Below are 55208 nucleotides of genomic sequence, written 5' to 3'. Positions count from 1 at the left end.
GGCGCCGCTGCTGCACGAACTCGCCAACGGCGACGAGGTCGAGATCAGCCGCTCGGACGGCGCCTCGCCGCCGGCCGCCTGGGAATCCCTGGTGGTGACCGGCAAGGCCCGGGCGGCGATCCGGCGGGCGACCCGGACGGCGGTGCGCCGGCAATATGCCGGGCTCGGCCGCCAGATCCTCGACCGGGCGTTCGAGCGCGCGGCCAAGACCTTCTCGGAGGACAAGCTGCGCGGGGCCCTGCCGCGGCTGGCCCGTGCCACCACCGAGGACGTGTTCGCCGCCGTCGGGCGCGGCGAGATGTTCTCCGGCGACGTGGTCCGGGCGGTCTATCCCGACCACCGCGACGACCGCCGGCCCTCCTCGCTGGGGGTGCTGAACGGGGCCGGCCGCCTGGTGCGCTCGGCCGACCAGACCATGCGGCTGACCTTCCCGGCCGGCGAGGGCAAGCCCGAGGACCGCAGCGACGCGATCCCGATCCGGGGCCTGGCCGGCGACCTGCCGGTGACCTTCGCGCCGAACGGCGGCGCGGTCCCGGGCGACCGGATCGTCGGAATCCTGACCCCCGGGGTCGGTGTCACCGTCTACCCGATCCAGTCGGCGGCGCTCGCCGCCTTCGACAACGAGCCGGAGCGCTGGCTCGACGTCCGCTGGGACACCGAGGCCTCGGGCAGCGAGCGATTCCCGGCCCGCCTGGCGCTGAAGTCGATCAACGAGCCGGGGGTGTTCGCCCAGATCGCCCAGGTGATCGCCGACCACGACGGCAACATTGACAACATCTCGATGAAGCGCCGCACCCAGGACTTCACCGACATCACCATCGACCTGTCGGTCTGGGACCTGCAGCACCTCACGGCGATCATCGCGGAGCTGCGCGGCAAACGGCCGGTCAACAGCGTCGAGCGGGTGAACGGCTGACTCCGGCCGGCACCCCGGCGCGGGGCGGAGCTCAGGTTTTCCGGCGCAACCTCGGTAAAGGGTCGTCGTGGCCCGGCCGGATACGCCGGGATACGTTATCGCAATCACTTCGGCGCGCGATCGGCGGCCCAAGAGGCTCATATCCTGCGATTGACTTGACACAGCTGCGTTTCAACCGAATGGTCGATGCACCCGGGTGACGGTCGCCCGGAAGGGGACCGAGCTTACGCGTCCCGGATTTCAATCCGTCTCGGCATTCGATCGCGACGATGCGGCCCCGGGTTTTCAGCCCCGGACCTCGACCAGCCGTTTCAGCACACGATTTCCGACAACCCGTATTCTTCAGGATCCGACCCATCCATGGCAGCACCGCAACGCAGCGCCCTCTTCATCGACGGCGCGAACCTCTACGCGACCACTAAGGCCCTCGGCTTCGATATCGACTACAAGAAACTGCTCAAGGAATTTCAGGCCCGCGATAATCTTCTGCGCGCGTTCTACTACACCGCGATGATCGAGGATCAGGAGTATTCCTCGATCCGGCCGCTGATCGACTGGCTCGACTACAACGGCTACCGCGTCGTGACCAAGCCCGTGAAGGAGTTCACGGACTCGATGGGCCGGCGCAAGTACAAGGGCAACATGGATATCGAGCTGGCGATCGACGCCCTCGAACTCAGCCCGCATATCGACCACATGGTGCTGTTCTCCGGCGACGGCGACTTCCGCTCGCTGGTCGAGGCGATGCAGCGGCGCGGCGTCAAGGTGACGGTGATCTCCACCATCCAGACCCAGCCGGCGATGATCTCGGACGAGTTGCGCCGGCAGGCCGACGAGTTCGTCGATCTCGCGAGCCTGTCGAACCGCATCGGCCGGGAGCCGAGCGAGCGCCCGGTCCGGGCCCCCGGCGAGACCGCCAGCCGCTACCGCGGCGATTCCCGCCCGAGCCCGAGCCTGGAGAACCGCTACGGCATCCGCCAGCCGGACGCCGAGGAAGGCTGAGTGCCTGTTTGACCGGTCATTCTCATCCTCGACCTCATCCTGAGGTGCCGGAGCGCAGCGGAGGCCTCGAAGGAGTCCTCCAGCCTGCCGCGCGATCCCTGGAGGGCCCCTTCGAGGCTGCTGCGCAGCACCTCAGGATGAGGGGAGAGATGAGGATCTCCGTCGAACAGAGCCGTCATGCGAGTTCGACCGCGCAGTCAAACAGGCTCCGAGATCGGGGCTGATTTTCAGGCGCTGCCGCCGTCGAGCCAGTCGATCACCTGCCGGGCGCTGCGGTCGGGCGGGAACACCGGGTAGAACACCCGCATGACCACGCCGTCGTCGATCACCAGGGTGAGGCGGCGCAGCAGCACCTGCCCGCCCGCCTCGAACACCGGCAGGCGCGCGGCCATCGCGAAGGCCCGGTGCGGGTCGGCCAGCAGCGGGAACGGCAGCCGCAGCCGCTCGGCGGCTTCGCGCTGGTCGGCGCCGGTCTGGGTCGAGAGGCCGAAGACCTGCGCCACGCCGCGCTCCCTCAACGTGGCGTGGTGATCGCGGAAATCGCAGGCCTGCGGGGTGCAGCCCCGGGCGCCCGGGATCGCCTCCCAGTCCGGCGTCAGGGCCGGCTTCCCCGGCACGCCGGTGCGCGGATAGGCATAGGCCACCGTGCGGCCGGAGAGCTTCGCGAGCGAGACGGTCCGGCCGTCCGTGGCGGTGAGCGCCACGTCGGGCAGCTTCATCCCGCGCAGGTGATCGGCCGCGCCGTCATCCACGGGGGCGGGGAGCTCGGCGGGCAGGCTGTCGGGATGATCGGTCATGGGCGGCTCCTCTGCTGCCGCCAGAGTAGATCGCCGGCGGCCAAAGGCGAATTGCCGGTCTTCGGGCCTCGCGCCCACCGTCATCGCGCGCGGAGCGGCTCCGAACCGATCCCCCGATGCCCCGCTCTACCCCCGGTCCCGCAACAGCCGCGCCCGGTCGCGCTGCCAGTCGCGCTCCTTGGCGGCCTCGCGCTTGTCGTGTGCCTGCTTGCCCTTGCCCAGCCCCAGCTCGATCTTCGCCCGGCCCTTGTCGTTGAAGTAGATCTTCAGCGGCACCACCGTGTAGCCCTGGCGCTGGGTCGCGCCGATCAGCTTGTTGATCTGGCGGCGGTGCAGCAGCAGCCGGCGCGGGCGCTTGGGCTCGTGGTTGAAGCGGTTCGCCTCCAGGTATTCCGGGATGTAGCAGTTGAACAGCATGAGGTCGCCGCCGGAGGGGCCCGCATAGGCCTCGCCGATGGTCGCCTTGCCGCCGCGCAGGGACTTCACCTCGGTGCCGGTTAAGGCGATGCCGGCCTCGAGCGTGTCCTCGATCGTGTAGTGGAAGCGCGCCGCACGGTTGTCGGCGACGACGCGCCGACTGGGCTCCGGTTTCGGGGCCATGTTTCGTGACTCTCCTCAGCCTTCCAGAAGGCCGGCGTGGCGCAGGGCGTCGTCCACGATGCGGCGCGTCGCCTCCGAGACCGGCACCAGCGGCAGGCGCAGGTCCTCGGTCATGTGGCCGAGCTTGGCCAGCGCGTACTTGGTCGGGCCCGGGTTGGCCTCGGCGAACAGCCCGCTCTGGAGCGGGAACAGCCGGTCCTGGAGCGCCAGCGCCTTGGCGTAGTCCCCCGCCAGCGAGGCCTCCTGCAGGTCGGCGCAGAGGCGCGGGGCCACGTTGGCCACCACCGAGATGCAGCCGTGGCCGCCCTGGGCGTTGTAACCGAGCGCCGTCGCATCTTCGCCCGAAAGCTGGAGGAAGTTCGGCCCCATGGCCTGACGCTGCTGGCTGACGCGGTCGATCTTGGCGGTCGCGTCCTTCACGCCGGCGATGTTCTTCAGTTCGAACAGGCGGGTCATCGTCTCGACACTCATGTCGACGACGGAGCGCGGCGGGATATTGTAGATGATGATCGGAATGCCGACCGCGTCGTTGACGGCCTTGAAGTGGGCGTAGAGACCCTCTTGCGTCGGCTTGTTGTAGTAGGGCGTCACCACCAGGACGGCGTCGGCGCCGGCGCGCTCGGCATGGCGCGCCCGCGCCACCGCCTCGGCGGTGGAGTTGGAGCCCGCGCCCGCCACCACGGGGACGCGCCCGCCGGCCTCGTCGATGCAGGACTCGACCACCCGGTCGTGCTCGGCATGGGTGAGGGTCGGGCTCTCGCCGGTGGTGCCGGTCGGCACGAGGCCGTGGCTGCCCTGCTCGATCTGCCAGCGCACGAATTTCCGGAACGCGGCCTCGTCGAAGGCGCCGTCGCGGAACGGCGTCACAAGCGCGGTGAGCGAACCCCGCAGGCGGCTCCCGGTCTTCTCGGTCATCTCAGGCGTCCCAAAGAGGCTCAGCTGGGGTCTCGGCGGCGTGGCGTGTCCCGGCGTTCTCGGGGCCGCGCGTCCGGCACGCCGTTCGGCGGCGGACGGGCAGACATAGGCGGTCGCGCCACGGTGCGCAAACAGATCGTGGCGAGGGTTTACGGGTTCTTAATGCCCCCGCGCCGATCTTCATTTCTTTCCACTCCGGTCGCGAGAAGGGGGGAAACGTGATCCGAGCCCAGTCGATCCGCGGTCCACTGATCCGAGCGCTGGCCTCGACGCGCACGCCCCTGGCGGCGGTCGCGCTGGTCACGACCTTCGGGGTCGTCACGACCCTCATGGTCGACACGACCCTCGGGGTCGCGCGCGCCGGCCAAGGCGCTCACGCCGAAACCGATGCGCCCGCCTCGCAGCCGACGCCGCCCTCGAGCGACGCCGCCCTGTCGCCCGCCCAGACCCGGAGCACCGAGGCCGAGCTTGTCGCCGACCCGGTCGCGGCCGACGCCCTCAAGCTCGATCCGGCCCAGACCGCCAAGGGAAGCGAGAAGGGCTCGGACCGGGGCGAGGAGGCCGCCAGCAAGATCCCGGCCGCCGCCACCGCGTACGCATCCGCCGATCCCGACGCCCCCGTGGCGTTCCCGCTGCCCGACGCCGCGGTGACGCCGGCCGCGCCGGTCCCCGAGGTCCCCGACCCGGGCAAGCCGAAGAGCGCGGGCGACACCGATCCGACGCTGCTGCGCGGCGCCATCGACCTCTACCGCAAGGGCCGGGTCGCCGACGGCGACCGGATGCGCGACGGCTTCACCGATCCCGCCGCCCGGGCGCTGCTCGAATGGGTGGCGATCCGCGCCGGGGCCGGCATCGGCTTCGCCCGCACGGTCGCCTTCACCCGGGCCAACCCGACCTGGCCGGCCGGGCCGCTGCTGCGCCGCCGGGCCGAGGAGGCGCTGCTGTCCGAGCGCAAGCCCCCGTCCGTCGTCCGGGCCTATTTCGCCACCGCCAAGCCGGTGAGCGCGCCGGGCAAGTTCGCCCTGGCGCTGGCGCTGCGGGCCGACGGCTTCGACGGCGACGCCGCCGAGATCGTCCACGACCTGTGGCGGACCGAGAGCTTCGGGAAGAGCCTGGAGGCCAAGGTCCAGGACGCCTTCCCGGGGGTGCTCACCCGGATCGACCACCGCTACCGGATGGAGCGGGCGCTCCTGAAGGACGACTGGGAGAGCGCCGGCCGGGCCGCCGGCTACGCGGGCGGCGGCTATGCCAGCCTCGTGCGCGCCCGCCGGGCCGTCGAGGACAAGGCCGGCGGGCCGGCCGCGCTCGCCGCGGTGCCGCCCTCGTTGCGCGGGGACGCCTCCTACATCTTCTCGCGGGCGCAGTTCTTCCGCCGGGCCGACAAGCCCGAGGAGGCCGCCGCGATCCTGGCCACGGCGCCCAGCAACCCGGACGTGCTGGTCGACGGCGACGAGTGGTGGGTCGAGCGCCGGATCGTGGCGCGCAAGCTCCTCGACCTCGGCGATTCCAGGACCGCCTTCACGGTGGCGAGCGGCCACGCGGCCCGCACCCCCGAGAAGCGCCTGGAGGCCGAGTTCCACGCCGGGTGGATCGCCCTGCGGTTCGCCGCCGATCCGGCCAGCGCCGCGCAGCACTTCGCCCGGATGGCGACCATCGCGGAGAGCCCGGTCTCGCTGGCGCGGGCCGCCTATTGGCAGGGGAGGGCGGCCGAGGCGCTGGGCCAGCACGATGCGGCCAAGGGCTTCTACGAGCGCGCCGCCCTGCAGCCGATCGCCTATTACGGCCAGGTCGCCCGGGCCCGGCTCGGCCAGACCAGCCTGCCGCTGCGCGCGCCGGCCGACCTCGAGGGCGCCGAGCGGCAGGCCTTCGACGAGCGGCTGTCGATCCGGGCCCTGCGCCTGCTCGGCGAGGCCGGTCTCAAGGACCTGGCGCTGCCGCTCTACATCGACGCCGCCCGGGACCTCACCGATCCGCGGGAGATCCAGGCGCTCGGCGACCTCGCCACCGAGATGAAGGACGCCCGCGCCCTGGTGGCGGTCGGCAAGCTCGCGGTGCAGCGCGGCCTGCCGCTCGACGCCCACGCCTATCCGACCATCGGGATCCCCACCTACGAGACCTTCACGGCGGTGCCGCAGGTTGAGCGGGCCATGGTCTACGCCATCGCCCGGCAGGAGAGCCAGTTCGATCCCCGGGCCCAGTCCGGCGTCGGCGCCCGCGGCCTGATGCAGATGATGCCGGCCACCGCCCAGCGCACCGCCCGCAGGGTCGCCACGACCTTCGACGTCGACCGCCTGACCAGCGATCCCGCCTACTGCGCCAAGCTCGGCCAGGCCCACCTCGGCGAGCTGATGGAGGATTGGCGCGGCTCCTACGTGCTCGCCTTCGCGTCCTACAATGCCGGCGGCGGCAACGTGAAGAAGTGGATCGACGCCTACGGCGACCCGCGCAAGGGCGAGGTCGACGTGATCGACTGGGTCGAGCGCATCCCGTTCACCGAGACCCGCAACTACGTGCAGCGGGTGATGGAGAACCTGCAGGTCTACCGCTCCCGCCTGGACAACCGCAGCGCCCTGCTGATCGACGGGGATCTGCACCGCGGCGCGCGGTAGGGACCCGAACACGACGGCGCGGTTCGAGGCGGGCGGGGCGAAAAGTCCCTTCGAACCGGATACGCGCATTCCCTTCCCCGCAGAGAGGGGAGGGGGACGCGCGTGGGTCCGGCTGCCTCCTTACCGCCGCTCGTCCTCGATGATGCCGCGGATGACGGTCAGGGCGCGCGCGCGGCCCTCGCTGGTCCGGATCGCCGACCAGAGCCGCAGGCATTCCTGCGCCTCGGCCTGGCCGTCGGTCGCGCTCTCGTCGTCGAAGAACTGCTCGACCGGGATACCGAGGATTCCGGCGAGCGTCAGCAAGGTCTTGGTCCCCGGCTTGTCCGAGCCGCTCATGACGGACGATCCTCTCCCTCCAAGTCGGCTGCGATCACGGCGCAATCGGGCTCGACCCTGGGTCCTCGATTCCATGCGCGCGCTGATGCTGAGCAGCCATTCCTTTCGGAGGCGCACGTAAGCCGGTATAAATTCATCACCGGCATAGTATAAAATATTGTATAAAGATCAAGGCCGCTATCTTTATTTAATTCTCACAGTTAGCTTTCATACCAACCGAGCCCTCCCGGAAGGCGGCAATGATTTTTTCGACCGATGCATCTGGTCGGTTCGTCTATCTCAGCGGTGAGTGGTCCGAGATCACGGGGCAGGACCGGTCCGCCGCGCTGGGTCTCGGCTGGCTCGACCGCGTCCCCGAGACCGACCGGGCGACCATCCAGGACGTGTTCAGCCGGGCCGCGGCCGCCGTCAGCGAGTTCAGCCTGCGCTTCCGGCTGCGCTGCGCCGACGGGAGCGTGCGGTGGCTGGGCGCCGGGGGCCTGCCCTCGTTCGGCCCCCCGGATTCGACCTTCCTGGGCTATCTCGGCTCGATGATCGAGATGACCCCGAGCGCGACGGACGGGATGCAAGCCTACGGCCATGTCGGCCGCTACCTGCCGCCGCCGACGCATCATGCGACCGCGCCGCAGGATCACCTGGACCGGATCGCCGACCACCTGATCATCGCCCACTCGCTGATCGAGGGCGACGGTGCGAAGAGCGCCCTGCCGGGCCTGCGCGCCGCCCTGTTCGAGGTCGGGCGCGCCATCGCGCGCCGGAGCACGGAAACGCCGAACGCCTACAACTGACCGGCCCCATGGGTCAGGGTCCACGACGGGGCGCCGCCGCCGGGTGCCGGACCGGTCCGGCGCGGCAGGCGAGGCCGGCGACGGAGCGCGACACGCCGCCTCTCGCGAGCGGGACGGGGCAGGTCAGGGGAAAGTCGCCCCAGGCGGGGGTCGAAAGACGGGGCCTGCGCATCGGCCCGTCCCATAAACCTGTCCGGGGGCGCCCGGGCGTCCGGGGCGCGCATCTCGGGATGACGCTACCGGTCCCCGCGCCGGAGCAAGAACACCCCCTGGGCGCCGAACAGGTTCCAGACCCACCAGGGCATGGCGAAGCGCATCGGCCGGCCCCGGCCATCGAGGGCCGTGGCGCTCTCGATCTCCGCGCCGATCAGCCGGCACAGGCCGACGAAGTCGCGGATCGTGCAATGGTGGATGTTGGGCGTCTCCCACCACGCGTCGGGCATGATCTCGGTGATGGGCATCCGGCCGCGCAGGGCCAGCTCCGACCGGACCCGCCAATGCCCGAAATTCGGGAAAGAGATGATCACCTGCCGGCCGATGCGCAGCAGGTGCTCCAGCACGATCCGGGGATTGCGGGTCGCCTGGATGGTCTGGGACAGCACGACCACGTCGAAGGCGTCGTCCGGGTAGTTCTCCAGGTCGGTGTCGGCGTCGCCCTGGATCACCGATAGGCCCCGGGCCAGGCAGGCGTTGACCCCGTCCCGGGACAGCTCGATCCCGCGGCCGTCGATGCCGCGCCGGTCGCGCAGCAGCGCCAGCAGGGAGCCGTCGCCGCAGCCGATATCGAGGACGCGCGCGCCCGCCGGCATCAGCCCAAGCACGACGATGTGGTCGACCCGGGCGCCGCCGCCCTCGGCGGTGCGGGGCAGGGTGTCGGTGGATTGCCACGGCGCGCCGTGGGTCGCCTTGCCCGAGGAGCCCTTGAACAGCATCGAGCCGCTCATAGGCCGCGAGCCCGAGCGGCGGCGTCGATGAAGCCCCGGGCGGCCGAGAACATCGCCGGCTCGTCGAGCAGGAAGGCGTCGTGGCCCTTGTCGGTCTCGACCTCCACGAACGCGACCGGCGCGGCGGCGGCGTTCAGCGCGTGCACGATCACCCGGGATTCGGAGGTCGGGAACAGCCAGTCAGAGGTGAACGAGACCAGGCAGAACCGGGTCTTGATCCCCCGGAACGCGTTGGCCAGCGCGCCGCCATGGTCCTCGGCGAGGTCGAAATAGTCCATCGCCCGGGTGAGGTAGAGGTAGGCGTTGGCGTCGAACCGCTCGACGAAGCTCAGGCCCTGGTGGCGCAGGTAGCTCTCGATCTGGAAGTCGGCGTTGAACGAGAAGGTCGGGGCCGAGCCGCCCTGGAACCGCCGGCCGAACTTCCGGTGCAGCGCCGGCTCGGACAGGTAGGTGATGTGCGCGCCCATCCGGGCGACGCCGAGCCCCTTGGACGGCCGCGTGCCCTCCTCGAGGTAGCGCCCGTCCGCCCAGGCCGGGTCGGCCATGATCGCCTGCCGGCCGACCTCATGGAACGCGATGTTCTGCGCCGAGTGGCGCGGGCCGGTGGCGATCGGCATCGCGGCGAAGACCCGCTCCGGGTAGAGCGCCGCCCATTGCAGCACCTGCATCCCGCCCATCGAGCCGCCGATGCACAGGAACAGGTCGCGCACGCCGAGCCGCTCCAGCAGCATCATCTGGGCCCGGACCATGTCGCGGATCGTCACCAGCGGGAAGTTCAGCCCGTAGGGCCGCCCGGTGGCGGGATCGATCGAGGCCGGGCCGGTGGAGCCCATGCACGACCCGATCACGTTCGAGCAGACGACGAAGTAGCGGTCGGTGTCCACCGGCTTGCCGGGGCCGACCAGCGTCTCCCACCAGCCGGGCTTGCCGGTGAGCGGATGCGGATGGGCGAAATACTGGTCGCCGGTGAGCGCGTGGCAGATCAGCACCGCGTTCGTGCCCGCGGCGTTCAGGGTGCCGGCGGTCTGGTAGGCGATCTGGAAGGGCGCGAGTTCGACGCCGGCATCGGTCAGCAGCGGCGCGTCCGCGCCGAACCGCATGACCAGGCTCTTCGGGTCGAGCGCCTGCGAGGGCTCCGACAGGCGCCCGGCCGTCTCGTCGATCGGGTCCGGCCGCAGCGCGGTGTCCGGTTGGGTATCCATGCGGGACTTGACGACCGTGTGTCGGCGATCCCGGTCCGCGGCAGGGGGCACGGTGTCGCGAGACCCGCCCCACTCGCCCGACGCGGCCAGCGAGACAGGGAGGTAATGCGCGCGGCCGCGAGCGTCAACGCGCGCGGTTTGCGCAGGGGGCAAAAGAGAAGAGGGGCAGCGGCCCGGCTCAGGCGAGCGGCGCGGCCATCAGCGCCAGCCCGAGGGCGGGCAGGCCGAGCGCCAGGACGGCCCTCGCGTCGAGCCGGTCGGCGCGCACGCCGCCGCGCCAGCTCCGGCTCGCGACGTTCTCGACGCAGAGCCCGGACAGGACGAGCGCGCATCCGACGATCGCCTGGATCGAAACCATGGAAACCTCATCGCGCCGGCCGCGCCAGGGAACGCGGCCCAGGATCACGGCTGGGGAAGTGCGCGGGGCCGCCGCAGGTTCCTCCGAATCCGCGCCTTGGCGGTCATACCTTTGGCCCCCCCTCCGGCTGGCGCGCGCATGCCCATGCCTCACCGGATCGCGGCCGCGCAGGCGGCGAACACCATCGCGGCCCCGACCACCGCGATGCACCCGTTCGCCCACGGGGCGGCCTCCGCCCGGCGCAGCCGACAATCGGCGGCCACCGAGGTGAGGATCCCGATCAGGAACAGGCTGCAGGGGATCAGGTCACCGGGCATGTGGATCCGTCCAGGGGAACGCGGGACGCGACGCGCCCGACGCGGCCCCTTCTCTGGGATCAACAGGCCGAAACGTGGCGGGTGCCCCGCGGCATTTGCGCGTCGCCGCTTTGCCGCGCCGCGGGGCTTCCTCACCGAGACGCGGCACTTCCTCACCGGGGCGCAGGGCTTCCTCTCCGAGTCGCGGGGCTTCTTGGGCGACCCACAGGAACCGGCCCCGCCGGCTTCAGAGCGTGGCCGCGCCCGGAGGCGTCGCGAAATCTTCCAGGCCCATGTCGAGCAGGTCGTTCGGCGTCGCGGTCTTGTCGTAGGCGGCGCTGGCCGCGGCCTCGATCGCCGCCTGGTTCCGGGCGAACAGGTCGAGGGGCGTGAGGTCGGCCCCGCCGGCGAACGTCTGGCGCAGAACCGGGATCGGAACGTCGATCCCGATCACCCGCTCGCCGTTGGTCATGGCGAACCGGATCAGGGTCTCGTCGGCCGGCAGGATGTGGGCGCCGCCGTCCAGGTAGCGTGTGAGGGGCATGGGATCGGTCCTCCGTGGCAAGCTCAGGTCCCCGCCGAACATAGCGACTGCCGGCGCACCAACCAGTGCGTGTCCACGCCCCGAAGGCGCCGAACCTCCCGGCGTGACGCGGGGCGCCCGGCTTCACCGACGGAGGAAATGCTGTAGACCGACCCGGCACACGAACCGTCGCACGCGCATCCGAGTCGCCAGAGCCATGTCCGCCCCCCTTCTCGCCCGCCCGGAACCGCGCCCCGGCGTTCTGGCGATCGACACCTACGTGCCCGGCAAGAGCGGACGGCCCGGCGGCGGCAAGGTCCACAAGCTCTCGTCCAACGAGACGCCGCTGGGGCCGAGCCCGGCGGCGCTCGCGGCGCTCCACGAGGCCACCGCCAAGCTGGAGACCTACCCGGACGGCCGCGCCACGGTGCTGCGCACGGCCATCGCCAAGCGCTACGGGCTCGATCCGGAGCGGATCGTCTGCAGCGCGGGCTCGGACGAGTTGCTGTCGCTGCTGGCCTACGCGTATGGCGGCCCCGGCACCGAGGGGATCTACTCGGAGCACGGCTTCCTGGTCTACCGGATCGCGATCCTGGCCGCGGGCGGAGAGCCGGTGGTGGCGCCCGAGCGCGACTTCACCACCGACGTCGACGCCATCCTGGCCCGGGTCACCGAGCGGACCCGGATCGTCTACGTCACCAACCCGAGCAACCCGACCGGCACCTACCTGCCGTTCGACGAGATCCGCCGCCTGCACGCCGCCCTGCCGGCCAACGTGCTGCTGGTGATCGACGGCGCCTACGCGGAATACGTGCGGGCGAACGACTACTCGGCCGGGCTCGAACTCGCGCTCGAATCCGAGAACGTCGTGATGACCCGGACCTTCTCGAAGATCCACGGGCTCGCCGCCCTGCGGATCGGCTGGATGCTGGCGCCAGCCCACGTGGTCGACGCGGTCAACCGCATCCGCGGCCCGTTCAACGTCTCCGGGCCGGCCATCGCGGCGGGCGCGGCGGCGATCGCGGACGAGGCCCACATGGCGGCGGCCGCCGCCCACAACGCCGAATGGCTGCCAAAACTCACCGCGGGCGCCCGGGCGCTCGGCCTGACGGTGACGCCGAGCGTCGCGAACTTCGTGCTGATCCACTTCCCCGACGCGCCGGGCCGGTCGGCCGCCGACGCCGACGCGTTCCTGACCGAGCGCGGGCTGATCACCCGCCGGGTCAGCGCCTACGGCCTGCCCAACGCCCTGCGGGTGACGGTAGCGGGGGCCGAGGCGAACACGGCCTTCCTGGCCGCGCTCGGCGACTTCGTGCGGGGCGCGCATGCCTGAAGCCGGCCCCCCGCCCATCGGGCGCCTCACCATCGTCGGGCTCGGGCTGATCGGCTCCTCGATCGCCCGCGCCGCCCGGCGCTACGGCCTCGCCCGGACGATCGTGGCGCTGGACCGCGACGCGGCCGTGCGCGCCCGGCTCACCGAACTCGGCATCGCCGATCTCGTCACCGGCGACCCGCAGGCGGGCGCCACGGATGCCGACCTGGTGATCCTGTGCGTGCCGGTGGGCGCCATCGGGGCGGCGGCGGCCGAGCTGGCGCCGTACCTGAAGCCCGGCGCGATCGTGTCGGATGTCGGCTCGGTCAAGGGCGCCGTGGTGGCGGCGGTCCAGCCGCACCTGCCGGCGGGCGTCGCGCTGGTGCCCGGCCACCCGATCGCCGGCACCGAGTTCTCGGGGCCGGATGCCGGCTTCGCGACCCTGTTCCAGGGCCGCTGGTGCATCCTCACGCCCCCCGAGGGCACCGACCCGGCCGCCGTGGCGCGGGTCCGGGCCCTGTGGGAGGGCATGGGCGCCGACGTCGAGACCATGAGCGCCGAGCACCACGACCACGTGCTGGCGATCACCAGCCACCTGCCGCACCTGATCGCCTACAACATCGTCGGCACCGCCGCGGATCTCGAATCGGCGACCCAGTCCGAGGTGATCAAGTTCTCGGCCAGCGGATTCCGTGATTTCACCCGCATCGCCGCCTCCGACCCGACCATGTGGCGCGACATCTTCCTCAACAACCGCGAGGCGGTGCTGGAGATGCTCGGCCGGTTCAACGAGGACCTGTCGGCGCTGGCCAAGGCGGTGCGCTGGGGCGACGGCGACGCGCTCCACGCGATGTTCACCCGCACCCGGGCGATCCGGCGCAGCATCGTGGCCCAGGGCCAGGAGACCGCAGCCCCGGATTTCGGCCGCCCGCGGCCGCCGGAGGAATAGGGCGGCCGACGGGCTCGTCCCACCAGCGCCGTCCCGAGGTGCCGCCCGAGGTGCCGCATCGGCGGCCCTGCAGGAGCCCTCCGGCCGGCCGCGCGATCCCCGGACGGCTCCCTGCGGGGCCTTCGCTTCGGTCCGTTACCTCGGGGGCCACGAGTCGTGCGATCGATCGCCCTTCGACAGCCTGCGGGCCGAATGCCCGGGACGGGCCGGCGACGACGGACCCCGGATCCGCAAGCCCGTCCGGGGAGGGGGCAAGTCGCGCATCGCGGGGGGCGATGCGGGATCGATCGGCCCCCGGTCGACGACACGAAACGCTCAGGCCGCGAGGTCTTCCCGGGCGATGCGGCGGCAATGTTCCAGGTAGCCGCGCTGGTGGGCGCCCATCAGGTCGGTGACCGCGGACCAGAGCCAGCCGGGGGTATCGGCGCCCTGTCCGGGGGCGCGGACGGTCTCGCTCCAGGCCTGCCGGTCGGCGTCGCCCATCTGGCGGCCGTGGGCGCGGCCCAGGATGGCGGCGAGGTGGCCGGAGACCCGCACGGCCTCGCCGCGGGAGAATTGCTCGGCGTCGATCTTGAGATCCTGCGGCATCAGCTCGCGGACCGTGACCGGGGCGCCCTGGAACGTCGCCGCGACCATCCGGTCGCCGAGGTTGGGCGAGAGGGCGCGGGCGCCGGCCACGACCCGGGCGGCGGCGTCGGCCGGCATGTCGCCCCCCCGGGCGGGCGGGGCCAGGTACGGCACCGCCTCCTTGACGTCGAGGAGCGCGAGATGCGGGCGGTCGCCGCCCACGATCTCCACGAGGCCGGCGTAGCGCAGCCGGCCGAGCGAGCTGCAGCCCTTGATCCAGTAGGCGGCGTCGCGGAGCCGGATCTCCGCCCCGGCCTCGGCGCCGCCGAGCGCCAGGACCAGCCGGTGCACCTCCGCGTCGCGGCTCAGCGCCTCGAACGCCTCCTGCTCGGCGCCGTCGAGGTCGAAGAACCGGTCGCCGCGGGGCAGCCGCGCGTCCTTGCCCTTGAGCCGCTCCCGGGACAGGTGGCGCCAGCGCCGGCCGAGCGCGCGCCGGCGGGTGGTGGCGACGATGTCGGATTGGGCGATGCCCCGCTCGGCGCCCTCGGGGTCGAGGATGCCGTCCGCGTAGCCCACCGCCATCGCGTCCATCATCCGGGCGGTGACGATGCCCGGCAGGGTCGCGTTGAGGGCGGCGGTCACCAGCGACAGGGCGAGCCGGACCAAGTCGAAGGCCGGGTTCGAGACCAGGGTCTGGTCGAGGTCGCGGATCTGGATGTCGATCCGCCCGTCGGGGCCGGCGACCGCGCCGAGATTGCCGAGATGCGCGTCGCCGCAGATCCAGACCGGCGGCCCATCCGGCAGCGTGCCGGCCGGCATGGCGGCGATCAGATCGTAGAAATGCGCGGTGCTGCCCCGGACGTAGGCGTGCGGCGAGGAGGCGATCTTGCACAGGCGGCGCTTCTCCAGCACGCTCGCCGCACGCCCCGACCGGGCCGGCACCTGCATATCCATCCGCGTCGTCCGTTCCTCTGCCGCGCCCGATCCGCAAGGGGCGGGATTCGATGTCGGGCGCGAAGCTAGAGTTTCATCCTTAAGCGCGGGTGAGCGTTTTGACGCAGCCGCGGTGCCGGCACGGACAGCGAACGCCGGATGAAACGACCTCAGGCCGCCTGCTGCTCGACCCGGTTCCGCCCCGCGGCCTTGGCCCGGTACAGGGCGATGTCGGCGCGCTTGAGCATGTCGCCGGGGCCGGTGTCGTCCGGGTGCCGGACCGCGACCCCGATCGAGACCGTCACCGGGATCGCCCGGGTGGCGCGGTGCACCGAGAACGGCATCGCCTCGACCTTCTCGCGGATGCGCTCGGCGATGGCCCGGGCCTCAGCCAGGCCCGCCTCCGGCAGGACCACGACGATCTCCTCGCCGCCGTAGCGGGCGACGGTGTCCACCGGCCGCGTGTGCTGGCGGACGCGCTCGGCGAAGGTGCGCAGCACCTCGTCGCCGGCCTCGTGGCCGTAGCTGTCGTTGATCGCCTTGAACCGGTCGATGTCGAGGATCAGCGCGGCCAAACCCGGGCGCCGGGTGGTCTCGTCGGAGAACAGCGCGCCGAGGTGGTTGTCGAGGTAGCGCCGGTTGTGCAGGCCGGTGAGCGCGTCGGTGACGGCCAGCTGCAGGGAGGCCTGCATGGCGCCCCGCAGGGCGTCCGTGAAGCGCTTGCGCTTCACCTGGGTGCGGACCCGGGCCATCAGCTCGTTGCGGTCCACCGGCCGCATCAGGAAGTCGTGGACGCCGAAATCGAGGCCGCGCACCACCCGGGCGCGGTCGTGCTCCTCGGCCAGCATGATCAGCGGCATCGCCCGGGTGCTGTCGAGCGAGCGGAGCTGGCTGCACAGGCGCAGGCCGTCCGACCCGTCGAGGTCGAGGCTGACCAGGGCGAGGTCGAACACGCCCTCGGCGGCCAGGCGCATCGCCGCCTGCGGGTCGGGCTCGATCGTGACCGCGTGGTGCTGGCGCAGGGCGCCGGCCATGCGCTCGGCCGAGCCGGGCCGGTCCTCGACCAGCAGGATCCGGGCGTCGAGGCCGGTCTCCGCGGTGGCGAGCGCCAGGGGATCGCCGATGCCGAACTCGCGCGACGCCAGCGCACGCTGGCGCAATTCGTCGGTGACCGCCTTGAGGCGCACGAGGCTGCGGACCCGGCTGAACAGGGCGGTGTCGTCCACCGGCTTGGTCAGGAAGTCGTCGGCCCCGGCATCGAGCCCGCGCAGGCGGTCCGAGGGCTGGTCGAGGGCCGTGACCATCACCACCGGGATGTGGGCGGTGACCGGGTTGTTCTTGAGGTAGCGGCAGACCTCGAACCCGTCCATGCCGGGCATCATCACGTCGAGCAGGACGAGGTCGCACAGGCCCTTCTCGCAGATCGCGATCGCGTCGGGCCCGTTCATCGCGGCGATCGTGTCGAAATACTCCAGCCCGAGCTTCGTCTCGAGAAGCTTCACGTTCGGGAACAGGTCGTCGACGATCAGGACGCGGGCCGACATGCTTCCTCGCTGACGCGCGATGTCCCTGTCCCGCCGGAGCGGGCGGTCATGCGCCGCTGATGGTGCGCCCGTGCGGCGTCACCGGGGCTCAAGATACGCGCGAACCGTTGCCAAAAACTTCGCGACCGAGATCGGCTTCGACAGGTAGGCCTCGCAGCCGCCCTCGCGGATCCGCTCCTCGTCGCCCTTCATGGCGAAGGCCGTGATCGCGATGACCGGAATGCTCTTGAGGTCGTCGTCCTCCTTGAGCCATTTGGTCACCTCGAGGCCGGAGACTTCGGGGAGCTGGATGTCCATGAGGATCAGGTCGGGGTGGTGTGCGCGGGCCAGCTCGATCGCCTCGATGCCGTGGGCGGTCTTGAGGGTCGCGTAGCCGTTCGCCTCCAAGAGGTCGTTGAACAGCTTCATATTCAGTTCGTTGTCCTCGACGATCAGCACCGTCTTTTTCATGATCCGATGTCCCGGTGCGCGCCGATCATGATTAGCGGGCCGTGAAGCCCCTTGGTGACCTTTGTAGCGATCACATGTTGATGAATGGCAAACCTCTTCAAGGGGCCGAATCTGCGGAACGGCTCGCCCTCGACGTTCTGCTGTGGATCGTCGCGGAGGACGACCGGCTCCTGCCGTTCCTGGCGGCGAGCGGCCTGAGCGCCGACACCCTGCGGGAAAGCGCCCAGGAACCGGCCTTCCTGGCCGGTGTGCTCGATCACGTGATGGGCGACGAGAACGTGCTGGTGGCCTGCGCGGGCGCCCTCGAGATCAAGCCGGAGCGGATCGCCGCGGCCTGGCGGATCCTGTCGCCGCAGCCGGAGGATGACTGGGCGTGAGGCGGCGGTTTGCCGCGCCGGGGTCGAGCCGCGGACGGGCTTTTGGCGCGGATGCGGCCAGGGTGTCAGGCGCGGGAGGCGCGGCTTCCCTCCCCCCTCTGCGGGGGAGGGTGGCCCCCGAAGGGGGTCGGGAGAGGGGAGCGACGGCGCAGGAAAGAGCGCTGACCCGCACATCGGCTCTGCCTCATTCGGACGCCGGGTTCCTCTCTCCCGACCCGGCCTGACGGCCGGCCCACCCTCCCCCGCAGAGGGGGGAGGGAGATGCGCGCACGGCCTTCTGCCTCATCCTCGATCCGGAATGACCCTCGGGCCCGTCCTCACGGCGTGCAGCCCTTGTCGCCCTCCTTGGCGGCGGCGCGGCCGGAGTGGGCGTCGATGTCGAGGGCTGTCATGTCGCCCACGATGGCGAACTCGCCGTAATCGAGCTTGAGCGCGCCGCTGACCCCGTTCTCGTAGAGGTCGAAGCCGAGGGTGTAGATCGGCGTCCGTTCCCCCGCCCCCGGGGTGTAGTAGCTGAGGCGCACCGGCCAGTGCGGCATGCCGGAGAGCGGCCCCGTCCGCAGGGGCTTGTCGCGGGCGGTGTCGGCTGCCGGGCCGGCCCCCGCATGGCCGATCACCGCGAAGGTATCGTAGACCTTCCGGCCGTCGTCGGAGCCGTCGAACACCTTGGCCGAGAGGGTCGCCTGGCCGCCCCGCGCCGCCTCGATCAGGTGGCGCATGTGCTCGCTCGGGAACAGCACCGGTCCCTCCACGGTGAAGGACTTGGCGCCCTTCAGCTTCACCGTGACGGACTCCCCCTGTCCTTGGCCCTGCTCCGAGGCGGTGCCGTCCACCGGGGCGGCGGGCTGGTTGTTGGTCAGCGTCGTGGTCTTGAACCGGAACTCCCGGCCCTTGCCGCCCTCGAAGGTGGTGCTGCGCATGTCCGACAGGCGCGGCCCGCTCTCGCCGGAGGAGAGCTCCGTCACCTGCCGGGTCAGCATGGTGTAGCCGCGGCAGGCATCGCCCCGGAAGTCGATGACGATGCGGCCCCGGGCGCTCTCCACCGAGCGGGTGCCGCCGCCCTCGGCGAGCGACAGGTCGTAGACCGCTCGGTGGTTGGCCAGCACGATGTCCTTGACCTCCTGGGCCGGCGCGGGAGCCTTGGCCTCGGGCGGAGGCGGCGGCTCGGAAACGGCCGGCGCGGCCTGCGCCCCCCAGGCGAAGACGAGAAGGCCGGCCGTCAGGAGGTGCGAGAGGCGCATGAATGATCCCGGTTCAAGGTCCGCCAGATAGCAGGCGACGCGAAAGGGGCAATCGTCGGACCGAACCGTGTACGGCAATCGCCGCACGGACGAACGGCCTCGACAGGCTCGATCATGTCTGGATCGTCCCTGCAATCCAGCGCGACGATCGGCCCGATGAACCACTCCGTCGTTCCGGGGCGCCGCAGGCGGGTACGGAATCCAGAGCCGCCGACGGTACCGGGACTTGCTCCACCTCTGGTTCTGGATTCCGGGCTCCGCTTCGCGGCCGGGGATGACGGGGTTGATGCTTCTGCGGGGTGGATCGTCTCCGACGTGCGTGCGATGCGCCTCTGCTGTCCCTCATCGGTAGCCTTGGGCCTGCAGGGTGAACAGCTCGGCGTAGCGGCCGCCCCGCGCCATCAGGGCGGCGTGGCTGCCCTCCTCGAGCAGCCGGCCGCCCTCCAGCACCAGGATCCGGTCGGCCATCCGCACCGTCGAGAACCGGTGCGAGATCAGCACCGCGGTGCGGCCCGCCGACAATTCGCGGAACCGGGCGAACACGTCGTGCTCGGCCCGGGCGTCGAGCGCCGCGGTCGGCTCGTCGAGGATCAGGATCTCGGCCTCGCGCATGTAGGCCCGGGACAGCGCGACCTTCTGCCACTCGCCCCCCGACAGGTCGAGGCCGCCGGCGAAGCGCTTGCCGAGCGGCTGCGCGTAGCCCTGCGGCAGGCGCGCGATCACCGGGGCGGCGAGCCCCCGGACGGCGGCCGCCGCGATGCGGTCCTGGTCGCCGGCGGCCTCGATCCGGCCGACCGCGACGTTCTCGCCCGCCGTGAGATCGAACCGCACGAAATCCTGGAAGATCGCCGCGACCCGCGCCCGCAGGGCGTCGAGGTCGTAGGCGCCGAGCGGCAGCCCGTCGAGGAGCACGCGGCCCTCGTGCGGATCGTACAGCCGGGTCATCAGCTTGACGATCGTGGTCTTGCCGGCGCCGTTGCCGCCGACCAGCGCCACGGTCTCCCCGGCCCGCACCGCGAAGGACAGGCCGCGCAGGGCCCAGGTGTCGGTGCCGGGATAGCGGTAGCCGACATCCTCGAACACCAGGCCGTCGCGGATCGGGCTCGGCACCGGCGCGGGCTGCGCGGGCGAGCGGATCTCCGGCCGGATCGCGAAGAACGAGAAGAAGTCGTCGAGATACTGCGCCTGGCCGCTGATCTGGGTCAGGCCGAGCAGCAGCCCCTCGATGCCGCCGCGCAGACGCTGGAAGGCGCCGGCCAGGAAGGCGAGGTCGCCGATCGAGAACGCCCCGGCCACGGTCCGCCAGACGATCACCGCGTAGGCGGCGTAGTAGGCGAGCGTTCCGAGGCTTGCGAAGGCGAAGCCCCAGCGCGCCCGGGCGGTGGCCAGCGCCCGGTTCTCGGCGAGCAGGTCTTTCGCGAGGCCGGCGTACAGCGCCGTGATGTAACCCGAGAGGCCGAACAGCTTCACCTCCTTGGCGGTCTCGACGCTGGCGCCGAGGTAGCGCAGGTAGTCGATCCGCCGCCGCTCCGGGCTGCGGATCCAGGCCAGCCGATAGCCGGCCTTGGTGAAGTGCCACTCGTTGAGCAAAGCCGGCACCAGCGCGGCGGCGATCAGCACCACCAGCCAGGGCGTGAAGGCCGCCACCCCGGCGGTAAGCGAGGCGAGCGTAACCAGGGCCTGGAACTGGCCGAACACCGTGCCGATCAGCCCGGTGCGGCCGCTGACCTGCCGCCGCGCCCGCTCCAGCCGGTCCTGCTGGGCGCTGTCCTCGAACTGCGCGAGATCGAGCGAGGCGGCATGCGCCATCAGCCGCACCGAGGCGGCGTTGGCGTAGAGGTCGCCGATCAGCGTCTCGGTCAGGCTCGCGAGCCGGCCGGTGAGGTCGGACAGCAGGGCGAGGCCGAGTTCGGCGGCGACCAGGATGGCGAGGCGCGCCCGGGCCGGATCCGCCAGCCAGTCCGCGAGGCCGGCCTCCGCGGCCGGGCGGGCATGCTCGGCCACGATCCCGTCGAGGATCAGCTTGGCGAGGTAGAGCGACAGGATCGGCAGGAACGCCGCCACCAGGCGCAGGGCGAGGCTCGCCGCGAGCAGGCGCGGGCTCGCCGCCGCGATCTCGCGGAACAGGGCCGGCAGGTAGCGCAGCGCCCCCAGGCGCTCGCCGAGGCGCGCGATCGGGTCGGTCACCGCCGGTCCGTCCGGGTCCGCGCCGGGGCGGAACGGCTGTTGACGGCGGGGCCCGTGCGGTCCGCGGAATGGCCGTCCGGTTGGCCGACAGGTCGGGAAAGCATTATCTGAGGCCTGAGACTGAATTTCATCGTCGAGTGACGCGTGCTGAGCGGCCCTGCAATCCTGCGTATTTCCATCTTACTGATCGTGGCCGGTATCCTGGCGGCACTGGTGCAGTTCATGTTGCCGCATCCGGCCCCCGCGCCGGATCCCGCTCCGGTGGCCGAGGCCCCGGCCGCGCGCGTCCCGCCCGAGCCGGTCCCACCCTCCCGGGCTCCGGATCCGACGCCCATGCCCGCCGCCCCGCCGGCTGCGCCAGCCGCGGCCCCGCCGTCCCCGGCACAGCAGATGCCCCCGGCACAGCAGATGCCGGCCGACGCCCTCGCGTTCCCGGCCGAGCCCGTCCCGACTCAGCCCGGCCTGCAGCAGGGCGAGGCCGAGATCGACCGCGCCGAGGACGATGCCGGCCCCCGGGCCCTCGCGATCCTCGACCTGAACACCGCTTCGGTGGCCGACCTCAACAAGCTCCGGGGCGGCGGCGCGATCGGCCGGGCGATCACCGCCAAGCGCCCCTACGCGTCCGTGGACCAGCTCCTGTCGAAGCGCGTCCTGAGCCGGGCGGTCTACGAGAAGATCAAGGATCAGGTGACGGTGCGGTGATCGCCTTGGGGCCGGCCACCAGCGAACACCCTGGTGGCACCCGCCGCGATGTGCAAATAAATACACATCGCGGCGGAACCTTCCATGCCCAGGGTCGAGACGGATCGCAGGACCATCGTGGATCGGTTGATCGCTGCGGGCTGGGTCCGCGAAGGCGGAACCAAGCATGAGAAATTCTCTCACCCGAGCCGGCCAGGCATCAAGATCATGGTGCCGCGACACAGGGTACTGACGCCGGGCGTCGCCCGCAGCATCGCCAGCGCCGCAGGCTGGATCTGAGGAGGACGCGCATGTCCCGCTACACCGTGCTGATCGATGGCGAGGCCGGCGCCTACGGGGTCGCGTTTCCCGATTGCCCCGGTTGCACCGCCATGGGGGCGACCATCGATGAGGCGATGGTCAACGCGACGGCGGCCCTCAGCGAGTGGATGAGCGATCGGATCGCCGCCGGTTTGGCGCCGCCGGCACCGCGGGCGCCGGAGGTTCTGAGGGCCGACCCGAGCGTGGCCGAGGCCCTGACTGAGGCCACGCTCGGCGTGGTTCCGCTGCTGCTCGATTCCGGCCGGCCCGTGCGCGTCAACGTCTCGCTGGATGCCGCGGTGCTGGCACAGATCGATACCGCCGCCCGGGCGCGGGGCCTCACCCGCTCGGCCTTCCTGGTCTCCGCTGCGCGGGACAAGATCCGGGCCGAGGGCTGAGCCGCTCCGCGCTCAGAGCTTCGTCCCGAAGATCTCGGCGACCTGCGGGATGTCCTTGTCGCCGCGGCCCGACATGTTGAGCACCATCAGGTGGTCGGTCGGGCGCTGGGGGGCGATGTCCAGCACCTTGGAGAGGGCGTGGGCCGGCTCCAGGGCCGGGATGATGCCTTCCAGCATCGAGCAGAGCTTGAACGCCTCCAGGGTCTCCGCATCGGTGGCCGAGAGGTATTTCACGCGGCCCATCTCGTGCAGCCAGGCGTGCTCGGGGCCGATGCCCGGATAGTCGAGGCCCGCCGAGATCGAGTGCGCGTCGGAGATCTGGCCGTCCGCGTCCATCAACAGGTAGGTGCGGTTGCCGTGCAGCACGCCGGGCTTGCCCCCGGTGAGCGAGGCGGCGTGCAGCCCGGACCCGACCCCGTGGCCGGCGGCCTCGACCCCGAAAATCTCGACCTCGCGGTCGTCGAGGAACGGGTGGAACAGCCCCATGGCGTTGGAGCCGCCGCCGATGCAGGCGATCAGCGAATCCGGCAGGCGGCCTTCCTGCGCGATCATCTGCTCCCGGGTCTCGCGGCCGATCACCGACTGGAAGTCGCGGACCATGGCGGGATACGGGTGCGGGCCGGCCACCGTGCCGATGCAGTAGAACGTGTCGGCGACGTTGGTGACCCAGTCGCGCAGGGCCTCGTTCATCGCGTCCTTGAGGGTCTTGGTGCCGGATTCCACCGGGATCACCTCGGCGCCGAGCATCTTCATGCGGAAGACGTTGGGCGCCTGCCGGGCGACGTCGACCGCGCCCATGTAGACCACGCATTTCAGCCCGAACCGCGCGCAGAGCGTCGCGGTGGCGACGCCGTGCTGGCCGGCGCCGGTCTCGGCGATGATCCGCGGCTTGCCCATGCGGCGGGCCAGCAGGATCTGGCCCAGGACGTTGTTCACCTTGTGGGAGCCGGTATGGTTCAGCTCCTCGCGCTTGAAATAGACCTTGGCCCCATGCCCGGCCGGCGCCGTGGCGCGCACGTGCTCGGTCAGGCGCTCGGCATAGTAGAGCGGGCTCGGCCGGCCGATATAGTGGGTGCCGTAGCTCGCCATGTCGGCCGCGAAGGCGGGATCGACCTTCGCCGCCTCGTAGGCCGCCTCCAGTTCGAGGATCAGCGGCATCAGCGTCTCGGCGACGAACCGGCCGCCGAAGATGCCGAAGCGGCCGCGCTCGTCGGGGCCGGTGCGGAAGGAGTTCGGTTCGGGGGCGATGGTCACGGGGCGGGTCCTTCGACGGGGCGGTTCTTCCGGACGCGGAGAGCGATCTGTTGCCGGGTGCCTAGACCCATGCGGGCGCCGCCGCAATGCGGCCTGCCGCCCACACGCCCGCCTCACAGGATGGCGTCGATGCCCTTCCGCTCGGCGAGGGCGAGCAGCTTCAGCGACGGCCCGCCGGGCTTCTTCTCGCCCCGCTCCCATTTGCTCACCAGGGCAGTGGTCACGTTGAGCGCCCTGGCGAAGATCGCCTGGCTCATCTGCGCGGTCTCGCGGATGGCCCGGATCGCCTCCGGCGCGAGGTCCTCGACCGGCGTCAGGCACGACACGTCGAACCGGCGCATCGTGGCCTTGTCGATGGCCCCGGCGGCATGGAGGTCCCGGGCCACCAGGTGCGCCGACCGGAGCGCGTCACTGCCGTAGGTCGTCTTCGGCTCGGTCGTCTTCGGTTCGGTCGTCTTCGGTTCGGTCATCGTCGATTCGTCTCCAGCCGTGCGCGGCGGCGGATCACGGTCAGCGTAACCCGTTCGATCCGGGCAGCGAAAGGTCTGGCACAGCAAGCCGCGCATCTTGCCGGAGGACAGCATGGCTCTTCGCATCACGCTTCGCCCGCTCCTCGGGGCGGCCCTCGGGCTCGGCCTGGCCGGGGCGCTGCTCCTGCCCCGGCTTCCGGCCTTCGCCGAGGAGGCGCCGCGCCGCCTGCCGGAGGCCGCGACCGCTGCGCACGAGCCGCCCGGCGCGCAGGTGGCGGTGTTCGCGGGCGGCTGCTTCTGGGGCGTGCAGGGCGTGTTCCAGCACGTGCGCGGGGTGCGGGGGGCGGTCTCGGGCTATGCCGGCGGCGCGTCCGCCGACGCCGACTACAAGTCCGTCAGCCGCGGCGGCACCGACCACGCCGAGGCGGTGGCGGTGACCTACGACCCGGCCGTGATCCGCTACGACGAGCTCCTGCGGATCTTCTTCTCGGTGGCGCTCGACCCGACGCAGGTTGACCGGCAGGGGCCCGATGCCGGACGGCAGTACCGCTCGGCGCTGTTCCCGCAGGATGCCGAGCAGGCGCGGGTGGCGCGGGCCTACATCGCCCAGCTCGGCGCGGCGCACGCCTACGCGAAGCCCGTCGCCACCCGGATCGAGCCCGGCGCGGCCTTCTACCCGGCGGAAGCCTACCACCAGGACTTCATGGCCCTGCACCCCGGCCACCCCTACATCGCCGCCAACGACGCGCCGAAGCTCGACGCGCTGAAGCAGCTGTTCCCGGAGCGGACGGCGGCGCAGCCGGCGCTGGTGAACCGGCCGCCGGCTTGAGGGCGGCATCCGTGCGGGCGCCGTGACCGCAGGCCCGCATCCGCGGCCATCCTCCGCAGTGGTCGGCGCCGAGCGCGAAACCGCTTCTACCCGAGGCACCAGTCCAACCCCGCCACCGCAACCGCCCAACCTTAAAAAACGCCCGCGCGGCGCTCGCGCAAAGCTGCTCGAACCCGGGGCCGGTTGACACCACCCCCGCCATCGCCAACACCTCGCGCCCGCCGCTTCCGGAGCGGCGAACCCGGGAAGACCTGTGACACGATGGCGGTGACGCGCACCTACCTCGACTTCGAGAAGCCGGTTGCCGAGCTGGAGGCCAAGCTCGAGGAATTGCGCGCGGTCGGCGAGCGCGACGGCGCGGTCTCGATCTCCGAAGAGGTCGGCCGGCTGGAGGCCAAGGCCGGCCAGGCCCTGGCCGAGATCTACGTGAGCCTCACGCCCTGGCAGAAGACCCAGGTCGCCCGCCATCCGCAGCGCCCGCATTTCGTGGATTACTGCGCCGGGCTGATCAGCGAGTTCACGCCGCTCGCCGGCGACCGCACCTTCGGCGAGGACGAGGCGATCCTGGGCGGCTTCGGCCGGTTCCGCGGGCGCCCGGTCTTGGTGCTCGGCCAGGAGAAGGGCGCCACCACGGAGGCGCGGCTGCGCCACAATTTCGGGATGGCCCGGCCCGAGGGCTACCGCAAGGCGGTGCGCCTGATGGAGACCGCCGACCGGTTCGGCCTGCCGGTAATCGCCTTCGTCGACACCGCCGGCGCCTATCCGGGGATCGAGGCGGAGGAGCGCGGCCAGGCCGAGGCGATCGCCCGCTCCACCGAGGCGTGCCTGGCGCTCGGCGTGCCGAACGTCGCCGTGGTGATCGGGGAGGGCGGCTCGGGCGGCGCCATCGCGCTCGCCACCGCCAACCGGGTGCTGATGCTGGAGCACGCGATCTACGGCGTGATCTCCCCCGAGGGCGCCGCCTCGATCCTGTGGCGCGACCAGGGCCGCGCCCACGAGGCCGCCACCGCCATGAAGATCACCGCGCAGGACCTGCTGCGGCTCGGCGTCATCGACGGCATCATCCCGGAGGCGACCGGCGGCGCCCACCGCGACCGCGAGGCGGCGATCCGCGGCGCGGGCGACGCCGTCTCGGACGCGCTCGCCCAGTTCGACGGCCTGACCCCGGTGGAGATCCGCGACCGCCGGGCGGAGAAATTCCTCGCTATCGGCCGGACCCTGTGAGTCCAACCGGCGCGACGGGCGGCCTTCTGGGCGCCCTCGGGCGGCTCCTGGGGCGGCGCGACGCGCGCGAGCCGGGCGGGCACAACCACGTCTCGCTCGGCTGCAATTGCCAGATGGCGCACGTGCTCAAGACCCTGGACCTGCGCCACTGGTCGGGCCCGCTGGACTGGATCTTCTCCATGCCCGGCATGGTCCGGGATTGCCTGGACGACGATTTCACCGCGCTCACCGACCGGGCCCAGCTCGAGAGCATCCCGGAGGCGGAGCGGCGCGGGCCCGACATCTGGCGCGGCCGGCACCGGCTGTACCGGGAGCGGCACGGGCTCGAATGCGTGTTCAACCACCACGACCCGGCATCGAACGGGGCGGATTACGCCTTCCTGACCGAGGGCGTGCGCCGCCTGCGCCAAGCCCTCGACACGCCCGGCACCCAGAACCGGCTGTGGATGATGACCCACCTCCACACGCCCCGGGAGACGGTCGAGGCGATCGACGACCTGCTGGGCGCGCGCGCCAGCCGCAACCACCTGACCTTCCTGCAGCTCCAGCCGGACCATCCGGGCGTCGCGGTCGTCGAGGCCACCGACCTCCGGCCGACCTTGCGCTGGCTGACGGTCCAGACCCGCTCGACCCCGGTCGGCCTGCGGCTGGCCGACCCGGCCGAGGACGCGCAGCTCGTGGAGATCATCCGCACCGAGGCGGCCCGGCCGCCGGAGGTGTTCGGCTGAGGGGGCGCCGCGCAACGGAGCCCTCGAAGGAGCCCTCCTGCCGGCCCCGCGTTCCCTGGTGCCCTCCATCGAGGCCCGCTGGCGCGGCCCCCCCAGGATGAGGTGGGGGGCGGGATTCCGCTTGCCACACAGGCCTTTCCCCGGCCTGCAGGCCCACCGCCTCACCCGTCCTGAAACAACCGCGCGTCGACGAAATCCACGAAGGCGCGCAGCCGCGCCGACATGTGCCGGCCGGACGGCCACAGGATCGAGAACTGGCCGGGATCGGTGAGGTAGGGGTCGAGGATCCGGGTCAGGGCCCCCTCGCGCAGGGCCGAATCCGCCAGGAAATCCGGCATGCAGCCGATGCCCAGGCCGCCGATCGCGGCGGCGCGCAGGGCCTCCATGTTGTTGCAGGTGAGGGCGGTGCGCAGGCCCGCGGGCGGCGGCTCGGCGAGGGTCCAGTCCTGCAGCTTGCCGGAGGTGGGGAAGCGGAAGCGCAGGGCCGCGTGCCCCGCGAGGTCGGCCGGGCGCAGGGGCGTGCCGGCCCGGTCGAGATAGGCCGGCGCGGCGCAGAGAACGAACCGGAACAGGCCGAGGCGCCGGGCCATCAGGCTCGAATCGATCAGGGTGCCGCTGCGGATCGCGGCATCCATGCCGGCTTCCACCAGGTCCACCTGGCGGTCGTTGAAATCGAGGTCCAGCTCGATCTCGGGGTAGAGTGCCTGGAACTCGGGCAGCACCGGCAGGAGGAAGCGGTAGCCGACGATCGGCAGGCTGATCCGCAGGATGCCGCGGGGCGCCCGCCGGCTCTGGGTGACCAGCGCCTCGGCCTCGCGCAGGTCGTCGAGGATCGCCCGGCACCGCGCCTGGAGCAGGACGCCCTCCTCGGTGAGCGACACCCGCCGGGTCGTGCGGTGGAACAGGCGCACGCCGAGCCCGGCTTCGAGCCGCGCCACGGCCTTGCCCACCGCCGAGGCCGACAGGCGCAGGTCGCGCCCCGCCGCGACGAAGCTCAGCCGCTCCGCGCTCCGCACGAAGGCCGCGATGTCGCCGAGGTTGTCCATGCCGGCGCATTAGAGCGCGCCCGTCCGGAATGAAAGGACCGGAGACCGGATTAACGGCGCGCAGGCTCCACGCGACGGTGCGGTGCCCTCCCGGCGGCGACCGGCCGAAGGACGCGCGAACGCCCAGCCGAGGAAGCCGAGCCATGACCGAAACCCCGAACCCCGCCCCGACCGGTGATCCGCTGGTGCTCGGTTCGGTCTGCCTGGCCGCCCTGATCCTGCCGCTCAGCTTCTCGGCGGGCGCGGTGGCGACGCCCGCCATCGGGCGCGCGCTCGGCGGCAGCCCCGAGGCGCTGACCTGGATCACCAACGGCTTCATGCTGACCTTCGGCAGCCTGCTGATGGCGGCCGGGACCCTGGCCGACCGCTACGGCCGCCGGCTGGTCTTCACCCTCGGCGTCGCGATCGTCACCGGCTTCTCGCTGGCGCTGGGCCTGGCGTCCTCGGTCTGGCTGATCGACCTGCTCCGGGCCGGGCAGGGCGTCGGCGCCGCGGCGGCGCTGGCGGGCGGTACCGCGGCGCTCGCCCAGGACTTCGAGGGCCACGCCCGCACCCGGGCCTTCAGCCTGCTCGGGACCACGTTCGGCGTCGGGCTGGCCTTCGGGCCGGTCGTCACCGGATTCCTGATCGCCGGCGCCGGCTGGCGCTCGATCTTCCTGGTCGGCGCACTGGTCGGCGCGGCCGCGCTCGTGCTCGGGCCGCCGCGGATGCGCGAGACCCGCGACCCCGCGGCCCGGAGCCTCGACTGGCCCGGGACCGTGAGCTTCACCGCGATGCTGACCGCCCTCACGGTGGCGGTGATCGAGGCGCCGGGCCTCGGCTGGGGCAGCCCGGTGCCGTGCTTGCTGCTCGCCGCCGCCACGCTCCTCCTGATGGCCTTCGTGGCGATCGAATCCCGGGCCGCCCGGCCGATGCTCGATCTCGGCCTGTTCCGCTACCGGCGCTTCGTCGGCGTGCAGATGCTGCCGGTGGCGACCTGCGCGTGCTTCGTGGTGCTGCTGGTGATCCTGCCCCTGCGCTTCATCGGCCTCGAGGGCCGGAGCGAGCGGGAGGCCGGGCTCCTGATGCTGGCCCTGTCGGCGCCGATGCTGGTCGTCCCGATGGCCGCCGCCGCGCTGGCCCGGCGGGTCCCGCCCGGCCCGCTCTCGGGCCTCGGGCTGCTGGCGGCCGCGTCCGGACTCGTGTGGCTGGGCTTCACCGAGATCGGCAACCGCGCGGTGCTGGCGCCGATGCTGCTCATCGGCCTCGGCAGCGGACTGCCCTGGGGGCTGATGGACGGTCTGTCGGTGGCCGTCGTGCCCCGGGCGCGGGCCGGAATGGCGGCGGGCATTTTCGGCACGGTCCGGGTCGCCGGCGAGGGCGTGGCGCTCGCGCTGGTCAGCGCCACGCTGGCCGGCCTGGCCGCTGTCGCGCTCCGCCGGGCCCCGGGGCAGGCCGACGGCGCCCTGCTGGCCCAGGCCGGCCAGCGCCTGGCCGTGGGGGACCCGGACGCCGCCCGGGCGCTGCTGCCGGGGCTCGACGGCGCCGCCCTGATCCAGGCCTACCAGGCGGCCTTCGCCACCCTGTCCTGGACGCTGGCCGCCGTCACGGTGGTCTGCGCCGTCGCGGTGTTCGGGTTACTGGCGGAGCGGACGGACAACGTGGCCGATGCCGGCGTCGGTCTCTGACGGCGCCCACTACCCCCCGCGCATCCGCGCGGCCACAAGGCCCCGCCCCTCGCCGGCGCCGCCATGGCGGCACTGGGCCTCGCCTGCCTGCCGTGGCTGCGCCGGGACGGGCGGGTGCGTACGACCGCGGCGGCGAGCCGCGGTTCAGTTTTCAGAACAATGGTTTAGCGCCAACCGTGAAGGTCCCGGATTCAAAAGCCCCGGGACCGTTTGCGGGTGCAGGACGCAGCCCTGCCGCCGGGCCGGAGACGGGCCCGCGTTCCCTCATCCACCGGAGAGTCCGGTGCAGTGTTGCGCCCCGGTCCTTGCGGTAACGAAGGCGCAAGCTTAACGAGCCTATTGGGTTGGGGAGTGGCGCCCGATGTCGGCTCGCAAAAGGCCGCCGGGCGCAGACTGAAGACGACGAGGTTCCCCATGACGGCGCGTCTCGCGACTGCGCGACTGCTGGCGGCGGCGTCCCTGCTGGCCCTCGCGCTGGCCGGCTGCCAGGACGGCTCCGGGATCAACGGCCCGAGCGCGCGCAGCATCGCGCCGATCGCCCCCCAGACGGTCGCCCTGATGCAGACCAAGGGCATGCAGCAGACCGACCCGATCCTGATCCGCGCCTACAAGAAGGAAGCGGAGATGGAGGTGTGGAAGCGCGGCGGCGACGGTCGCTACGCGCTCCTGAAGACCTACCCGATCTGCCGCTGGTCCGGCCAGCTCGGGCCGAAGGTCCGCGAGGGCGACCGGCAGGCCCCGGAGGGGTTCTACACGATCACCCCGGGCCTCATGAACCCGAACTCGTCGTACTACCTCTCGTTCGACACCGGCTTCCCCAACGCGGTCGACCGGGCCAACGGGCGCACCGGCAAGTACCTGATGGTCCACGGCACCTGCTCGTCGGCGGGCTGCTTCGCCATGACGGACGCGACCATCGCGGAGATCTACGCGGTGGCCCGGGAGGCGTTCATCGGCGGCCAGCGCAGCTTCCAGTTCCAGTCCTACCCGTTCCGGATGACGGCCCAGAACATGGCCAAGTTCCGCAACGACCCGAACATGCCGTTCTGGCAGAACCTCAAGGAGGGCTCGGATTACTTCGAGGCCCTGCGCGAGGAGCCGAAGGTCGGCCAGTGCGGGACCAAATACGTGTTCGGCGGCTCGGACGCGGCGGCCGGCGCGTGCAAGCCGCGACTCGACCCGGTGGTGGCCGAGAAGCGCGAGCACGACGAGCGAGAGGTGGCCGAGCTGGTCGCCAAGGGCACGCCGGCCGTGCGCGTGGTCTACCAGGACGGCGGCCAGAACCCGGTGTTCCGGCCGCAGAACAACAGCAGCGCCTTCGCGAGCCTCGGCGGCACCGAGACGGTGCTGCCCTACGACGCCAAGGAGTTCGGCCGGCACAATCTCGGCGACGTCAGCCGCCCCGAGACCCTGGCGGCCGGGCCGCAGGAGATCGAGATCGGCCCGAAGGTGCAGCCGACGATGATGGCCGGGGCCGAGCCGGCGAAGGCCGCCACCAAGGCCGCGACGAAGGCCGGCCGGGGGCAGAATCCCGTCGCCACGACGCTGATGGCCAACCGCACCGATCCGGACCTGCGGGTCGAGACCACCGCGTCGGTCGGCGAGAAGCCCGCCCGGATCACCGTGGCCGACGCGGACGGCGATCCGAGCAGCTACCAGAAGCTGATGGGCTCGCTGTTCAGCAAGGAGAAGCCGGCCGCCCCCGCAACCCCGGCGGTGGATGCGGCGGTGGTGCCGGAGCCGGTCAAGCTGGCCCATGACGCGGACAAGCTGGCCCCGAAGGCGACGGCCAAGCCACATGCGGTGAAGACCGCGAAGGTCGAGGGCAAGGTCGAGGGCAAGGTTGACGCGAAGGCCGCGGCCTCCCCGAAGCTCGTCCTGCGCAAGGGCGAGCCGGAGGTGAAGGCCAAGCCGTAGCGGTCAGATCAGCGGCCGGTCGCGGTTCATCAGCCACAGGGCGTGGACCGTGCCGGGCAGCCAGAAGATCAGCCACAGCAGGATGTTCAGCAGGAACTGCAGGCCGAAGCCCGTGGTGACGAGCACCGCCACCGGCGGGATGAAGATCGCGAGCAGGATTCGGACGAGGCTGGACACGGGAACTCCGAGTTGAAAGGTCCCGGCTCAAACGAAGCGCGACCGTGTCCGTTCCCGGAGGGAAGGACGTCACATCCGAGTTCCCATCGGGCGCTTCCGCCATCCGCCCCTTTGTGCAGGGGCTGACGCGTCCCCTCCGGAACCCGTTTCCCGCTCCTGATATTTTGATACGTGTTACGTACAACGTAGCATGCGGCGATGATCCGGAGTTTTGCGGACAAGGAGACGGAGACGCTCCACCTCCGCGACGTCTGTCACCGGCAGTGGCGTGCCTTCAAAGCCGTCGCCGTCCGCAAGCTCGACATGATCGACGCCGCGGCCGCGTTGAGCGACCTGCGTTCCCCGCCCGGCAACCAGCTCGAGAAGCTGAGCGGCAACCGCAACGGACAGTGGAGCATCCGCATCGACGACCCGGGGCGCATCCGCTTCACGTGGGGCGACGCCGGACCCGAGTCCGTCGAGATCGTGGATTACCATCGAGGATAGTACCCATGCCCCGCCTGCGCACGCATCCCGGTGAGGTTCTCCGCGAGGAGTTCATGGCGCCGCTCGGACTGAGCGCCAACCGCTTGGCCGCCGAGATCGATGTCCCGCCCAACAGGCTCAGCGAGATCCTCCGCGAACGCCGCGGCGTGACCGCCGATACAGCGCTTCGCTTGAGCATCCGGTTCGGGACGACCCCCCAGTTCTGGCTCAACCTTCAGACCGCGCACGACCTCTCGCACGCGGAGGCCGAAAGCGACCTTTCGAAGGTACGGCCCTACGAACCGGCCTGAGCGCCTCTTTCACGCCGGGCGCGATGGCACGTCAGGGAGGCGCCGGCTGGAGGTGGCCGAGGCGGCGGCGTTCGACCTCCGACACGTCGGGGACGTGATCCACGACGAGCTTCCGCCACCCGCCCTGCCATTCCGGAGCCGTTAAACGAGGCGCGAAAACCAGAACCGCCGTGGTTGCCGACTGTGAACCGCAGCGTTCCGCGCTCTCCGTGCGCGTCGGCGGATCTGGGTTCCGGGCTCGCCTGCGGCGCCCCGGGATCCATAGTCGCGACTGTCGCGGACTTGAGCAGTCGCGTTCCAACCCGTCCGTAAAACGCGGTGGTTATGGATTCCGGGATCCGCTACGCGGCCCCGGAATGACGGTGTTAAAACCCAAAGACCTCAGTTCTTCGCCGGCGGCGTGGTCGCGCCGGGCACGGCCGCCGCCTGCTTCTCCGGGTTCTTCACCTGGCTGTAGGCGACGTTGGCAAAGGTGCCGATCACCGCGGGCCAGCTCGGGTTGGCGTATTGCGGGTCGTCGCGGCCGACCTTGCAGAAGGCCGTGGTGAGGGCGTTGACCACGTCCTCATCCGTGGCTCCCGCGTCGGCCGCCTTGATCTGCGGCACCACCCGGACCAGCGTCGGCACGAAGTCCTGCTGCTTGAGGCCGGTGAGCGTCGCCGCCACCCCGACCTTGTCGAAGGCGGCCTTGAGCGCGTCCTGCTCGATCTCGGCGCACGGGGCGGTGCCGGCCAGCATGGTCTTGGTGGCGGCCCGGGCCTCGGAGGCCTTGTCGCCGGTCACCGGCGGCGCCTTGTTGCCCCAGGAATTGCGGATGTAGTCGGTGACGTTCCTGACCTCGACATCGGTCATCTGCTGGCCGATCGCCACCATCGGGGCGTAGCCGCTCTGGGCGGCGAGCCCGCCGTAGATCACCCGCAGCACCGTCTCGGGGCCATCCGACATCACCGAGGTGTTGCCGGCGAGCGCCGGCACCGCGCCCTCGATGCCCTTGCCGTTGGGCTGGTGGCAGGAGGAGCAGTAGGTCAGGTAGGTGGACGCGCCCGGCGCGTCGGCGGTGTCGAAGGCGGTGAGGTCCTTCGGCTTGTAGGTCTGCTTGGCCGGGACCGTGCGGAGGTAGGCGACCATCGCCTTCAGGTCCTCCTCCTTCACCTTGGAGAGGGATTCCATGATGGTCTGGCGCATCGGGCCGGCGGCGACGCCGGGGCGGTCCCCCGGGGCGGTGCCGGTCTTGAGGTAGGTCACCACCTGCTCGTCGGTCCAGGCGCCGATGCCCTGGTGGCCGTCCGGGGTGATGTTGGGGGCGTACCAGCCGTCGATGACGCCGCCGCCGAAGCGGCCGGCGAAGCTCGAATTGCCCACGAGCTTGTTCTCGTTGTGGCACATCGCGCAGTGGCCCAGCCCCTCGACCAAGTAGGCGCCGCGGTTCACCTCGGCGCTGGCGCTCGGGTCGGGCTTGAAGCGCTCCTCCGTGAAGAACGCGGTCCGCCACGTCACCAGCGCGGTGCGGACGCTGAACGGGAACGGGATCTGGTTGTCCTTGCGCTTCTCGTTCACCGGCGGCAGCGATTGCAGGTAGGCCCAGATCGCCTTGGTGTCCTCGTCGGTGACCTTGGTGTACCAACCGAACGGGAAGGCCGGGTACAGGTAGCCGACATGCTTGCTGTAGCCCTGCCGGAACGACTTCTCGAAGTCGGCGTAAGCGTAGTCGCCGAGCCCGGTCTCCTTGTCGGGGGTCAGGTTGGGGGTCATGATCACCCCGAACGGCATGTTGAGCGCGTAGTTGCCGGCCAGGAACTTGCCGCCCGGGGCGGTGTGGCAGGCGGCGCAATCGCCCATGGTGACGAGGTACTTGCCGCGCTCGACCGGATCGGACGCGTCCTGCGCCAGGGCCGGCGCGGCGAACAGCAGGCCCGCCAGGAGGGGGGCCGCGCCACGGGCCGACGAGAGGGCGTTCCTGCGCTGCATGGCGACCTCTCCCGAGCCGTCTTTATAGGTTTTCTAGGGTGCTGCGCGTGAACGCAGCGCTTTGTGGCGTTGTTCCTGGCTGCGGCCGGGTGCGGCGATGCGCCGTGGCGCCCTGACGGAACCGAAAACCAAGATCGGCGAGGTGGGCCAGGAGGCCCGCCAGCATCCAGCCGGCGACCACCGGCCAGCCGGATCCGGTGAGGGCGGCCCGGAGCGCCAGCATCAGTGCCGCACCGGAGCCCAGGTTGACGAGCAGCGCCGCCGGGGCCATCCCGCGGCGCCGCGCGAACCAGGCGAGCAGCAGCGCCTCGGCGGCGACCAGCGCCAGGATCGCGTCGACGATCCGGCCCGAGGCGAACAGCGCCTCCATCAGGCGAGCCCCCGGAACGGCGCGTTGAGGCGCACGATCCGCAGGTTCAGGCAGGCGGCGACGCTGACCCAGGCGAGATACGGCAGGTTCATCAGCCCGGCCATCGCCGAGACCCGGCCGGTGACCAGCACCAGCACGGCGATCGACAGCCACAGGGCCGCAACCTCGGCGAGCGCCCAGTCGGGCCGGCGGAACCGGAAGAACAGCACACTCCAGGCGATGTTGAGCACGCCGTTGACCGCGTAGGCGGCGACCAGCAGCACCCGGGCGGTGGGATCGGGATCGCCGTTCCAGGCCGTCACCGCCGCGATGGTGGTGAGCAGGAAGATCACGGTCCAGACCGGCCCGAAGGCCCAGTCCGGCGGCTTCCAGGCGGGGAACCGGAGATGCCGGTACCAGCCATCCGTCTTGGTCGCGACCCCGCCGGCGACCGCGACCAGGATCGCCAGCACGGCCGCCACCGCGGGCGGGTCCCAGCTCGGATCGAGCCCCAGAAAAGTCACGGGGAGACCCAGCGGAACAGGTGGGCGAGGTCCTTGAAGAAGATCCGGGCGTGGGCGGCGGGCTTGGCCCGGACCAGCTCCTTGTTCATGTAGCTGTCCCAGGTGAGCTGCTGGACGTCCTTGTCCCGGCAGATCGAGACGAACCGCTCGCGCAGGCCGTCGCTGCGGTACCAGACCCACTGCATCATCCCGAGGATCCAGAACACGCGGCCATGCAGCTTCATGAACCGCTTCCGTGCGCTCGCGAGCGCCCGGACGTCGCCGGTGGCCAGGAAGGCCTTGGCCGCCTCGGCCGAGAGCTGGCCACCCAGCATCGCGTAGTAGATGCCCTCGCCGGAGGCCGGGGCGACGACGCCCGCGGCATCGCCCGCCAGAAGCACGTCGCGGCCGTTGTCCCAGCGCTTGAGCGGCTTCAGCGGCAGGGGCGCGCCCTCCCGGCGGATGGTCTCGGCGCCGTCGAGGCCGGTGGCGGCGCGCAGGGCCCGGATCGAGGAGCGCAGGGAGAAGCCTTTCTTCGCGCTGCCGGTGCCGATGCTGGCGGTCTCGCCGTGCGGAAAGATCCAGCTGTAGAAGTCCGGCGAGTGCCGGCCCTGGTAATAGACGTCGCAGCGGGCGGCATCGACGGCGCCGCCCCCCGGCGCGTCGGGGGCCGGCACCCGGACGATCTCGTGATAGGCGAAGACCTGCTTCATCCTGTCGTGGCCCGGCACCTCGGCCCGGCCGACCGGCGAACAGGCCCCGTCGGCGCCGATGACCAGCCGCGCCCGGACCGCGTGACGGGCCTGGGCCTCGCCCTTGCCGGTGGTGAAATGCACCAGCGGCGGCCCGTCATCCGGCCGGCTCATCGTCTCGTAGGCCGCCTCGCGCAGGTCGGCGCCGGCCTCCTCGGCGCGGGCACGCAGCCACGGGTCGAAATGCTGGCGGTCGACCATGCCGACGAAGCCCTCGCCCACCGGCATGTCCACGGCCTTGCCGCTCGGCGCCACCATCCGGGCGGAGCGGATCTTGGCCACCAGCAGCGCGTCGGGGATTGCGAAGTCGCGGATCAGCCGGGGCGGGATCGCGCCGCCGCAGGGCTTGATCCGCCCGGGCTTGTCCAGCAGCAGCACCGCGTGCCCGGCCCGGGCCAGCTCGGTGGCCGCCGTCGCCCCCGCGGGGCCCCCGCCGACCACGACGACGTCGTACGGGGCGTCATCATTCAACCGAGCCATCGCGTCACCTCGCGCCGAGGATGGGATTGAGCGGGATCGCGCCCCGGCCCGGGGCCCGGACGGGCTCGAGCCGCAGGGCCAGCACCACCGCGACGAGGAACAGCACCCCCTCGGCGGCGAAGACGGCGGCGTAGGCCTGGACCGGCTCGGCCGTGAAGAGCCGCACCAGATCCACCGCGGCCGCGCCCAGGAATCCGCCGGCCCCGAACGCGATGCCCTGGGCCGCGCCCCAGACGCCCATGCGGGTGCCGCGCTCCCGTGCGTCGCCGCGGCCGGCGAGCGCCATCATCGACCCGATGGCGGCGACCGCGTAGGCGCCGTTGGCGACCCCCAACGCGAACACCACCGGGCGCAGGGGCAGGACGTCGCCGCCGGCGGCGAGCGCGAACAGGGCGGCGGCCGAGCCGGCGCAGCCGAGCGCGATCCAGAGCCGCAGGGAGGCCAGCGCGGTGCCGCGCGCCGCCAGCGTGACGCCGGCCACCAGCAGCATCCCGGCAAGCACGCCGCCGTGCTGGAGCCCGGCGAGCTTGGTGGTGGCCCCCGGGCTCATGGCGAAGACCAGCCCGGCATAGGGCTCCAGGATCAGCTCCTGGGCGCTGTAGGCCAGCATCGAGACGAACACGAAGATCGTGAAGGTCCGCGCCACCGGATCGGCAAGCACCTGGACCAGCACCGTGAAGAACGGTTTTTTGGCCGCCGCGGGCTCGGGCGCCCGGGCGGGCAGGCGTCGCTCGACCCCGATCAGCGCCAGCACCGCGACGCAGAACGCGATCGCCGAGACCGTGCCCGACACGGCGACCAGCCGCAGGCCGGAGAACGGATCCAAAAAGTGCCCGGCGAGCGGCGCCGTCAAGGCGAAGCCCAGGATCATCATCACCCACACGATGGTGGCCGCCGCCCCGCGCCGGGCCGGCGCGACGCCCCCCGAGAGCAGGACGAGCAAGGAGGTCCCGGCGGCCCCGGCCCCGATCCCGACGCACAGGAACGACAGGGCGGCCAGCGCGAGGCCGAGCACGAGGTCGGTGGCGGCGAGCGCCGTGCCGCAGGCCGCCCCGAACCCGCCAAGGCAGAGCGCGGCCATGCCGCCGACGATCCATGGGGTCCGGGTCCCGCTCCGGTCGGAGCCGTAGCCCCAGCGCGGGCGCAGAACCTGCGCGGCGTAGTGCAGGGCGACCAGAAAGCCCGGCACCAGGGCGGGGAGCGCCAGCTCCACCACCATCACCCGGTTCAGCGTCGCGGTCATCAGCACGACGACGCTGCCCAGGGCGGTCTGGACCAAGCCGAGGCGGACGATCTGGGGCCAGCCCAGGGTCGTCTCACCCGCGCTCGAACCGGATTCCCGCATCACGCCCCTCCCACCAGAGGCCGCAGCGCGAAGGCGGCGACCAGCATGCCGAGCACGTAGAGGGTCGTGCCGGTGCCGTTGTACCAGGCCGCCCGCTCGCGCGGGCTCTTCAGGAACCGGACCATCAGGGCGAGCTGCCCGGCGAGCAACGCCGCCACCAGGGCGGCGTGGGCCTCGCGCTCCCAGGCGACCAGCAGCCCGATCACCACCACCTGCGGCACCGCCATGACCAGGCAGGCGAAGCGGGCGGCCCGGTCCGAGCCCATCTGCACCGGCAGGGACCTCAGCCCCATGCGCCGGTCGCCCTCCACGGACTTGAAGTCGTTGAGCGTCATGATCCCGTGGGCGCCGATGGAATACAGCAGGGCGACCAGCAGCACCCGCCGGTCGGGCAGGGCGGCGGCCATCACGGCGGCCCCGGTGAACCAGGGCAGGCCCTCGTAGCAGAGCCCCACCGCGGCATTCCCCCACCACCCGTTTTTTTTGAGACGCAGGGGCGGCGCGGAATAAATCCAGGCCAGGACCAGGCCGAACAGGGCGGCCCCGAGGATCCAGGGCCCCAAAGCCGCCGCGACCAGCAGCGACAGCAGGGTCCAGCCCAATGCCAGGTAGAGGCCCCAGCGGCCCGGGATGCGCCCGGACGGGATCGGCCGGTTCGGCTCGTTGATCGCATCGACGTGCCGGTCGAACCAGTCGTTCGTCGCCTGGCTCGTCGCGCAGACCAGCGGCCCGGCGAGCACGATTCCCGCGGCAATCACCGGCCACTGCCCGTGGGCCGGCTGCCCGGACGAGATCACCCCGCAGGCGAACGCCCACATCGGCGCGAACCAGGTGAGGGGCTTGAGTAGCTCGACGACTGCGCTCGGTGCGGGCGTGGCGGCCATGGACGCAGGCTACCGGGGCCGCCGGGCGTGTCAAGCTGGATTTACACTTGACGAAAACGTGTCGCGCCGGCTTGGCGAACGAGGTCCGCCGAAGTTTACGAATACAAAATCCATTATCAGTCTATCCCGAACACGAAGGCGCGATCAGCGACCGCTCGACTGTGCGCGGGAACGGGTCGATCCGGGCCGATGCGGGCCAGCCTTCGTGAACTCCGCGAAGTCTGACGGTGCCAATTCTTCGTGAATCCCGCACGCTCACGAGGCGCCAGACGCGGCAGCGCGCAGTCTGGCGGCCCGTGAACCGGCCGGGGCCCCGCATCCGGCATCGACCGCAGCGGATGGACCGACCGCGCCCTGAACGAAAAACAGCCCCGGGCTTGCGCCACGAGGCTGGAAGGTTGCCCCTCACTTTATTGCAGCGTGGCTGAAGCACAGGGCGCCACCTGAAGACACCCGCGCCGACGGATCGAGGGGAATGGACGTCGGCGCGGGCGGTGCCGGCTCGTCGCCGACAACTCGATTTTGCACAATCGATCCCGGAATGCACGGCGGAAAACCACGCAGACACAGAGATAATTCTCAGTCGTCGATCAAATTTTCGTCAGGCTTCGCCCTGCGATACTGCAACGAATTGAATACAAGATCACATATTCCGGCATGGCCTCGGAAGAGCGCTGCGAATGCTACCTGTGATCTGCAGCAATCCCACGATTCTCGCCCCATGATTCATACGAGCCCGCCATGTCCTTGCCGGCCCGGGATGCCGGAGCCGATCATCGAACCTGGCGCGCTTCCCCGGGGGCTCGAAAAAACGTGTCGTGCGAATGACTTACATCGATGCACGGGGGCATCCGTGCGGGCTAACGCGTCCCCACATCGCCTTCGAGCGAGGCTCGTCCGGCTCTCCTCCCCCCTGGCAACCGACGGACTATGCCCTCCGGACGATTCATCCCCTGAGGATCGATACCTCAGGCCTCAAGACCCGCGCCGTCATTCCGGGGCGCCGGAGGCGAGCCCGGAACTCAGAACCGCCGTCGGTGCAAGAGCTTGCCACGTCGGCGTCCCTGGATCCCGGGCTCCGCTGCGCGTCCCCGGGATGACGGGGCGCGGCTGCATCGGTCCAGCCGCCGCTCGAAGATGAAAAGCGGTCCGCCGCGCAGGAAGCGCAGGCGTAACAGCCCGGATCGCAGGCACCGCTACGAGACCGTGCCGGGCACGCGGGTCGACCGGGAGTTGAGCCGGCCCAGGCTTTCCGCCAGCCCGGACGCGGCGTCGGACACGGCACCCGCCACGGCGGCGAAGCCGCGTGCCCGCAGCGCCTCCGTGAGGTCGGCCAGGGCGGCTTCGAGCTGGCGGGTCAGGACATGCTCGCCGAGGCTCGACAGCGCCCGGCTGGCGACGTCGGCGAGCCGGGCCGCGGTGGCCGGATCGACATGGCGCAGCAGGATCGCCACGCTGGTGAGGGCTTCGGCAAGCGTCTGGGACTGCATCGATTCCGAGGCCACCAGGATCACGGCCTCCAGGGCGTCGGTGGCCGCGATCGGGGCGGCATCGCCATACACGATGCCGGATCGCGCATCCTCGCCCGTTGCGGTCGCGCCGTCGCCCCAGTGCGCGATGATGTCCCGCAGGGCCTGGATGACCGAGAGCCCCGGGCTGGGATTCGACTTCGACGTGGACACCGAGGTCCACGCAATGGTGGCGAGCTGGTGCAGACCGTAGGTGGCATCGTTCCGGAGGTCGCGCCCGTCATCGTAGGACAGCGCCTTCAGCGCCTCCCCGACGACGGCCTCGCGCGCCGCCGCTTCGAGCGGCGCGCCGGGCCGGCCGCGCAGCCGGAACAGCGGATCGTGCAGGGCCCGATAGGTCCCGACCGCGATCTCGAACTCGATCTCCACGGCCCCGCCTGCATGCCGGTCCAGGGCCGCCTGGATCCGTTCGAGGTCGAGATCGACGACGTAGCCGCACTCGCGGGAGCGGATCACGGCGACGACCGGCCAATCGCCCCGGGCGGTCCTGCGCGTCGCGGCGAGCCGGCGCAGATCGGTCGCCCTGGCCTCCAGCACGCGGCCGTGGATGAACTGGATGATCTGGGCGGGCCGCATCTGGTCGATCGTGTTGTAGATCATCACGATGATCAGGCAGAGCGCCGAAGTGGTCAGCACCAGGGCCAGGGATGTGCCGAACACCGGCCGGTGAAAGCCTGTATTGGTCACGAGGGTCATCAGGACGAAGACCGACAGGCCGACGAAATACCCGAAGTAGAACTGGTTGGTGCGCCGGGCCATGAACTGGTCGGTCACCTGGGCGGTGAGCGCGGCCGCGCCCTGCTGCACGGCGATGAGCAGAAGGGAGAAGGTGATCGACGTCACCGTGATGATGCTCGACGCCACGGTGGTCAGCAGGCTGCCCAGGGCGGCACTGTCGCCCAGCAGGTCGCCGAGCCACCGGAACCCCGCCGGCGCCTGCCCGGCGGACCACGACCGGTCGGCGAGATAGATCAGGGCGTTCAATCCCACGAAGCCGAGCACGGTGGCGAGCGGCAGGGCGAGGAATTGTCGGAACGACCGCTTCACGGCGTTGAGGAACCGGTTCGGCAGCGACGTGATGGTGGCCATGCTCGACGTTCGCTGTCGCGCGGCGTGCGCTCGGGATGCGTATGGCACGGATGCGGGGGACCGTCCGCCCTCGGGGTGATGCGGATCGGACGGCTCGCGGCCGTTCACGCACCGGCTGTCGGAGAAGGCGACAACCCCTATCCCGTGCCGGGTTGCAGATTTACGGAACGTGGTCCGGATCGTTCATGGCGGCCGGAGACGGCGCATCGCAACCGACAGGCGCTCTCCCTCCCCCAATGCGGCCTCCGGGCTGGAGAGCTTGGAATTCCGATCTCTGCTCGGGGCGGAAGGCCCGGTCTTCATCGGATGTCGGCTTGACCGGTACAGCCACGCACCGTCATCCCGGGGCCGCGCAGCGGAGCCCGGGATCCAGAGACGCAGACGTGCCAACCTCTTGCATCGACAGCGTTTCTGGGCTTCGGGCTCGCCTGCGGCGCCCCGGATTGACGGCGCGGGCTATCACAGATGGGGGATCAAACCCTGGGAGATGGATCTTCCGACCTGTCTAACCCACGGCGCAGAGGGGGAGGGAGACGCGCCCGCGTCCGGTCATCGCCCTCATCCCGTGTGAAGCGCCACCCCTATCCGGCGGAGTAAACCGTTGTCTTGTCTGTGCTTTCAGCCAAGCCCGCTGGACGCAGCCGTCAGCCGCGCCTTCCCCAGGTCAAAAGAATCACGCGTCCTCGGCCGGCGAGTCGAGGTCGCCGACGCCGTAGCGACGCATCTTGGCGTAGAGGCCCTGGCGGCTGAGGCCGAGCATCTCGGCCGCGGAGGCGCGGTTGTCCCGGGTGATCCGCAGGGCCGCCTCGATGCACAGCTTCTCGATCAGGTCGGTGGTCTCGCGGACCAGGGTCTTCATCGAGACCCGGCCGACCAGCTCGGCCATCTGCTCCACCGAGCGCGGCACGTCGCGGCTGCCGGCGAGCCGCCCCTCCGGGATCCGACGCGGGGCGGAGCGGATCGCGAAGCCGAGGCACGGGCGGGACCCGGGCACCGAGACGGCGGCGACCTCGACATCCTCGACGCCGCCATAGGTGCCACGGATCACGGTGGCGAAGCGGCGCACGGAGCCGTGGTCCACCAGGCTGGCGAACAGGGCCTGCGCCTCGGTATCCTCGCGGCCGAGCCACTGGTCGAGGGTGCGGCCCCGGGCCTGGCTCTCGGTGGCAAGCTGCGCCAGCTCCAGGAAGGCGGCGTTGGCCATCAGGACCCGGCGGGCCGAATCGGTGACCACGAAGCCCTCGGGCATCGCCTCGATCACCGCGCGGGTCGGCGCCTCTTGGTCGGAGCCGACCTCGGCGGCGGCCGAATCGGCCACGATCCGCATCAGCGCGCTCGGGCCCCCCTCGCCGCGGAACAGCGACACCGAGACCGTGACCTCGCCGCGCCCGTGCGGCAGCGCGGCGCGCAACTCGCCGGCCTGCCCGGTCGCCCGCAGGGCGGCGAACTGCGCCTCCAGGGAGCGGGCGCTGCCCGCCTCGAACAGGTCGACCGCGTCCTGGCCGGCCAGCCGCTTGGCCGGGCGGCCGAGCAGGCGCGCGGCGGCGGGGTTCGCCTCGATCACCCGGCGGGTGCCGGCATCGAGCACCAGCACCGGCTCGCCGGAGATCTGGAACAGCAGCCGGTACCGGGTCTCGGCGGCGCGCAGGCGGTCGTAGTCGCGCTCCAGGGCCTGCTGGGCGTCGGTCAGCCGGCGCTGGAGCGCGGCCACCGCCCGCATGTCCCGGCCGAGGATCAGGATCGGGCCGCCCTCCACCGAACGCAGGGAGGCGTAGCGGATCGGCAGGTCGACGCCGCTGGGGGAGGGGTGGTTGATCTGCCGCCAGCGGGTGATGCCGCCGGTCTGGGCGTCGCGCAGCAGCGCGTCGACCTTCGGCCGGCTCTCGATCGTCACGGTGTCGATCCAGCGCCGCCCGAGCCAGCCGGGGATGTTTTCGGCGTCGAGGTCGGCCGCCGCCGTGGCATCCCGAATCACCCCGTCGGCATCCACCACCAGGGACAGGTCGGCCGATGCCGCGACGAGACGTCCGACCGCCTCTCCGTCGAGGTGGCCGGCCACCTGGAGCAGCGCCTGGGGCGGCGGCTGCGGGGTGGGGTGAGGCTGGGGCGTCACGATCACCATTACGTGAGAGTTGAAAATTTTGCCCCTTTCAGCAGGCCATGGCCCGTCTGTCCAGCAAGGCTTCTGCGGTTGCCGGCGCCAAGCAGCCGTCCGGAGCGCACGCATCCGCCCCGACGATACCCGCCTCGCCGCCGTAGCGCGCGAAATACGGGCCGCCGACGATGACCCGGACCTCCGGATTGCAGGAGGCCTTCCGGACATCCGTCACGGTGCCGGACAGCGCCGGCAGGAACACGTCGCAGGACAGGGACAGGCCGACCACGTCGAACCACTCCGCGCGCAGCAGGGTCAGGGGATCGACCCCGGGGCCGGGGACCGCCGTGGTCACGTCCCAGCCGGCCTCGCGGAAGAAGCTCGCGACGATCGACAGGCCGAAATGGTGGGTCTCGCCCGGGCAGGGCAGCAGCAGCACGCTGCGGCCGTTGGCCGGCACGGTCTCGTCCTCGAGCTGGGCGCAGAGGCGCCGGCTCACCGCCTGCAGCCGGCCGAGCCCCTCGGTCACGGCCAGGAAATCGCAGGCGTCCTCCTCCCAGAGTTCCCCGAGATGGCGCGCCGCCGGGGCGAGCAGGTCGAGCAGCAGGCGCGGCAGCGGCAGCCCGCCCTCGCGCAGAGACGCGACCTGGCCGTCCAGGTCGATCGGCCCGGGGGCCAGCAGCAGGGCGCTGAAGGCCGCGATCTCCTGCGGGCTGGGCGCCCGGTCGCTCTGGGCCCGGCGCCCGACCGGCCGGTGGGCCATCATCAGGCGGGGCAGGATCTCCGCCTCGACCAAGCGGGCCAGCGCGTCCGGCACCGCCTTGTCGTCGGAGGAGGGGCGCGGGATGGCTTGGTGGCGCACCCGCGGCCCGTCGCCGTAGGCCGACAGGCCATCGCCGATCGCGCCGCAACCGCCAGCGATCGGACCCGGATCCAGACGCTCGCCGAAATGCCTCCAGTCTCCCATAGGCATCCCTCCCAGAAGCGGCCCCGGCCCAGGTGGGCCGGCGGTTCCGCAAGCGCGTCGAGTGCGGCGTTGCCCGCCGATCTTCTCAAGTCGTCGTCGTCGCAGATCCTCGAATCGAACCAGCCAAGCCACGGAAGGCATCGACCAGCGTTCGGAACGATACCTGAGCCGTCGATCTTGGCAATGACTTGGAACAAAGAAAATATATCAAACTCGATGTCACCCGAACGAAGCGTCAAGCGCACTTGACACTTTTGGTGCCTGGGCCCTAGCCTCTGCCAACGACGACACCCGACGGGCGTCGCCGAGCACAGGGGAGCGGATGCATGGGTCCCGGGGACCGGCCATCACGACCGCTCTACACGTCCGCCCAGCGGCAGAGGCGCGACGCCTCGCCCTGGACGCTGGTGCAAGGACTGCTCGCCCCGCTACAATTCCTGATTTTCCTGGTGAGTCTGGCCCTGGTGCTGCGGGCGCTCGCGACTGGGCAAGGCCTGCTCGCCGCTCAGATCTCGGTCGTGGCCAAGACTGTGGCGCTCTACGCAATCATGGTGACGGGCTCGATCTGGGAAAAGGTCGTGTTCGACCGCTGGTTGTTCGCGCCGGCCTTCTTCTGGGAGGATGTGGTCAGCATGCTGGTGCTGGCGCTCCACACTGCCTACCTCGCCGCGTTGGTCACTGGCGCGCTGGCTGAGCGGGCCCTGCTGATCCTCGCTCTGGCGGCCTACGCCACCTACGTGATCAACGCCGGTCAGTTTCTGCTCAAGCTCCGGGCCGCCCGCCTGGAGGGCACCGGCGCCGGCGGGCCGCATCTGGCGGAGGCGCTGTCGTGAACGCGCCCGTCCAGCCCCCCGTCACTGCAACGTCGGCCGCCTGCGGCGGCATCGACCTCCATCAGGAGCACGGCCAGCGCGCGGTGTTCTGCGGGCTCACCGGCATCGTCTGGCTGCACCGGAAGATCCAGGATGCGTTCTTTCTGGTCGTCGGCTCGCGCACCTGTGCCCACCTGATCCAGTCGGCCGCCGGGGTGATGATCTTCGCAGAGCCGCGCTTTGCTACCGCGATCATCGACGAGCGCGACCTCGCCGGCATCGCCGACGCCAACGAGGAGCTCGACCGGGTCGTCACCCGGCTGATCGAGCGCCGTCCGGACATCAAGCTGCTGTTCCTGGTGGGCTCCTGCCCGTCCGAGGTGATCAAGCTCGACCTGTCCCGGGCGGCCCAGCGCCTGTCGGGACGCCTCGCACCGGTGCGGGTGCTGAACTATTCCGGCTCCGGCATCGAGACGACCTTCACGCAGGGAGAGGATGCGTGCCTCGCCGCCCTCGTGCCGGAGCTGCCCCGGTCATCCTCCGAAGCGGAGCCCTCGCTCCTGATCGTTGGCGCGCTGGCCGACGTGGTCGAGGACCAGTTCGTCCGGATGTTCTCTGCGATGGGGATCACGGACGTCCGGTTCCTCCCGGCCCGCCGCGCGGGGGCCATGCCGGCGGTCGGGCGGAACACCCGCTACCTGCTGGCCCAGCCGTTCCTGGCCGACACCGCCCGGGCCCTCGACGAGCGCGGCGCGCACCGCCTAGCCGCTCCGTTCCCGCTCGGCGCCGAGGGCACCACCGGCTGGCTGCAGGCGGCCGCCGAGGCGTTCGGCGTCACCGACGAATCCTTCGCGGCTGCGACCGCGGCCGGTCGCGCCAGGGCTCAGACCGCGCTTGCCGCCCACCGTGAGAGCCTCACCGGCAGGCGGGTGTTCTTCTTCCCCGATTCCCAGCTCGAAGTGCCGCTCGCGCGCTTCCTCGCCCGCGAACTCGGTGCGGAACTCGTCGAGGTCGGGACCCCATACCTGCACCGGGCGCATCTGGCGGCCGAGATCGAGATGCTGCCGGCGGGAACCCGCGTGACCGAGGGCCAGAGCCTCGACGACCAGATGGACCGCTGCCGGGCGACGCGTCCGGACCTCACGGTCTGCGGCCTTGGTCTCGCCAACCCGCTGGAGGCCGAGGGGCTGTCGACCAAGTGGTCGATCGAGCTGCTGTTCACGCCCGTGCAGGGCTACGAGCAGGCCGGCGACCTCGCCGAATTGTTCGCGCGTCCGCTCCGGCGTCGCGCGCTGCTGGAGGTGTAGGGCGATGCAGCTCACCCTCTGGACCTACGAAGGCCCCCCGCATATCGGCGCGATGCGCATCGCCACCGCGATGACCGGACTTCACTACGTGTTGCACGCGCCGCAGGGGGACACCTACGCAGACCTGCTGTTCACGATGATCGAGCGGCGCGATGCCCGTCCGCCCGTCACCTACACGACCTTCCGGGCTCAGGATCTCGGCCGCGACACCGCCGAGCTGTTCAAGACCTCGGTCGCCGCCGCCTACGCCCGCTTCCAGCCGCAGGCGATGATCGTCGGCGCCTCCTGCACCGCCGAGCTGATCCAGGACGATCCGGGCGGGCTGGCCAAGGCCCTCAACCTGCCGATCCCGGTGATCCCGCTGGAGCTGCCGGCCTATCAGAAAAAAGAAAACTGGGGGGCGTCCGAGACCTTCTATCGGTTGGTCCGGGCGCTCGCCGGAGCGCCCGGACCGCGTCCCGCGCGGGAGCCGGGCCGGCATCCGCTCTGCAACATCCTCGGCCCGACGGCGCTCGGCTTTCGCCACCGCGACGACCTGATCGAGATCCGCAGGCTGCTTGATACGCTCGGGGTCGACGTCAACGTGGTGGCGCCGTTGGGTGCCAGCCCGGCCGACCTCGGTCGCCTCAAGGATGCCGACTTCAACGTCGTGCTCTACCCGGAAACCGCCCGCAGCGCGGCCGAGTATCTCAAGAAGAGCTTCGGGCAGCCGTTCACCCGTGAGGTGCCGCTCGGCGTCGGCGCCACGCGCCGCTTCGTCGCCGAGATCGCGGGCCTCGCCGGCCTCGATCCGGCACCGCTCCTCGAGGGCCCTGGCTCGCGGCTCCCGTGGTACTCGCGCTCTGTCGATTCGACCTACCTGACCGGCAAGCGCGTCTTCGTATTCGGCGACGCCACGCACGCGATCGGCATCGCCAGGATGGCGGCCCGGGAGCTGGGCTTCACCGTCGTCGGCCTCGGGACCTACAGCCGCGAATTCGCCCGCGAAGTTCGGGCCGAGGCCGCCGAGCACGGCATCGAGGCGCTGATCACCGACGATTATCTCGACGTCGAGGCTGCGATCCGCGCCGCCGCCCCCGAGTTGGTCCTCGGAACCCAGATGGAGCGCCACGTCGCCAAGCGGCTCGGCATCCCCTGCGCGGTGATCTCCGCCCCGATCCACGTCCAGGATTTCCCGGCACGCTACGCTCCGCAGATGGGTTTCGAGGGCGCCAACGTCCTGTTCGACACCCTCGTCCATCCGTTGATGATGGGCCTGGAGGAGCACCTGCTCGGTATGTTCCGGGAGGATCCCGAATTCCACGACGGCGTCGGGCCCTCGCATCTCGGCGGCAACTCCCTCGCGGTCTCCGCGCCGCAGGAATCCGAAGCGGCCGATCCGGCACCGGCAGCGACTGCCGCGATCCTCCTGGACGAAGACGTCGTGATCACGGCCGCGCCCTGGGCGCCCGAGGCCGAGAAAGAGCTGAAGAAAATCCCGTTCTTCGTGCGCGGTAAGGCGCGCAGCAACACGGAGAAATTCGCCCGTGAGCGGCGGCTGCCGCTCATCACCCTCGAAACCCTCTACGACGCCAAGGCGCATTATGGCCGCTAGAGCGCTCACCGCCGGCCTGGCGGCCGGCTCGGCCAAGGCGGACGCATCCAAGCGCCGGCCGCCGATTCGGGTCGTCATCGTCACACTCGACAACCACCTCGCGAGCGCGGTGGAGCGGGCGCGTCTGCGCCTGCGGTCCGAGATGCCGGGTCTGGTGCTCGACTTCCACGCGGCGGCCGAGTGGGACAACGATCCTGCCTCGCTCGACGCCTGCCGCAGCGACATCGCGCAGGCCGACATCGTGCTCTCCGCGATGCTGTTCATGGACGAGCATGTCCGGGCGATCCTGCCGGCGCTCGCGGCGCGGCGTGACGCTTGCGACGCGATGGTCGGGTGCCTGTCCGCCGGCGAGGTGGTGAAGACGACCAAGCTCGGCCGCTTCGACATGAGCGGCAACAAGCGCAGCGCCCTCGACTTTCTGAAGAAGCTGCGCGGCAAGCCGGGCCAGCAGGGCAATGCCGGCCGGCAGATGGCGCTTGTGCGCAAGCTGCCGAAGATCCTGCGCTTCATCCCGGGCTCGGCGCAGGACGTGCGCGCCTATTTTCTCACCCTGCAATACTGGCTCGCCGGCTCGGATGAGAACGTCGCGGCGCTGGTCCGCTTCCTGGTACACCGCTACGCCGCCGGTGCCCGCGCGGCGTGGCGCGACGGACCGGCCGCGCCGGCCCCACTCGACTATCCTGAAACCGGCCTCTACCACCCTCGCTTGGCCGGCCGGATCGGCCAGGACCCATCCCGGCTGCCCCGCGGCGCCGACGCGAAAGGCCGCGTCGGGCTGCTGCTGATGCGCAGCTACGTGCTGGCGGGCAACACCGCCCATTACGATGGTGTGATCGCCGCCCTCGAAGCCCGGGGCCTCGACGTGGTTCCCGCCTTCGCCAGCGGCCTCGACAACCGTCCGGCCGTGGACGCCTTCTTCATGCAGGACGGCCGCGCCCGCATCGACGCGCTGGTGTCGCTCACCGGGTTCTCGCTAGTCGGCGGCCCGGCCTACAACGACGCCGCCGCCGCCGAGGCGATGCTGGCCCGGCTGGACGTACCCTACATCGCCGCGCAGGCTTTGGAGTTCCAGACGATCGAGCAATGGGAGGCCGGCGAGCGTGGCCTGTCGCCCGTGGAGGCGACCATGATGGTCGCGATCCCCGAACTCGACGGCGCCACCGCCCCGATGGTGTTCGGCGGCCGCTCGTCGGCCTCCGGCAGCGACAACGCCCGGGACATGCGCGCCCATCCGGAGCGGGTCGCCCGCCTCGCCGAGCGTGTCCGGAGCCTCGTTTCTCTGCGCCGCACTCCGAAGGCCGAGCGCAAGCTCGCCGTGGTGCTGTTCAACTTCCCGCCGAATGCCGGCGCCACCGGCACGGCGGCGTTCCTGTCGGTCTACGCTTCGCTGCTCAACACCCTGAAGGGCTTGGTGGCGGAGGGCTACACCGTGGATGTCCCGGAGACCGTCGATGCCCTGCGCGACGGGATCCTCGAGGGTAACGCCAAGCGCTACGGGACCCAGGCCAACGTCCACGCCCGCATCCCGGCCGAGAACCACCTGCGCCGGGAGACATATCTGGCCGAGATCGAGGCCCAGTGGGGCCCGGCACCCGGCCGCCACCAGACCAACGGCGCCGACCTGTTCGTGCTGGGCGCCCGGTTCGGAAACGTCTTCGTCGGCGTACAGCCGGCCTTCGGCTACGAGGGCGACCCGATGCGGCTGCTGTTCGAGCGCGGCTTCGCGCCGACCCACGCGTTCTCGGCCTTCTACCGCTACCTGCGCGAGGATTTCGCCGCCGACGCCGTGCTGCATTTCGGCACCCACGGGGCGCTCGAGTTCATGCCCGGCAAGCAGACCGGACTGTCCGAGGCCTGCTGGCCGGAGCGGATGATCGGGGCACTGCCAAACATCTACCTCTATGCCGCCAACAACCCTTCTGAAGGGACCCTGGCCAAGCGCCGCTCGGCCGCGACATTGGTGAGCTACCTGACCCCGAGCCTGGCCACCGCCGGGTTGTACCGCGGGCTGCTCGACTTGAAGAGCTCGATGGAGCGCTGGCGCGGGCTCGATCTCGAAGCGACGGCCGAGCGTGAGACCCTCGCCCGGATGATCCAGGACCAGGGCGCGGCCCTCGACCTCGTCGCCGCCGAGCCGGCCTGGACCGGCGATCTCGGCGTCCGGGTCGGCAACCTCTGGTCCGCCGTGCAGGAGTTGGAGCAGACCCTGATCCCGCACGGGCTGCATGTGGTCGGCCAAGGCGTCCCGGAGGAGGAGCGGGTCGATCTGCTGCTCGCCCTGGCGGAAGCCTCGCACGGGCTGAAGCCGGACCGTGCCGGCATCGCCGCCCTGGTGGCCGGGGGCGCCATCGAGGATGCCTTCGCGGCCTCCGGGCTGCCCGAGCATCCCGAGACCCGCACCGCGTTCTCTGACCTCGCCAGGACCGAGACCCTGCTGGCGAGGGACCACGAGGTCCCGGCCCTGCTGCGGGCGCTCGATGGCCGCTTCATCCCGCCGGTGGCCGGAGGCGACCTTCTGCGCAACCCCGCGATCCTGCCGACCGGGCGCAACATCCACGGCTTCGACCCGTACCGCTTGCCGTCGACCTTCGCGGTCGCCGACGGCGCCCGGCAGGTCGAGCGCATCCTCGAGCGCTTCGCTGCGGACGGCAAACCCTATCCCGAGAGCGTGGCCTTGGTCCTGTGGGGGACTGATAACCTCAAGAGCGAGGGCGGCCCAATCGCGCAGGCGCTGGCCCTGATCGGCGCGGCCCCGCGCTTCGACGGTTACGGCCGTCTCAGCGGCGCCGCGCTGATCCCGTTAGAGACCCTCGGCCGCCCGCGGATCGACGCGGTCGTCACCCTCTCGGGCATTTTCCGCGACCTTCTGCCCTTGCAGACCAAGCTCCTCGCCGAAGCCTCCTATCTCGCCGCCACCGCCGACGAGCCATTGGAAAAGAATTTCGTCCGGAAGCACGCACTGGCGATCCAGGCGGAGCAGGGCTGCGACCTGGAAACCGCTGCGCTACGGGTCTTCTCGAACGCCGAGGGCGCCTACGGGGCCAACGTCAACCACTTGGTCGATTCGGGGGCCTGGGACGACGATGCCGAGCTGTGCGAGACGTTCTCGCGCCGCAAGAGCTTCGCGTATGGCCGCACGGGCAAGCCGACGCCGCAGCGGGACCTGATGAAGACGGTGCTGGCCTCCGTCGACATGGCCTACCAGAACCTCGACTCGGTCGAGGTCGGCGTCACCTCGGTGGACCACTACTTCGACGGCCTGGGCGGCATGGGCCGGGCGGTGGCCCGCGCCCGCGGCGAAGCGGTGCCGATCTACATCAGCGACCAGACCCGCGGGGAGGGGCGCGTGCGCTCCCTGGAGGAGCAGGTGGCGCTTGAGACGCGCACCCGCATGCTCAACCCGAAATGGTACGAGGGCCTGCTCGGACACGGCTATGAGGGCGTGCGCCAGATTGAATCCCACCTGACCAACACGGTCGGCTGGTCGGCCACCGCCAACGCGGTCCAGCCCTGGATCTACGAGCGGATCACCGAGACCTACGTGCTCGACCCGGCCATGCGCGAGCGCATGGCTTCCCTCAACCCCACCGCCTCCGCCAAGGTCGCCCAACGGCTGATCGAGGCGCACCGGCGCGGCTTCTGGACTCCGAACGCAGAGATGCGGGACGCCCTCGACCGGGCCGAGGAGGAACTGGAAGATCGTCTCGAGGGCGTCACCACAGGAGTCGCCGCATGAACATCGCCATCCGTAATCCGGTCGTTGCCCGGAAGGAAGAAGGCAGCCTCCAGGTCGCCCTCGATCCGGACCTGAAGATCGAGACCGCGAAGGTGTTCGCGGTCTACGGCAAGGGCGGCATCGGCAAGTCCACCACCTCGTCGAACCTGTCGGTGGCGTTCTCGAAGCTCGGCAAGCGGGTGCTGCAGATCGGCTGCGACCCTAAGCACGACTCGACCTTCACGCTGACCAAGCGCCTCGCCCCAACGGTCATCGACGCCCTGGAAGCGGTGAACTTCCACTCGGAGGAGCTGCGCGTCGAGGACTTCGTGGTCGAGGGCTACAACGGCGTGATGTGCGTCGAGGCCGGCGGCCCGCCCGCGGGTACGGGCTGCGGCGGCTACGTGGTCGGCCAGACCGTGAAGCTCCTCAAGGAGCATCACCTGCTCGAGGACACCGACGTCGTCGTGTTCGACGTGCTGGGCGATGTGGTCTGCGGCGGCTTCGCCTCGCCGCTCCAGCATGCCGACCGTGCGCTGATCGTCACCGCCAACGACTTCGACTCGATTTTCGCGATGAACCGGATCGTGGCGGCGATCCACGCCAAGTCCAAGAACTACCCGGTGCGGCTCGGCGGCGTTATCGCCAACCGCTCGGCCAAGACCGACGAGATCGACCGGTTCAACGACGCGGTCGGCCTGAAGCGGCTGGCGCACTTCCCCGATCTCGACGTGGTCCGCCGCTCGCGGCTCAAGAAGTCGACCCTGTTCGAGATGGACTCCTCCCCCGAGCTCGACGCGGTCACGGCCGAGTACATGCGCCTCGCCGAGACGCTCTGGGCCGGCGGGGAGCCCTGCGAAGCCCTGCCGATGAAGGACCGCGACCTGTTCGAATTCCTAGGGTTCGATTGAGATTGGGGTTCGATTGAGATTGGGGTTCGACTGATGGCGGGCGCGAGCTACGACACGAGACGGGGCGAACTGACCACCTATTTCGACCGCACCGCGGTCGAGGCCTGGTCGCGCCTGACCTCCGATGCGCCGGTGAGCCGGATCCGCGCCACCGTGCGGGCCGGCCGGGACGCGATGCGCGGAACGCTGCTCTCTTGGCTGCCCGCCGACATGACCGGCCTGCGCCTGCTCGATGCCGGCTGCGGCACCGGGGCGCTCAGCGTCGAGGCTGCACGGCGCGGCGCCGAAGTGGTCGCCATCGACGTCTCGCCGACCCTCGTCGAGCTCGCACGGGAGCGCCTGCCGGCGATCCCCGGCGCCGGCCGGATCGATTTCCGCGTCGGCGACATGCTCGACCCGGACCTCGGCCGCTTCGACCACGTGGTGGCGATGGATTCGCTGATCCATTACCGCGCCGCCGACATCGTCCGGGCGCTCGCTCTCCTGGGCGCCCGCACCGACGGCTCGGTGCTGTTCACGGTGGCGCCCCGCACGGCGCTGCTGACCCTGATGCACGCGGCCGGGCAGTTCTTTCCCCGCGGCGACCGCTCGCCGGCGATCGTTCCGGTGACGGAGGGCGGGCTCCGGCGGCGCATCTCTTCGGAGCCGGCGCTCGACGGGTTCGCCTGGGCGCGAAGTCACAGGGTCAACAGCGGGTTCTACCTGTCGAACGCGGTGGCGCTGACGCGGACGCGCCCGTCCACGCCTTCCGAACGCGGGGACGCGGCCCGGCCCGGGGCGTCGTCATGAGGACCGCCTCCCGGAAACTCACCCACGCCCTGATGCGCCTCGGCCCGGCGATCCTGCCCTTCGCGGATGCCGCCACCGTCGAGCTGCCGATGGGGCGTCTGCTGCGGCTCGCGCTGTTCCAGGTCACGGTCGGCATGGCGGCGGTGCTGCTGATCGGTACGCTCAACCGGGTGATGATCGTCGAGCTCGGCGTTCCGGCCTGGATCGTCGCCGTGATGCTGGCCCTGCCGCTGATCTTCGCGCCGTTGCGGGCCCTGGTCGGGTTCCGCTCGGACACGCACCGCTCGGTTCTGGGCTGGCGGCGGGTACCGTATATCTGGTTCGGCACCCTGCTCCAGTTCGGCGGCCTGGCGATCATGCCGTTCGCGCTGCTGATCCTGTCCGGCGACACCACCGGCCCGCTCTGGGTCGGGGACGTGGCGGCGGCCTTCGCGTTCCTGCTGGTCGGGGCCGGTCTGCACACCACCCAGACCGTCGGCCTCGCCCTCGCCACCGACCTCGCCCCCGCGCATGCCCGGCCCAAGGTGGTGGCCCTGCTCTGCGTCGCCCTGCTGTTCGGCATGATGGCGAGTGCCCTGCTGTTCGGGCTGTTCCTGGCCCACTTCTCCCCCGTGCGGCTGATCCAGGTGATCCAGGGCGCAGCCCTGGTCACCATCGTGCTGAACGGGATTGCCCTGTGGAAGCAGGAGCCGCGCGACCCGAACCGGAGCCGGACCGCTCCCGCACGGGACTTCCGCTCCTCCTGGCGCGACTATGCCGGGCAAGGTGCCGCGCGGCGGCGCCTCGTGGCGATCGGGCTCGGCACCGCCGGGTTCTCGATGCAGGACATCCTGCTGGAGCCCTATGGCGGCCAGATCCTGCACCTTTCGGTCGGGGCGACCACGGCGTTGACCGCGCTGCTCGCCGCCGGCGGCGGGCTTGGCCTGCTGATCGCCGCCCGCTGGCTCGGGCGCGGCGGCGACCCGTTCCGGGTTTCGGCAGTGGGCGTCGGCATCGGCATCCTGGCGTTCTCGGCGGTGGTCTTTGCGGCGCCGCTGGCTTCGGCCGACCTGTTCGCGGCCGGTGTGAGCCTGATCGGCCTGGGCGGCGGCCTGTTCGCCCACGGCACGCTCACCGCCTCGATGAACCGGGCCGGGCCCGAGGATACCGGGCTGGCGCTCGGCGCCTGGGGCGCCGTGCAGGCGACCGCAGCCGGCCTCTCGATCGCCGCCAGCGGCGTGGTGCGCGACGTCGGCGGCGCCATCGCCCAGTCGGGGGTGCTCGGCGAGGGCATGAACGAGCCCGCGATCGGCTACCTCATCGTCTACCACATCGAGATCGCCCTCCTGTTCGCGGCCCTGATCGCCCTGGGTCCGCTCGTGCGGGAGGACGCGCGTGCAACGGTTCGAGATCGCCTCGGCGGCACCCTTGCCGAACGGACGGCCTGAGACTCGGGGAGGACAACCATGCCAACCGGCGCCATTACGGGTTACGTCGACGTCGCCCAGGTCGTGCTCTACGCCTTCTTCATCTTCTTCGCCGGCCTTGTGTTCTGGCTGCGCCGGGAGGATCGCCGGGAGGGCTATCCGCTGGAGAACGAGATCGTCGGTCGCCGCAAGGCGCCGGATCCGGTCCTGATCCCGCGCTCCAAGGCATTCCACCTGCCGGGCGGCGAGACCACTTACGCGCCGCAGGCGATGCAGGGCCGCGACGACATCGAGACCGGTATCCCGGCCCGCAAGGTCGAGCCCTGGCCCGGCGCGCCGTACGAGCGGACCGAAACGTCGCTCCAGGCGGGCGTCGGCC

52 protein-coding genes (2 of these 52 only partly in view) are annotated in these 55208 nt (G+C 71.2%); 25 read left to right on the top strand and 27 right to left on the bottom strand.

The window, feature by feature from the left end; genetic code table 11:
• Together ACYQPG_RS21370 and ACYQPG_RS21365 are read left to right on the top strand one after the other, a co-directional pair.
• A protein-coding gene (locus ACYQPG_RS21370; protein WP_461232497.1) for a RelA/SpoT family protein crosses the window boundary here: on the top strand, positions 1-916 show its final stretch. Its footprint begins 1358 nt before the window's first position; only the last 916 of its 2274 coding nucleotides appear in the window; its start codon lies beyond the left edge, outside the window; its stop codon occupies positions 914-916.
• 360 nt (positions 917-1276) lie between these two features.
• The gene (locus ACYQPG_RS21365; RefSeq protein ID WP_147910007.1) at positions 1277-1918 is read left to right on the top strand and encodes a LabA-like NYN domain-containing protein; all 642 of its coding nucleotides are present in this window, start codon (positions 1277-1279) and stop codon (positions 1916-1918) included.
• Between the two features lie 227 nt (positions 1919-2145).
• On the opposite strand, the gene ACYQPG_RS21360 is transcribed toward ACYQPG_RS21365, so the two are convergent.
• The 3 genes from ACYQPG_RS21360 to dapA all read right to left on the bottom strand — a co-directional run bounded on the left by ACYQPG_RS21360 (position 2146) and on the right by dapA (position 4230).
• The gene (locus ACYQPG_RS21360; protein WP_461231701.1) at positions 2146-2715 is read right to left on the bottom strand and encodes a peroxiredoxin; all 570 of its coding nucleotides are present in this window, start codon (positions 2713-2715) and stop codon (positions 2146-2148) included.
• 126 nt (positions 2716-2841) lie between these two features.
• Positions 2842-3315, bottom strand: coding sequence for an SsrA-binding protein SmpB (gene smpB / locus ACYQPG_RS21355; RefSeq protein ID WP_147910009.1), 474 nt, complete (start codon positions 3313-3315; stop codon positions 2842-2844).
• A gap of 15 nt (positions 3316-3330) precedes the next feature.
• The gene (gene dapA, locus ACYQPG_RS21350) at positions 3331-4230 is read right to left on the bottom strand and encodes a 4-hydroxy-tetrahydrodipicolinate synthase (RefSeq protein WP_461231700.1); all 900 of its coding nucleotides are present in this window, start codon (positions 4228-4230) and stop codon (positions 3331-3333) included.
• A 329-nt stretch (positions 4231-4559) separates the two neighbouring features.
• Between dapA and ACYQPG_RS21345 the strand changes: the two genes are divergently transcribed.
• The gene (locus ACYQPG_RS21345; protein ID WP_246693296.1) at positions 4560-6839 is read left to right on the top strand and encodes a lytic transglycosylase domain-containing protein; all 2280 of its coding nucleotides are present in this window, start codon (positions 4560-4562) and stop codon (positions 6837-6839) included.
• 120 nt (positions 6840-6959) lie between these two features.
• On the opposite strand, the gene ACYQPG_RS21340 is transcribed toward ACYQPG_RS21345, so the two are convergent.
• A complete protein-coding gene (locus ACYQPG_RS21340; protein WP_147910011.1) occupies positions 6960-7175 on the bottom strand; it encodes a hypothetical protein in 216 nt (71 codons plus the stop codon).
• A 239-nt stretch (positions 7176-7414) separates the two neighbouring features.
• Between ACYQPG_RS21340 and ACYQPG_RS21335 the strand changes: the two genes are divergently transcribed.
• Positions 7415-7963 carry a PAS domain-containing protein gene (locus ACYQPG_RS21335; protein WP_419830163.1) on the top strand — a complete coding sequence of 183 codons (549 nt, stop codon included), beginning with the start codon at positions 7415-7417 and terminating at the stop codon, positions 7961-7963.
• 236 nt (positions 7964-8199) lie between these two features.
• On the opposite strand, the gene metW is transcribed toward ACYQPG_RS21335, so the two are convergent.
• The 5 genes from metW to ACYQPG_RS21310 form a co-directional block, all read right to left on the bottom strand.
• Positions 8200-8907 (bottom strand): methionine biosynthesis protein MetW, encoded by a 708-nt coding sequence (metW, locus tag ACYQPG_RS21330; RefSeq protein ID WP_246692348.1) that lies wholly within the window; start codon positions 8905-8907, stop codon positions 8200-8202.
• The gene (metX, locus tag ACYQPG_RS21325) at positions 8904-10109 is read right to left on the bottom strand and encodes a homoserine O-acetyltransferase MetX (RefSeq protein ID WP_147940976.1); all 1206 of its coding nucleotides are present in this window, start codon (positions 10107-10109) and stop codon (positions 8904-8906) included. The genes metW and metX overlap by 4 nt, the downstream gene beginning before the upstream one ends.
• Before the next feature lie 178 nt (positions 10110-10287).
• Positions 10288-10467: a hypothetical protein gene (locus ACYQPG_RS21320; protein ID WP_147899511.1), complete on the bottom strand. Its 180-nt coding sequence runs from the start codon at positions 10465-10467 to the stop codon at positions 10288-10290.
• Positions 10468-10616: 149 nt separating this feature from the next.
• A complete protein-coding gene (locus ACYQPG_RS21315) occupies positions 10617-10784 on the bottom strand; it encodes a hypothetical protein (protein ID WP_187193644.1) in 168 nt (55 codons plus the stop codon).
• 226 nt (positions 10785-11010) lie between these two features.
• A complete protein-coding gene (locus ACYQPG_RS21310; protein ID WP_461231699.1) occupies positions 11011-11307 on the bottom strand; it encodes a hypothetical protein in 297 nt (98 codons plus the stop codon).
• 196 nt (positions 11308-11503) lie between these two features.
• On the opposite strand from ACYQPG_RS21310, the gene ACYQPG_RS21305 reads away from it, so the two are divergent.
• Positions 11504-12619, top strand: coding sequence for a pyridoxal phosphate-dependent aminotransferase (locus ACYQPG_RS21305; protein ID WP_419830161.1), 1116 nt, complete (start codon positions 11504-11506; stop codon positions 12617-12619).
• Complete coding sequence (locus ACYQPG_RS21300) at positions 12612-13547, top strand: prephenate/arogenate dehydrogenase family protein (protein ID WP_147910016.1); 936 nt, start codon at positions 12612-12614, stop codon at positions 13545-13547. The genes ACYQPG_RS21305 and ACYQPG_RS21300 overlap by 8 nt, the downstream gene beginning before the upstream one ends.
• A 315-nt stretch (positions 13548-13862) precedes the next feature.
• Here the strand turns inward: ACYQPG_RS21300 and ACYQPG_RS21295 are convergent, their stop codons facing one another.
• The 3 genes from ACYQPG_RS21295 to ACYQPG_RS21285 all read right to left on the bottom strand — a co-directional run bounded on the left by ACYQPG_RS21295 (position 13863) and on the right by ACYQPG_RS21285 (position 17041).
• Positions 13863-15068, bottom strand: a complete 1206-nt coding sequence (locus ACYQPG_RS21295) for a DUF2252 family protein (protein ID WP_461231698.1) — start codon at positions 15066-15068, stop codon at positions 13863-13865.
• 149 nt (positions 15069-15217) lie between these two features.
• Complete coding sequence (locus ACYQPG_RS21290) at positions 15218-16591, bottom strand: PleD family two-component system response regulator (RefSeq protein ID WP_147910018.1); 1374 nt, start codon at positions 16589-16591, stop codon at positions 15218-15220.
• A gap of 78 nt (positions 16592-16669) precedes the next feature.
• On the bottom strand, positions 16670-17041 hold the full coding sequence (locus ACYQPG_RS21285) for a response regulator (protein ID WP_007560977.1): 372 nt from the start codon (positions 17039-17041) through the stop codon (positions 16670-16672).
• Between the two features lie 80 nt (positions 17042-17121).
• On the opposite strand from ACYQPG_RS21285, the gene ACYQPG_RS21280 reads away from it, so the two are divergent.
• Positions 17122-17418 (top strand): DUF3572 domain-containing protein, encoded by a 297-nt coding sequence (locus tag ACYQPG_RS21280; protein ID WP_147940972.1) that lies wholly within the window; start codon positions 17122-17124, stop codon positions 17416-17418.
• 317 nt (positions 17419-17735) lie between these two features.
• Here ACYQPG_RS21280 and ACYQPG_RS21275 read toward each other — a convergent pair whose 3' ends face one another.
• Together ACYQPG_RS21275 and ACYQPG_RS21270 are read right to left on the bottom strand one after the other, a co-directional pair.
• Positions 17736-18659 carry a cell envelope integrity EipB family protein gene (locus ACYQPG_RS21275; RefSeq protein WP_461231697.1) on the bottom strand — a complete coding sequence of 308 codons (924 nt, stop codon included), beginning with the start codon at positions 18657-18659 and terminating at the stop codon, positions 17736-17738.
• 342 nt (positions 18660-19001) lie between these two features.
• Positions 19002-20846 (bottom strand): ABC transporter ATP-binding protein, encoded by a 1845-nt coding sequence (locus ACYQPG_RS21270; RefSeq protein WP_419830158.1) that lies wholly within the window; start codon positions 20844-20846, stop codon positions 19002-19004.
• Between the two features lie 144 nt (positions 20847-20990).
• Here ACYQPG_RS21270 and ACYQPG_RS21265 point away from each other — a divergent pair, with 144 nt between their 5' ends.
• The 3 genes from ACYQPG_RS21265 (at position 20991) to ACYQPG_RS21255 (ending at position 22246) form a co-directional block, all read left to right on the top strand.
• Entirely contained in the window at positions 20991-21548 is a 558-nt protein-coding gene (locus ACYQPG_RS21265; RefSeq protein WP_461231696.1) for a helix-hairpin-helix domain-containing protein, read from the top strand.
• A gap of 84 nt (positions 21549-21632) precedes the next feature.
• Positions 21633-21827, top strand: a complete 195-nt coding sequence (locus ACYQPG_RS21260; RefSeq protein ID WP_147938482.1) for a type II toxin-antitoxin system HicA family toxin — start codon at positions 21633-21635, stop codon at positions 21825-21827.
• Between the two features lie 11 nt (positions 21828-21838).
• Positions 21839-22246, top strand: coding sequence for a type II toxin-antitoxin system HicB family antitoxin (locus tag ACYQPG_RS21255; protein WP_147938481.1), 408 nt, complete (start codon positions 21839-21841; stop codon positions 22244-22246).
• A gap of 12 nt (positions 22247-22258) precedes the next feature.
• On the opposite strand, the gene trpB is transcribed toward ACYQPG_RS21255, so the two are convergent.
• Together trpB and ACYQPG_RS21245 are read right to left on the bottom strand one after the other, a co-directional pair.
• On the bottom strand, positions 22259-23500 hold the full coding sequence (gene trpB / locus ACYQPG_RS21250; protein ID WP_147910643.1) for a tryptophan synthase subunit beta: 1242 nt from the start codon (positions 23498-23500) through the stop codon (positions 22259-22261).
• A gap of 113 nt (positions 23501-23613) precedes the next feature.
• Positions 23614-23970 (bottom strand): helix-turn-helix domain-containing protein, encoded by a 357-nt coding sequence (locus tag ACYQPG_RS21245; protein WP_419830156.1) that lies wholly within the window; start codon positions 23968-23970, stop codon positions 23614-23616.
• Positions 23971-24082: 112 nt separating this feature from the next.
• Between ACYQPG_RS21245 and msrA the strand changes: the two genes are divergently transcribed.
• The 3 genes from msrA to ACYQPG_RS21230 all read left to right on the top strand — a co-directional run bounded on the left by msrA (position 24083) and on the right by ACYQPG_RS21230 (position 26751).
• Positions 24083-24799: a peptide-methionine (S)-S-oxide reductase MsrA gene (gene msrA / locus ACYQPG_RS21240; RefSeq protein ID WP_419830155.1), complete on the top strand. Its 717-nt coding sequence runs from the start codon at positions 24083-24085 to the stop codon at positions 24797-24799.
• 261 nt (positions 24800-25060) lie between these two features.
• Positions 25061-26023, top strand: a complete 963-nt coding sequence (locus ACYQPG_RS21235) for an acetyl-CoA carboxylase carboxyltransferase subunit alpha (protein WP_461231695.1) — start codon at positions 25061-25063, stop codon at positions 26021-26023.
• Positions 26020-26751, top strand: a complete 732-nt coding sequence (locus ACYQPG_RS21230) for a DUF1796 family putative cysteine peptidase (RefSeq protein ID WP_147910647.1) — start codon at positions 26020-26022, stop codon at positions 26749-26751. Before ACYQPG_RS21235 ends, ACYQPG_RS21230 begins: the two co-directional genes overlap by 4 nt.
• A 161-nt stretch (positions 26752-26912) precedes the next feature.
• Here ACYQPG_RS21230 and ACYQPG_RS21225 read toward each other — a convergent pair whose 3' ends face one another.
• Complete coding sequence (locus tag ACYQPG_RS21225) at positions 26913-27797, bottom strand: LysR family transcriptional regulator (protein ID WP_419830153.1); 885 nt, start codon at positions 27795-27797, stop codon at positions 26913-26915.
• A gap of 143 nt (positions 27798-27940) precedes the next feature.
• Here ACYQPG_RS21225 and ACYQPG_RS21220 point away from each other — a divergent pair, with 143 nt between their 5' ends.
• Together ACYQPG_RS21220 and ACYQPG_RS21215 are read left to right on the top strand one after the other, a co-directional pair.
• Positions 27941-29464 carry an MFS transporter gene (locus tag ACYQPG_RS21220; RefSeq protein WP_419830152.1) on the top strand — a complete coding sequence of 508 codons (1524 nt, stop codon included), beginning with the start codon at positions 27941-27943 and terminating at the stop codon, positions 29462-29464.
• A 414-nt stretch (positions 29465-29878) separates the two neighbouring features.
• Positions 29879-31381 carry a L,D-transpeptidase family protein gene (locus ACYQPG_RS21215; RefSeq protein WP_461231694.1) on the top strand — a complete coding sequence of 501 codons (1503 nt, stop codon included), beginning with the start codon at positions 29879-29881 and terminating at the stop codon, positions 31379-31381.
• A 3-nt stretch (positions 31382-31384) separates the two neighbouring features.
• Here ACYQPG_RS21215 and ACYQPG_RS21210 read toward each other — a convergent pair whose 3' ends face one another.
• Positions 31385-31558 carry a YqaE/Pmp3 family membrane protein gene (locus tag ACYQPG_RS21210; RefSeq protein ID WP_147909127.1) on the bottom strand — a complete coding sequence of 58 codons (174 nt, stop codon included), beginning with the start codon at positions 31556-31558 and terminating at the stop codon, positions 31385-31387.
• A gap of 198 nt (positions 31559-31756) precedes the next feature.
• On the opposite strand from ACYQPG_RS21210, the gene ACYQPG_RS21205 reads away from it, so the two are divergent.
• Positions 31757-32044 carry a type II toxin-antitoxin system RelE/ParE family toxin gene (locus ACYQPG_RS21205; RefSeq protein WP_461231693.1) on the top strand — a complete coding sequence of 96 codons (288 nt, stop codon included), beginning with the start codon at positions 31757-31759 and terminating at the stop codon, positions 32042-32044.
• Positions 32045-32049: 5 nt separating this feature from the next.
• The gene (locus ACYQPG_RS21200) at positions 32050-32334 is read left to right on the top strand and encodes a HigA family addiction module antitoxin (RefSeq protein ID WP_419830150.1); all 285 of its coding nucleotides are present in this window, start codon (positions 32050-32052) and stop codon (positions 32332-32334) included.
• Positions 32335-32715: 381 nt separating this feature from the next.
• Here ACYQPG_RS21200 and ACYQPG_RS21195 read toward each other — a convergent pair whose 3' ends face one another.
• From ACYQPG_RS21195 to ACYQPG_RS21155, 9 genes are all read right to left on the bottom strand, one after another.
• Complete coding sequence (locus tag ACYQPG_RS21195) at positions 32716-34302, bottom strand: cytochrome c (protein ID WP_461231692.1); 1587 nt, start codon at positions 34300-34302, stop codon at positions 32716-32718.
• Positions 34303-34324: 22 nt separating this feature from the next.
• Positions 34325-34672 (bottom strand): hypothetical protein, encoded by a 348-nt coding sequence (locus ACYQPG_RS21190; protein WP_461231691.1) that lies wholly within the window; start codon positions 34670-34672, stop codon positions 34325-34327.
• Positions 34672-35175, bottom strand: a complete 504-nt coding sequence (locus ACYQPG_RS21185; protein WP_461231690.1) for a TspO/MBR family protein — start codon at positions 35173-35175, stop codon at positions 34672-34674. The genes ACYQPG_RS21190 and ACYQPG_RS21185 overlap by 1 nt, the downstream gene beginning before the upstream one ends.
• On the bottom strand, positions 35172-36386 hold the full coding sequence (locus ACYQPG_RS21180) for a geranylgeranyl diphosphate reductase (RefSeq protein ID WP_461231689.1): 1215 nt from the start codon (positions 36384-36386) through the stop codon (positions 35172-35174). Before ACYQPG_RS21180 ends, ACYQPG_RS21185 begins: the two co-directional genes overlap by 4 nt.
• A 4-nt stretch (positions 36387-36390) precedes the next feature.
• Entirely contained in the window at positions 36391-37731 is a 1341-nt protein-coding gene (locus tag ACYQPG_RS21175) for a BCD family MFS transporter (RefSeq protein WP_419830148.1), read from the bottom strand.
• On the bottom strand, positions 37731-38615 hold the full coding sequence (gene chlG / locus ACYQPG_RS21170; RefSeq protein ID WP_147909134.1) for a chlorophyll synthase ChlG: 885 nt from the start codon (positions 38613-38615) through the stop codon (positions 37731-37733). Before chlG ends, ACYQPG_RS21175 begins: the two co-directional genes overlap by 1 nt.
• Positions 38616-39811: 1196 nt before the next feature.
• Complete coding sequence (locus ACYQPG_RS21165; protein WP_419830147.1) at positions 39812-41233, bottom strand: DUF2254 family protein; 1422 nt, start codon at positions 41231-41233, stop codon at positions 39812-39814.
• Positions 41234-41906: 673 nt separating this feature from the next.
• A complete protein-coding gene (gene ppsR / locus ACYQPG_RS21160) occupies positions 41907-43355 on the bottom strand; it encodes a transcriptional regulator PpsR (protein ID WP_147909136.1) in 1449 nt (482 codons plus the stop codon).
• Between the two features lie 28 nt (positions 43356-43383).
• Positions 43384-44295 carry a cobalamin B12-binding domain-containing protein gene (locus tag ACYQPG_RS21155; protein ID WP_419830146.1) on the bottom strand — a complete coding sequence of 304 codons (912 nt, stop codon included), beginning with the start codon at positions 44293-44295 and terminating at the stop codon, positions 43384-43386.
• A 326-nt stretch (positions 44296-44621) separates the two neighbouring features.
• Between ACYQPG_RS21155 and bchF the strand changes: the two genes are divergently transcribed.
• The 8 genes in view from bchF to puhA are tightly spaced (at most 50 nt apart) and all read left to right on the top strand, a layout consistent with a single transcriptional unit that may run on beyond the window.
• Positions 44622-45128, top strand: coding sequence for a 2-vinyl bacteriochlorophyllide hydratase (gene bchF / locus ACYQPG_RS21150; RefSeq protein ID WP_461231688.1), 507 nt, complete (start codon positions 44622-44624; stop codon positions 45126-45128).
• Between the two features lie 50 nt (positions 45129-45178).
• The gene (locus ACYQPG_RS21145; RefSeq protein ID WP_461232496.1) at positions 45179-46414 is read left to right on the top strand and encodes a ferredoxin:protochlorophyllide reductase (ATP-dependent) subunit N; all 1236 of its coding nucleotides are present in this window, start codon (positions 45179-45181) and stop codon (positions 46412-46414) included.
• A 4-nt stretch (positions 46415-46418) separates the two neighbouring features.
• Positions 46419-48008, top strand: coding sequence for a ferredoxin:protochlorophyllide reductase (ATP-dependent) subunit B (bchB, locus tag ACYQPG_RS21140; RefSeq protein WP_461231687.1), 1590 nt, complete (start codon positions 46419-46421; stop codon positions 48006-48008).
• Positions 47998-51744: a magnesium chelatase subunit H gene (locus tag ACYQPG_RS21135; protein ID WP_461231686.1), complete on the top strand. Its 3747-nt coding sequence runs from the start codon at positions 47998-48000 to the stop codon at positions 51742-51744. Before bchB ends, ACYQPG_RS21135 begins: the two co-directional genes overlap by 11 nt.
• Positions 51741-52634 (top strand): ferredoxin:protochlorophyllide reductase (ATP-dependent) iron-sulfur ATP-binding protein, encoded by an 894-nt coding sequence (gene bchL / locus ACYQPG_RS21130; RefSeq protein WP_147909140.1) that lies wholly within the window; start codon positions 51741-51743, stop codon positions 52632-52634. The genes ACYQPG_RS21135 and bchL overlap by 4 nt, the downstream gene beginning before the upstream one ends.
• Before the next feature lie 33 nt (positions 52635-52667).
• On the top strand, positions 52668-53423 hold the full coding sequence (gene bchM, locus ACYQPG_RS21125) for a magnesium protoporphyrin IX methyltransferase (RefSeq protein ID WP_147938466.1): 756 nt from the start codon (positions 52668-52670) through the stop codon (positions 53421-53423).
• Positions 53420-54850, top strand: coding sequence for a BCD family MFS transporter (locus ACYQPG_RS21120; protein WP_147938465.1), 1431 nt, complete (start codon positions 53420-53422; stop codon positions 54848-54850). Before bchM ends, ACYQPG_RS21120 begins: the two co-directional genes overlap by 4 nt.
• Positions 54851-54868: 18 nt before the next feature.
• Positions 54869-55208, top strand: partial view of a photosynthetic reaction center subunit H gene (puhA, locus tag ACYQPG_RS21115; protein ID WP_147854056.1) — the 5' portion only. The gene runs 440 nt beyond the window's last position; only the first 340 of its 780 coding nucleotides appear in the window; its start codon is at positions 54869-54871; its stop codon lies beyond the right edge, outside the window.

The sequence above is a fragment of the Methylobacterium sp. CM6246 genome (assembly GCF_054818005.1).
This window is presented reverse-complemented; position numbering and strand designations above follow the sequence as displayed.

What these genes read in the sequence shown, in the direction of transcription:
- msrA (WP_419830155.1), top strand. Translation starts at nt 24,083, where the DNA reads ATGGCTCTTCGCATCACGCTTCGCCCGCTCCTCGGGGCGGCCCTCGGG.
- dapA (WP_461231700.1), bottom strand. Translation starts at nt 4,230, where the DNA reads ATGACCGAGAAGACCGGGAGCCGCCTGCGGGGTTCGCTCACCGCGCTT.
- ACYQPG_RS21360 (WP_461231701.1), bottom strand. Translation starts at nt 2,715, where the DNA reads ATGACCGATCATCCCGACAGCCTGCCCGCCGAGCTCCCCGCCCCCGTG.
- bchM (WP_147938466.1), top strand. Translation starts at nt 52,668, where the DNA reads ATGGCGGGCGCGAGCTACGACACGAGACGGGGCGAACTGACCACCTAT.
- ACYQPG_RS21310 (WP_461231699.1), bottom strand. Translation starts at nt 11,307, where the DNA reads ATGCCCCTCACACGCTACCTGGACGGCGGCGCCCACATCCTGCCGGCC.
- bchL (WP_147909140.1), top strand. Translation starts at nt 51,741, where the DNA reads ATGAACATCGCCATCCGTAATCCGGTCGTTGCCCGGAAGGAAGAAGGC.
- ACYQPG_RS21280 (WP_147940972.1), top strand. Translation starts at nt 17,122, where the DNA reads ATGAATGGCAAACCTCTTCAAGGGGCCGAATCTGCGGAACGGCTCGCC.
- ACYQPG_RS21190 (WP_461231691.1), bottom strand. Translation starts at nt 34,672, where the DNA reads ATGGAGGCGCTGTTCGCCTCGGGCCGGATCGTCGACGCGATCCTGGCG.
- ACYQPG_RS21215 (WP_461231694.1), top strand. Translation starts at nt 29,879, where the DNA reads ATGACGGCGCGTCTCGCGACTGCGCGACTGCTGGCGGCGGCGTCCCTG.
- smpB (WP_147910009.1), bottom strand. Translation starts at nt 3,315, where the DNA reads ATGGCCCCGAAACCGGAGCCCAGTCGGCGCGTCGTCGCCGACAACCGT.
- ACYQPG_RS21165 (WP_419830147.1), bottom strand. Translation starts at nt 41,233, where the DNA reads ATGGCCACCATCACGTCGCTGCCGAACCGGTTCCTCAACGCCGTGAAG.
- ACYQPG_RS21200 (WP_419830150.1), top strand. Translation starts at nt 32,050, where the DNA reads ATGCCCCGCCTGCGCACGCATCCCGGTGAGGTTCTCCGCGAGGAGTTC.
- ACYQPG_RS21120 (WP_147938465.1), top strand. Translation starts at nt 53,420, where the DNA reads ATGAGGACCGCCTCCCGGAAACTCACCCACGCCCTGATGCGCCTCGGC.
- ACYQPG_RS21295 (WP_461231698.1), bottom strand. Translation starts at nt 15,068, where the DNA reads ATGGATATGCAGGTGCCGGCCCGGTCGGGGCGTGCGGCGAGCGTGCTG.
- bchF (WP_461231688.1), top strand. Translation starts at nt 44,622, where the DNA reads ATGGGTCCCGGGGACCGGCCATCACGACCGCTCTACACGTCCGCCCAG.
- ACYQPG_RS21335 (WP_419830163.1), top strand. Translation starts at nt 7,415, where the DNA reads ATGATTTTTTCGACCGATGCATCTGGTCGGTTCGTCTATCTCAGCGGT.
- metW (WP_246692348.1), bottom strand. Translation starts at nt 8,907, where the DNA reads ATGAGCGGCTCGATGCTGTTCAAGGGCTCCTCGGGCAAGGCGACCCAC.
- ACYQPG_RS21255 (WP_147938481.1), top strand. Translation starts at nt 21,839, where the DNA reads ATGTCCCGCTACACCGTGCTGATCGATGGCGAGGCCGGCGCCTACGGG.
- ACYQPG_RS21320 (WP_147899511.1), bottom strand. Translation starts at nt 10,467, where the DNA reads ATGGTTTCGATCCAGGCGATCGTCGGATGCGCGCTCGTCCTGTCCGGG.
- ACYQPG_RS21220 (WP_419830152.1), top strand. Translation starts at nt 27,941, where the DNA reads ATGACCGAAACCCCGAACCCCGCCCCGACCGGTGATCCGCTGGTGCTC.
- bchB (WP_461231687.1), top strand. Translation starts at nt 46,419, where the DNA reads ATGCAGCTCACCCTCTGGACCTACGAAGGCCCCCCGCATATCGGCGCG.
- ACYQPG_RS21155 (WP_419830146.1), bottom strand. Translation starts at nt 44,295, where the DNA reads ATGGGAGACTGGAGGCATTTCGGCGAGCGTCTGGATCCGGGTCCGATC.
- ACYQPG_RS21285 (WP_007560977.1), bottom strand. Translation starts at nt 17,041, where the DNA reads ATGAAAAAGACGGTGCTGATCGTCGAGGACAACGAACTGAATATGAAG.
- ACYQPG_RS21180 (WP_461231689.1), bottom strand. Translation starts at nt 36,386, where the DNA reads ATGGCTCGGTTGAATGATGACGCCCCGTACGACGTCGTCGTGGTCGGC.
- ACYQPG_RS21135 (WP_461231686.1), top strand. Translation starts at nt 47,998, where the DNA reads ATGGCCGCTAGAGCGCTCACCGCCGGCCTGGCGGCCGGCTCGGCCAAG.
- ACYQPG_RS21260 (WP_147938482.1), top strand. Translation starts at nt 21,633, where the DNA reads ATGCCCAGGGTCGAGACGGATCGCAGGACCATCGTGGATCGGTTGATC.
- ACYQPG_RS21290 (WP_147910018.1), bottom strand. Translation starts at nt 16,591, where the DNA reads ATGTCGGCCCGCGTCCTGATCGTCGACGACCTGTTCCCGAACGTGAAG.
- chlG (WP_147909134.1), bottom strand. Translation starts at nt 38,615, where the DNA reads ATGGCCGCCACGCCCGCACCGAGCGCAGTCGTCGAGCTACTCAAGCCC.
- ACYQPG_RS21300 (WP_147910016.1), top strand. Translation starts at nt 12,612, where the DNA reads ATGCCTGAAGCCGGCCCCCCGCCCATCGGGCGCCTCACCATCGTCGGG.
- ACYQPG_RS21245 (WP_419830156.1), bottom strand. Translation starts at nt 23,970, where the DNA reads ATGACCGAACCGAAGACGACCGAACCGAAGACGACCGAGCCGAAGACG.
- ACYQPG_RS21305 (WP_419830161.1), top strand. Translation starts at nt 11,504, where the DNA reads ATGTCCGCCCCCCTTCTCGCCCGCCCGGAACCGCGCCCCGGCGTTCTG.
- ACYQPG_RS21175 (WP_419830148.1), bottom strand. Translation starts at nt 37,731, where the DNA reads ATGCGGGAATCCGGTTCGAGCGCGGGTGAGACGACCCTGGGCTGGCCC.
- ACYQPG_RS21275 (WP_461231697.1), bottom strand. Translation starts at nt 18,659, where the DNA reads ATGCGCCTCTCGCACCTCCTGACGGCCGGCCTTCTCGTCTTCGCCTGG.
- ACYQPG_RS21365 (WP_147910007.1), top strand. Translation starts at nt 1,277, where the DNA reads ATGGCAGCACCGCAACGCAGCGCCCTCTTCATCGACGGCGCGAACCTC.
- ACYQPG_RS21235 (WP_461231695.1), top strand. Translation starts at nt 25,061, where the DNA reads ATGGCGGTGACGCGCACCTACCTCGACTTCGAGAAGCCGGTTGCCGAG.
- ppsR (WP_147909136.1), bottom strand. Translation starts at nt 43,355, where the DNA reads ATGGTGATCGTGACGCCCCAGCCTCACCCCACCCCGCAGCCGCCGCCC.
- ACYQPG_RS21315 (WP_187193644.1), bottom strand. Translation starts at nt 10,784, where the DNA reads ATGCCCGGTGACCTGATCCCCTGCAGCCTGTTCCTGATCGGGATCCTC.
- ACYQPG_RS21340 (WP_147910011.1), bottom strand. Translation starts at nt 7,175, where the DNA reads ATGAGCGGCTCGGACAAGCCGGGGACCAAGACCTTGCTGACGCTCGCC.
- ACYQPG_RS21195 (WP_461231692.1), bottom strand. Translation starts at nt 34,302, where the DNA reads ATGCAGCGCAGGAACGCCCTCTCGTCGGCCCGTGGCGCGGCCCCCCTC.
- ACYQPG_RS21345 (WP_246693296.1), top strand. Translation starts at nt 4,560, where the DNA reads ATGGTCGACACGACCCTCGGGGTCGCGCGCGCCGGCCAAGGCGCTCAC.
- ACYQPG_RS21225 (WP_419830153.1), bottom strand. Translation starts at nt 27,797, where the DNA reads ATGGACAACCTCGGCGACATCGCGGCCTTCGTGCGGAGCGCGGAGCGG.
- ACYQPG_RS21205 (WP_461231693.1), top strand. Translation starts at nt 31,757, where the DNA reads ATGATCCGGAGTTTTGCGGACAAGGAGACGGAGACGCTCCACCTCCGC.
- metX (WP_147940976.1), bottom strand. Translation starts at nt 10,109, where the DNA reads ATGGATACCCAACCGGACACCGCGCTGCGGCCGGACCCGATCGACGAG.